Origin of the sequence: Xylanibacter caecicola, assembly GCF_013166515.1 — a bacterium.
Lineage (GTDB): Bacteria > Bacteroidota > Bacteroidia > Bacteroidales > Bacteroidaceae > Prevotella > Prevotella caecicola.
In genome coordinates this window covers 1-57,671 of record NZ_JABKKJ010000013.1, presented here as the reverse complement: position 1 = coordinate 57,671, position 57,671 = coordinate 1, and the positions used below count along the sequence as shown (strand labels likewise).

General features: G+C 42.8%; 55 protein-coding genes and 1 pseudogene. 43 read left to right on the top strand and 13 right to left on the bottom strand.

Going from position 1 to position 57,671, the window contains the following annotated elements:
• Positions 1 to 234 precede the first annotated feature (234 nt).
• The 16 genes from HPS54_RS08540 to HPS54_RS08465 all read left to right on the top strand — a co-directional run bounded on the left by HPS54_RS08540 (position 235) and on the right by HPS54_RS08465 (position 15,636).
• Complete coding sequence (locus HPS54_RS08540; RefSeq protein WP_172345026.1) at positions 235 to 402, top strand: hypothetical protein; 168 nt, start codon at positions 235 to 237, stop codon at positions 400 to 402.
• A 70-nt stretch (positions 403 to 472) separates the two neighbouring features.
• Positions 473 to 1,861: a tyrosine-type recombinase/integrase gene (locus HPS54_RS08535; protein ID WP_172345025.1), complete on the top strand. Its 1,389-nt coding sequence runs from the start codon at positions 473 to 475 to the stop codon at positions 1,859 to 1,861.
• Between the two features lie 36 nt (positions 1,862 to 1,897).
• Positions 1,898 to 2,461, top strand: coding sequence for a UpxY family transcription antiterminator (locus HPS54_RS08530; RefSeq protein WP_172345046.1), 564 nt, complete (start codon positions 1,898 to 1,900; stop codon positions 2,459 to 2,461).
• Between the two features lie 11 nt (positions 2,462 to 2,472).
• On the top strand, positions 2,473 to 2,856 hold the full coding sequence (locus tag HPS54_RS08525) for a hypothetical protein (RefSeq protein ID WP_172345024.1): 384 nt from the start codon (positions 2,473 to 2,475) through the stop codon (positions 2,854 to 2,856).
• Between the two features lie 137 nt (positions 2,857 to 2,993).
• Positions 2,994 to 4,325 carry an AAA family ATPase gene (locus tag HPS54_RS08520; protein WP_172345023.1) on the top strand — a complete coding sequence of 444 codons (1,332 nt, stop codon included), beginning with the start codon at positions 2,994 to 2,996 and terminating at the stop codon, positions 4,323 to 4,325.
• A 58-nt stretch (positions 4,326 to 4,383) separates the two neighbouring features.
• Entirely contained in the window at positions 4,384 to 5,088 is a 705-nt protein-coding gene (locus HPS54_RS08515) for a hypothetical protein (protein WP_172345022.1), read from the top strand.
• A gap of 313 nt (positions 5,089 to 5,401) precedes the next feature.
• Complete coding sequence (gene rfbH, locus HPS54_RS08510) at positions 5,402 to 6,748, top strand: lipopolysaccharide biosynthesis protein RfbH (RefSeq protein WP_172345021.1); 1,347 nt, start codon at positions 5,402 to 5,404, stop codon at positions 6,746 to 6,748.
• Positions 6,749 to 6,755: 7 nt separating this feature from the next.
• On the top strand, positions 6,756 to 7,538 hold the full coding sequence (gene rfbF / locus HPS54_RS08505; RefSeq protein WP_172345020.1) for a glucose-1-phosphate cytidylyltransferase: 783 nt from the start codon (positions 6,756 to 6,758) through the stop codon (positions 7,536 to 7,538).
• A gap of 12 nt (positions 7,539 to 7,550) precedes the next feature.
• On the top strand, positions 7,551 to 8,639 hold the full coding sequence (rfbG, locus tag HPS54_RS08500) for a CDP-glucose 4,6-dehydratase (RefSeq protein WP_172345019.1): 1,089 nt from the start codon (positions 7,551 to 7,553) through the stop codon (positions 8,637 to 8,639).
• A gap of 2 nt (positions 8,640 to 8,641) precedes the next feature.
• Entirely contained in the window at positions 8,642 to 9,532 is an 891-nt protein-coding gene (locus tag HPS54_RS08495) for an NAD-dependent epimerase/dehydratase family protein (RefSeq protein ID WP_172345018.1), read from the top strand.
• A gap of 4 nt (positions 9,533 to 9,536) precedes the next feature.
• Positions 9,537 to 10,553, top strand: a complete 1,017-nt coding sequence (locus HPS54_RS08490; RefSeq protein WP_172345017.1) for a glycosyltransferase family 2 protein — start codon at positions 9,537 to 9,539, stop codon at positions 10,551 to 10,553.
• Positions 10,553 to 12,094 (top strand): lipopolysaccharide biosynthesis protein, encoded by a 1,542-nt coding sequence (locus HPS54_RS08485; protein WP_172345016.1) that lies wholly within the window; start codon positions 10,553 to 10,555, stop codon positions 12,092 to 12,094. Before HPS54_RS08490 ends, HPS54_RS08485 begins: the two co-directional genes overlap by 1 nt.
• Positions 12,095 to 12,267: 173 nt before the next feature.
• Positions 12,268 to 13,593: a hypothetical protein gene (locus HPS54_RS08480; protein ID WP_172345015.1), complete on the top strand. Its 1,326-nt coding sequence runs from the start codon at positions 12,268 to 12,270 to the stop codon at positions 13,591 to 13,593.
• Entirely contained in the window at positions 13,590 to 14,189 is a 600-nt protein-coding gene (locus tag HPS54_RS13095) for an acyltransferase family protein (RefSeq protein ID WP_172345014.1), read from the top strand. Before HPS54_RS08480 ends, HPS54_RS13095 begins: the two co-directional genes overlap by 4 nt.
• Before the next feature lie 461 nt (positions 14,190 to 14,650).
• Entirely contained in the window at positions 14,651 to 14,917 is a 267-nt protein-coding gene (locus HPS54_RS13090) for an acyltransferase family protein (RefSeq protein ID WP_172345013.1), read from the top strand.
• Positions 14,833 to 15,636 carry an acyltransferase family protein gene (locus tag HPS54_RS08465; protein ID WP_172344974.1) on the top strand — a complete coding sequence of 268 codons (804 nt, stop codon included), beginning with the start codon at positions 14,833 to 14,835 and terminating at the stop codon, positions 15,634 to 15,636. The genes HPS54_RS13090 and HPS54_RS08465 overlap by 85 nt, the downstream gene beginning before the upstream one ends.
• A gap of 20 nt (positions 15,637 to 15,656) precedes the next feature.
• Here the strand turns inward: HPS54_RS08465 and HPS54_RS08460 are convergent, their stop codons facing one another.
• Together HPS54_RS08460 and HPS54_RS08455 are read right to left on the bottom strand one after the other, a co-directional pair.
• Positions 15,657 to 16,337 (bottom strand): IS630 family transposase, encoded by a 681-nt coding sequence (locus HPS54_RS08460; protein ID WP_172345012.1) that lies wholly within the window; start codon positions 16,335 to 16,337, stop codon positions 15,657 to 15,659.
• Entirely contained in the window at positions 16,253 to 16,579 is a 327-nt protein-coding gene (locus HPS54_RS08455; protein WP_253951975.1) for a helix-turn-helix domain-containing protein, read from the bottom strand. The genes HPS54_RS08460 and HPS54_RS08455 overlap by 85 nt, the downstream gene beginning before the upstream one ends.
• Before the next feature lie 200 nt (positions 16,580 to 16,779).
• Here HPS54_RS08455 and HPS54_RS08450 point away from each other — a divergent pair, with 200 nt between their 5' ends.
• The 8 genes from HPS54_RS08450 (at position 16,780) to HPS54_RS08415 (ending at position 24,562) form a co-directional block, all read left to right on the top strand.
• Entirely contained in the window at positions 16,780 to 17,790 is a 1,011-nt protein-coding gene (locus HPS54_RS08450) for a glycosyltransferase (RefSeq protein ID WP_172345011.1), read from the top strand.
• A 4-nt stretch (positions 17,791 to 17,794) separates the two neighbouring features.
• Complete coding sequence (locus tag HPS54_RS08445; protein ID WP_172345010.1) at positions 17,795 to 18,913, top strand: glycosyltransferase; 1,119 nt, start codon at positions 17,795 to 17,797, stop codon at positions 18,911 to 18,913.
• Between the two features lie 2 nt (positions 18,914 to 18,915).
• Positions 18,916 to 20,130, top strand: a complete 1,215-nt coding sequence (locus HPS54_RS08440) for a glycosyltransferase family 4 protein (RefSeq protein ID WP_172345009.1) — start codon at positions 18,916 to 18,918, stop codon at positions 20,128 to 20,130.
• 3 nt (positions 20,131 to 20,133) lie between these two features.
• Complete coding sequence (locus HPS54_RS08435; RefSeq protein ID WP_172345008.1) at positions 20,134 to 20,868, top strand: IspD/TarI family cytidylyltransferase; 735 nt, start codon at positions 20,134 to 20,136, stop codon at positions 20,866 to 20,868.
• 2 nt (positions 20,869 to 20,870) lie between these two features.
• Positions 20,871 to 22,037, top strand: a complete 1,167-nt coding sequence (locus HPS54_RS08430; protein WP_172345007.1) for a polysaccharide pyruvyl transferase family protein — start codon at positions 20,871 to 20,873, stop codon at positions 22,035 to 22,037.
• Between the two features lie 112 nt (positions 22,038 to 22,149).
• Positions 22,150 to 22,749 (top strand): serine O-acetyltransferase, encoded by a 600-nt coding sequence (locus HPS54_RS08425; RefSeq protein WP_172345006.1) that lies wholly within the window; start codon positions 22,150 to 22,152, stop codon positions 22,747 to 22,749.
• Positions 22,746 to 23,762, top strand: coding sequence for an NAD-dependent epimerase/dehydratase family protein (locus HPS54_RS08420; RefSeq protein WP_172345005.1), 1,017 nt, complete (start codon positions 22,746 to 22,748; stop codon positions 23,760 to 23,762). The genes HPS54_RS08425 and HPS54_RS08420 overlap by 4 nt, the downstream gene beginning before the upstream one ends.
• Positions 23,763 to 23,830: 68 nt before the next feature.
• A complete protein-coding gene (locus HPS54_RS08415; RefSeq protein ID WP_172345004.1) occupies positions 23,831 to 24,562 on the top strand; it encodes a LicD family protein in 732 nt (243 codons plus the stop codon).
• 114 nt (positions 24,563 to 24,676) lie between these two features.
• On the opposite strand, the gene HPS54_RS08410 is transcribed toward HPS54_RS08415, so the two are convergent.
• The 6 genes from HPS54_RS08410 to HPS54_RS08385 form a co-directional block, all read right to left on the bottom strand.
• Positions 24,677 to 25,084, bottom strand: coding sequence for a hypothetical protein (locus tag HPS54_RS08410; RefSeq protein ID WP_172345003.1), 408 nt, complete (start codon positions 25,082 to 25,084; stop codon positions 24,677 to 24,679).
• 317 nt (positions 25,085 to 25,401) lie between these two features.
• Positions 25,402 to 25,851: an N-acetylmuramoyl-L-alanine amidase gene (locus tag HPS54_RS08405; RefSeq protein ID WP_172345002.1), complete on the bottom strand. Its 450-nt coding sequence runs from the start codon at positions 25,849 to 25,851 to the stop codon at positions 25,402 to 25,404.
• Positions 25,852 to 25,890: 39 nt separating this feature from the next.
• A complete protein-coding gene (locus HPS54_RS08400) occupies positions 25,891 to 26,070 on the bottom strand; it encodes a hypothetical protein (RefSeq protein WP_172345001.1) in 180 nt (59 codons plus the stop codon).
• Between the two features lie 170 nt (positions 26,071 to 26,240).
• Positions 26,241 to 26,681: an HU family DNA-binding protein gene (locus HPS54_RS08395; RefSeq protein WP_172345000.1), complete on the bottom strand. Its 441-nt coding sequence runs from the start codon at positions 26,679 to 26,681 to the stop codon at positions 26,241 to 26,243.
• Positions 26,682 to 26,947: 266 nt separating this feature from the next.
• The gene (locus tag HPS54_RS08390) at positions 26,948 to 27,130 is read right to left on the bottom strand and encodes a hypothetical protein (RefSeq protein WP_172344999.1); all 183 of its coding nucleotides are present in this window, start codon (positions 27,128 to 27,130) and stop codon (positions 26,948 to 26,950) included.
• A gap of 428 nt (positions 27,131 to 27,558) precedes the next feature.
• Positions 27,559 to 29,667, bottom strand: coding sequence for a VapE domain-containing protein (locus tag HPS54_RS08385; protein ID WP_172344998.1), 2,109 nt, complete (start codon positions 29,665 to 29,667; stop codon positions 27,559 to 27,561).
• A gap of 200 nt (positions 29,668 to 29,867) precedes the next feature.
• Here HPS54_RS08385 and HPS54_RS08380 point away from each other — a divergent pair, with 200 nt between their 5' ends.
• The 3 genes from HPS54_RS08380 to HPS54_RS08370 all read left to right on the top strand — a co-directional run bounded on the left by HPS54_RS08380 (position 29,868) and on the right by HPS54_RS08370 (position 32,432).
• A complete protein-coding gene (locus HPS54_RS08380; RefSeq protein ID WP_172344997.1) occupies positions 29,868 to 30,263 on the top strand; it encodes a hypothetical protein in 396 nt (131 codons plus the stop codon).
• Positions 30,264 to 30,503: 240 nt separating this feature from the next.
• Positions 30,504 to 31,649 carry a glycosyltransferase gene (locus HPS54_RS08375; protein WP_172344996.1) on the top strand — a complete coding sequence of 382 codons (1,146 nt, stop codon included), beginning with the start codon at positions 30,504 to 30,506 and terminating at the stop codon, positions 31,647 to 31,649.
• Positions 31,650 to 31,877: 228 nt separating this feature from the next.
• On the top strand, positions 31,878 to 32,432 hold the full coding sequence (locus tag HPS54_RS08370) for an LbetaH domain-containing protein (RefSeq protein ID WP_172344995.1): 555 nt from the start codon (positions 31,878 to 31,880) through the stop codon (positions 32,430 to 32,432).
• A 12-nt stretch (positions 32,433 to 32,444) separates the two neighbouring features.
• On the opposite strand, the gene HPS54_RS08365 is transcribed toward HPS54_RS08370, so the two are convergent.
• Complete coding sequence (locus tag HPS54_RS08365) at positions 32,445 to 33,725, bottom strand: ATP-binding protein (protein ID WP_172344994.1); 1,281 nt, start codon at positions 33,723 to 33,725, stop codon at positions 32,445 to 32,447.
• 186 nt (positions 33,726 to 33,911) lie between these two features.
• Complete coding sequence (locus HPS54_RS08360; RefSeq protein WP_172344993.1) at positions 33,912 to 35,204, bottom strand: ATP-binding protein; 1,293 nt, start codon at positions 35,202 to 35,204, stop codon at positions 33,912 to 33,914.
• A gap of 195 nt (positions 35,205 to 35,399) precedes the next feature.
• On the opposite strand from HPS54_RS08360, the gene HPS54_RS08355 reads away from it, so the two are divergent.
• From HPS54_RS08355 to HPS54_RS08315, 9 genes are all read left to right on the top strand, one after another.
• Positions 35,400 to 35,867 carry a glycosyltransferase family protein gene (locus HPS54_RS08355; protein ID WP_172344992.1) on the top strand — a complete coding sequence of 156 codons (468 nt, stop codon included), beginning with the start codon at positions 35,400 to 35,402 and terminating at the stop codon, positions 35,865 to 35,867.
• Positions 35,864 to 36,331, top strand: a complete 468-nt coding sequence (locus tag HPS54_RS08350) for a glycosyltransferase (RefSeq protein ID WP_172344991.1) — start codon at positions 35,864 to 35,866, stop codon at positions 36,329 to 36,331. The genes HPS54_RS08355 and HPS54_RS08350 overlap by 4 nt, the downstream gene beginning before the upstream one ends.
• The gene (locus HPS54_RS08345; protein ID WP_172344990.1) at positions 36,319 to 37,425 is read left to right on the top strand and encodes a nucleotidyltransferase domain-containing protein; all 1,107 of its coding nucleotides are present in this window, start codon (positions 36,319 to 36,321) and stop codon (positions 37,423 to 37,425) included. Before HPS54_RS08350 ends, HPS54_RS08345 begins: the two co-directional genes overlap by 13 nt.
• Before the next feature lie 13 nt (positions 37,426 to 37,438).
• The gene (locus HPS54_RS08340; RefSeq protein WP_172344989.1) at positions 37,439 to 38,233 is read left to right on the top strand and encodes a glycosyltransferase family 2 protein; all 795 of its coding nucleotides are present in this window, start codon (positions 37,439 to 37,441) and stop codon (positions 38,231 to 38,233) included.
• A 3-nt stretch (positions 38,234 to 38,236) separates the two neighbouring features.
• The gene (locus HPS54_RS08335; RefSeq protein ID WP_172344988.1) at positions 38,237 to 39,325 is read left to right on the top strand and encodes a nucleotidyltransferase domain-containing protein; all 1,089 of its coding nucleotides are present in this window, start codon (positions 38,237 to 38,239) and stop codon (positions 39,323 to 39,325) included.
• Positions 39,326 to 39,797: 472 nt separating this feature from the next.
• Positions 39,798 to 41,525: a right-handed parallel beta-helix repeat-containing protein gene (locus HPS54_RS08330; RefSeq protein ID WP_172344987.1), complete on the top strand. Its 1,728-nt coding sequence runs from the start codon at positions 39,798 to 39,800 to the stop codon at positions 41,523 to 41,525.
• A gap of 89 nt (positions 41,526 to 41,614) precedes the next feature.
• Positions 41,615 to 41,806, top strand: coding sequence for a hypothetical protein (locus HPS54_RS08325; RefSeq protein ID WP_172344986.1), 192 nt, complete (start codon positions 41,615 to 41,617; stop codon positions 41,804 to 41,806).
• Positions 41,807 to 41,929: 123 nt separating this feature from the next.
• Positions 41,930 to 44,158, top strand: a complete 2,229-nt coding sequence (locus HPS54_RS08320) for a leucine-rich repeat domain-containing protein (protein ID WP_172344985.1) — start codon at positions 41,930 to 41,932, stop codon at positions 44,156 to 44,158.
• Positions 44,159 to 44,380: 222 nt separating this feature from the next.
• A complete protein-coding gene (locus HPS54_RS08315; protein ID WP_172344984.1) occupies positions 44,381 to 45,736 on the top strand; it encodes a dipeptidase in 1,356 nt (451 codons plus the stop codon).
• 480 nt (positions 45,737 to 46,216) lie between these two features.
• Here HPS54_RS08315 and HPS54_RS08310 read toward each other — a convergent pair whose 3' ends face one another.
• The 3 genes from HPS54_RS08310 to HPS54_RS08300 are packed head-to-tail and all read right to left on the bottom strand — an operon-like array spanning position 46,217 to position 47,588.
• The gene (locus HPS54_RS08310) at positions 46,217 to 46,684 is read right to left on the bottom strand and encodes a hypothetical protein (protein ID WP_172344983.1); all 468 of its coding nucleotides are present in this window, start codon (positions 46,682 to 46,684) and stop codon (positions 46,217 to 46,219) included.
• A 14-nt stretch (positions 46,685 to 46,698) separates the two neighbouring features.
• Positions 46,699 to 47,034 carry a hypothetical protein gene (locus tag HPS54_RS08305; protein WP_172344982.1) on the bottom strand — a complete coding sequence of 112 codons (336 nt, stop codon included), beginning with the start codon at positions 47,032 to 47,034 and terminating at the stop codon, positions 46,699 to 46,701.
• 14 nt (positions 47,035 to 47,048) lie between these two features.
• The gene (locus HPS54_RS08300; RefSeq protein WP_172344981.1) at positions 47,049 to 47,588 is read right to left on the bottom strand and encodes an RNA polymerase sigma factor; all 540 of its coding nucleotides are present in this window, start codon (positions 47,586 to 47,588) and stop codon (positions 47,049 to 47,051) included.
• Positions 47,589 to 48,398: 810 nt separating this feature from the next.
• Here HPS54_RS08300 and HPS54_RS08295 point away from each other — a divergent pair.
• The 7 genes and pseudogenes from HPS54_RS08295 (at position 48,399) to HPS54_RS08270 (ending at position 57,251) form a co-directional block, all read left to right on the top strand.
• Positions 48,399 to 49,364, top strand: coding sequence for a hypothetical protein (locus tag HPS54_RS08295; protein ID WP_172344980.1), 966 nt, complete (start codon positions 48,399 to 48,401; stop codon positions 49,362 to 49,364).
• A 2-nt stretch (positions 49,365 to 49,366) separates the two neighbouring features.
• Positions 49,367 to 50,380, top strand: coding sequence for a DEAD/DEAH box helicase (locus HPS54_RS08290; RefSeq protein WP_172344979.1), 1,014 nt, complete (start codon positions 49,367 to 49,369; stop codon positions 50,378 to 50,380).
• Between the two features lie 11 nt (positions 50,381 to 50,391).
• Positions 50,392 to 52,716 carry a hypothetical protein gene (locus HPS54_RS08285; protein WP_172344978.1) on the top strand — a complete coding sequence of 775 codons (2,325 nt, stop codon included), beginning with the start codon at positions 50,392 to 50,394 and terminating at the stop codon, positions 52,714 to 52,716.
• Positions 52,706 to 53,758 carry a DUF1848 domain-containing protein gene (locus tag HPS54_RS08280; protein WP_172344977.1) on the top strand — a complete coding sequence of 351 codons (1,053 nt, stop codon included), beginning with the start codon at positions 52,706 to 52,708 and terminating at the stop codon, positions 53,756 to 53,758. Before HPS54_RS08285 ends, HPS54_RS08280 begins: the two co-directional genes overlap by 11 nt.
• Before the next feature lie 3 nt (positions 53,759 to 53,761).
• Positions 53,762 to 55,465 carry an RNA-binding domain-containing protein gene (locus tag HPS54_RS08275; RefSeq protein ID WP_172344976.1) on the top strand — a complete coding sequence of 568 codons (1,704 nt, stop codon included), beginning with the start codon at positions 53,762 to 53,764 and terminating at the stop codon, positions 55,463 to 55,465.
• A gap of 130 nt (positions 55,466 to 55,595) precedes the next feature.
• Positions 55,596 to 55,847 (top strand): annotated as a pseudogene (locus tag HPS54_RS12925) (helix-turn-helix domain-containing protein).
• Positions 55,848 to 56,018: 171 nt separating this feature from the next.
• The gene (locus tag HPS54_RS08270; RefSeq protein ID WP_172344975.1) at positions 56,019 to 57,251 is read left to right on the top strand and encodes a DUF4861 domain-containing protein; all 1,233 of its coding nucleotides are present in this window, start codon (positions 56,019 to 56,021) and stop codon (positions 57,249 to 57,251) included.
• Positions 57,252 to 57,671 lie beyond the last annotated feature (420 nt).

Sequence of the window (57,671 nt, the reverse complement as noted above, 5' to 3'; positions counted from 1 at the left end):
CATGTGCACCCGAAAGGACATCTTTCGCAATGCAAGAGGTGCCCTTTTAGAGCCTGAAAGGCGGCATATCGGAGGCTGAAAGGTGCCCTTTTAGAAAGTAAAAGGTATCATCTTGATTTTCAAGACGTTACATAACGGCTGTAAAACGGGGTGCGATGAGAGGAAATCAAGACAAGGAGATATGGGAAAGATAAGGGAAGATATGTGGCTTGCGCCACGTAAGATAAAGGACTGATGAATAAGGAGATAGAGGAAGATAGAAGGAGATACGTGGCTGCGCCACAGAAGATAAAGGACAATAGCTTTGAAATAAGCAACAGGACATTTGTCTTCTATCTCCCTCTATCTTCTTTTATCTCCTCTTATCTCCTTATGCCTCCTCCCCTTATCTCCTTATTTTAACATCTACAACCATGCACGTTGGCATTTTTTATGACAAGCCTTATATTGCATCCACATTAATTATCACAATATGGAAACATTAAGAACAAGGTTGAAAACATGCTCCGGCAACAGAACGGAGGGAATTGTGTGTTACAAAATCATGCACAACAACACGTCGGGAACAATAAGAACATCATACAGGATACGTACCGACGAATGGGACCGACGTACAGAAATGCCGCGCGCGACAACGCACAACAATGAAAGAACGGAATATATAAACCGTGTGAGGAAAAGCATCGAAACAGACATAAAGCTTATCGGAAGCATAATGCAACAGCTGGACAAGATGGGAAAGGGATTCGGGGCAGACGACATAGTGAGCATGTTCCGCAACAGCAACGACGAGCACTGCATATACGGACTTATGAACGCCACAGCAAACAGTCTGCAACGCGCCGGACGCACGCGCACCGCAGAGACATACCTGTCTGCAATGCGCAGTTTCATGAGATTTGCCGGCAACCGCAAAATACTGCCGGGCGAAATAGACAACAACATGATGATGCAATACGAGACATACCTCAAGTCGAAAGGCGTCTGCCGCAACACAAGCTCGTTCTACATGCGCATACTGCGGGCGACATACAACAGAGCCGTGGAAAAAGGGCTTGTCAAAAAGCAGCATCCCTTCAAACGGGTATACACCGGAGTGGAGAAGACAATGAAAAGGGCTGTGACAATGCAGACCATAAGGCGCATAAAGAATGTGGAACTGCCGGACGAGCCTTCGCTGAAACTGGCACGCGACATGTTTATGTTCAGTTTCTACACACGCGGAATGTCATTCATCGACATGGCTTTTCTGAGAAAAGACGACCTTAAGAACGGTCTTCTGTCGTATAGAAGACGTAAGACCGGACAGCGTCTTTACATAAAATGGGAACAGTGCATGCAGGACATCGTCGACATGTATCCGTCAAACACCAACGGATATATGCTGCCCATAATAACAGAAAAGACGGATGTCACAAGACAATACCGGAACGTACAGCACCTTATAAACAACAAACTGAAACAAATCATGACGGCAACGGGATGCGAACAGCCGCTGACAATGTATGTGGCGCGCCACTCATGGGCGTCGATTGCACACAGCAGGCACATCCCACTGTCGGTGATATGTGAGTGTATGGGGCATGACTCGGAAGCGACAACACGAATATATCTTGCATCACTCGACACTTCGGAAACGGACAAAGCAAACAAAAAGATATTGGACGAATTACAGAATAGTGATGGATTATTCACTGTATTTAAATTATTTTTAATAACTTTGCACCCGTCGATACATCTCTTATCAAGAGACGGACAATCAGGAGGTACGAATTTTCAGCTTGGATCCAGGCATGAAATCGGTTTTCCGAGAGTTTTTAATAAAAAAGAACAAATACGGATATTACTTCCCGTGCTGTGAATGATGTCCCAAACGTCATACGCAGGAATGGAAGGTATGCCCACACTGAACAAACGTTATAATCAAGAAACAACACAAGTGGAACAGGAAGAAAGCCATTGGTATGCTCTGAAAGTGTTCTTCAACAAAGTATTCGACGTAGAAGAGACACTCAATGGATGCGGCATCAGCACATACATTCCTTGCGAAACACAAGGAAACGGTCATGAGCGCAAGCCCATGATAAACTCGCTGATATTCTTCCGCTCGGCACCTGCATTTGCCCAACGCGTCAACACCTTATTATATAACAAGGCTTTTGTCTATACAAGCAGCACCGACATGGGCAAAAAACCATACGCCATTCCCGAGAAAGAAATGAACATCTTCATGCTCGTATGCTCATCGGGCGAGAGCGGACTGGAATACTTTGGGGCAGACGACAGTTTTTTCAGAAAAGGCGACCGTGTAAAAGTCGTCGACGGAGTGTTCAAGGGAGCCGAAGGATACATCCGCCGCATAAGAGGCAACCGCCGCCTGTTCGTGTCGATACATGGCGTATGTGCCGTGGCGACATCATACATCCCCCAATGCTTTCTCCGGAAAATCCAAAACGCATAATCATGAACAACATGAAAGAACATCAAGCGCAGACACCGGCACAGCAACTGGACAATCTCCTGGAAACAATGCTCCCGGAAATAATACGCCACGAGACAGAAAACACATCAACAATACACCTCTACCACACCGGCGACTACTGGGTGGCATTCAACATGTCCGCCTATCTCCTGACGGAGACCGGCATGCCCTGCGACACCTCCGCCATGCAGATACCCGCCCTCCCGTCTCCACTAATCATCGCATACACCACAACCACCGTTGTGGACACATTGCTCGACAAAGACAATACCTCAGAAGGCAGCTGCGAATATAAAGCAATCACCGCACAGGTCGCATCCATGCAGTCTTACAAAGAATGGTACAGGGAAGAGACGGAGATATTTGAGGAGTGAATAGACATGGTTTTATTGATACTTCCAAAAACATAAGAATAGCCAAAGTTTTCAAAAAACACCGATGCATACATACCATTATGAAATATTAATGCTATCTTTGCATATATAAAAACATTTTACTCACACGATGTTATATGAGCAGGTATGTATATTCACTTCATGATTATCATGCAGTAAAAAGAGCGGTCATCGCAATAGACGGGATTACTGTACTGTCCGGTGAAAACGGATGCGGTAAAAGCACTCTGTCTAAATGGCTTTATTATCTTGTAAACGGAGCCGAACATTTTGATGTATACATATACAACTCGTTCATAAGGAGCATACTGGAAATAACAAGAAGTCTGAACATGGTGAGCCGCGATATAGACCGGTACAGCGATAATGCCGGCAACACCCTCTTCAATGAGGGAGGACAAAAGCTCAGACGCCTATTCCACAATGAAAATCCGGAAAACATTGACAGTGCAATATCGATATTCGAAACTATACTTGACCGATTCATTAAAATACTGTCGGATTATCTGAAACAAAAGCCTTCCGAGAGAGTAAAAGAGCGTATGCTCAGATACTTGAATATTGAGATTGGCGACTATGACAATATTGACGATGAACTGGAGCATTTCAGACTTCTACAAAATGAGCAGATAAGCAAATTGTTTGAAAAATACATGAAGGACAAGGAAGAACGTAGCAAGGAACGCTTCTTCTCAGTTCTGCACACAACATACGTAATAAAAGACAAACCGCCGGTAAACATACAGCTTGAAGAAGAGGAAGTGAAACTCTTCAAGAAAAACAGAGTGGGCAACCTGTTCAACCTGAACAAGGCCATATATGTAGACACTCCAATGGCTGTATCTGAAGAGTTTGCATACGACAACAAGTTTTGGGACAATCTCAATGACCTGATGATGTATCAGGCAAAAGACATGCAAACGTCCGATACATCATTAAAAATAGAACGCAGGATAAAGAAACTAATCAAAGGACACGTTCAAGTAAGCAAGGATGACTTCAACCAAAATGAACTGCGCTATATACGCGAAGACGGACTGGACATAAAGCTGGATGACGTTGCAACCGGATTTAAGGCATTCGCTTATATACAGCGATTACTGAAGAACGGACACCTTAACAGCAATACGCTCTTGATGATAGACGAACCGGAAGCCCATCTGCACCCACAGTGGATCGTAGAATTTGCCCGTCTGCTGGTTTTGCTCAACAAAGAACTCGGAGTAAAGATAATGGTGGCAAGTCACAATCCGGATATGGTAGCAGCAATACAGGCTATATCAAGAAAAGAAGAATTGACAGATGTCACACGTTTCTACATTGCCGAATCATCAGAAACTCCATACAAATATTCATACCGTGACCTCGGGAATGATATAGAAGACATATTCAAGTCATTCAACATTGCATACGAGCGTATAGAGCAATATGGCGGAACTGGCATTTGACAACAGTATAATTACAAGACATTCATTATATAGCAAATGTGGCAATACACTTGACGGTGTGTCAAAGAAGGACTATCCCGGCAAAGATTTCTTTGACAAAAACATTTGTTGCCTTGACATGGATGCTTATGAAACACAGATATGCCACGGCAGCAAGGAGCATACAATGGATGCCGTAATGGGAATAAAAAACTATGCTGACAATAAATTCTGCAGTCCGAGACTTCTCTTGATTGAATTGAGAATGGATTACAAGAGCGAAAGAAATCTGTCAAAGACGGTATTGGAGAAAAAAGTCAGCCATACCAAAGATATTCTTGGTTGCAATATACCGATAAACGAAACATGTTTTTTCATATTCTGCCCGAATGTTATACAGCGTGTAAAACGCTGGTTCAAAGACAAATCACAAGAAGGAGGTATAATTAGGTTATGCGAGCCTTTATCCACAGATGACTTCAATGAGTTGATAAAATCAGAAAGCGATTTTCCATACACGCCTGTTACTGATATCAAAGCGATGGAAGAATATCTTCATTCATTATTGTCCGCCTGCGATTTCACTACATTCATAAGCAAAATAGAATATTGGATTAAGCAAGCCATGTCATACCGTCAAAAATATAACAACGCAGAATATGATTGTATAATGCAGATACTTAACCGAGTATGGCACGATTTCCGGATATCTTCTCCGAATTTGTCAGACGAAGAAACACTAGATGCAGAAATACTTGAGGAAGATTATGAGGTACTGCTATAAGATATAATAATATTGCTTTTATAAGTTTTAGCGGACAGCCATAATCATCAACAGACACATTAAATCTTAACAACTCAATATATAGGCAACTACAAAATGTCTATATTGGGTTGTATACCATAAATTAATTTTTTACATCCCTACTCACATAAACAGGCATACTGTATCATAATGTGCCGACATTCCATATATAAAATAAGATAAACTCATGAGGGTGTTCAAAATAAGCAATCATCTGAGTAGGGACATATATTTAATTTTGACACATCCCCATTGAAGTCCACACATTAATTTATATAAAGATTTAGAGACTATGTCTAAGAAAGAAGAACTAAAAGAACAAATTCTTGAGCTTACCCGTGAATATTACAAAGAGGTACATGCTGCAAAAAAGGAATTCGTTCCGGGCAAGTCTTTCGTAAATTACGGAGGGCGTTATTTTGATGATGAAGAAATTGTAAATCTCGTTGATTCGTCACTTGATTTCTGGCTTACAGCCGGTCCATGGGCGCACAAGTTCGAAACAAACCTTGCCAAGTGGCTCGGAGTGAAGCATTGTGCCGTTACAAACTCCGGTTCATCTGCCAACCTGTTGGCATTCTATGCACTGACATCACAAAAGCTCGGCGACAGAAGGATTAAACGCGGCGACGAGGTCATAACCGTAGCGGCTGGATTTCCCACGACTGTCAACCCTATAATACAGTTCGGTGCCGTTCCTGTGTTTGTGGATGTATGCCTGCCGGGATTCGACATAGATACCGCACGGCTTGAAGATGCTTACAGCGACAAGACCAAGGCGGTTATGATAGCTCACTCATTGGGCAACCCGTTCAATCTTAAAGACGTTCTGGCTTTCTGCGAGAAACACGGTCTGTGGCTCATCGAAGACAACTGCGATGCACTCGGTTCTGAATACACACTGAATGGAGTTACCAAGAAAACCGGTACATGGGGACATATAGGCACATCATCGTTCTACCCACCCCACCACATGACCATGGGAGAAGGCGGTGCCGTATATACCGACGACCCTATGCTGGACAAGATAATACGCTCTTTTCGCGACTGGGGACGCGACTGCTGGTGCGTGGGCGGCGTCGACAACACGTGCAAATTGCGCTTTACCGGACAATACGGCGAACTTCCGCAAGGATACGACCATAAATATGTATACAGCCATTTCGGGTTCAATCTTAAAATAACCGACATGCAGGCTGCCATAGGATGTGCACAGTTAAAAAAACTTGACAGTATTGTCAAGGCACGGCGTGCCAACTACAGGACACTGTACGACGGGCTTAAGGATGTTCCCGGACTGATACTTCCTGTTGCCGAGGACAACAGCAACCCTTCTTGGTTCGGTTTCCTTATTGCAGTTGAAGAGAATGCCGGATTTACGCGTAACGAACTTACCGGTTTTCTTGAGAGCCGCAAGATACAGACACGCAACCTGTTTGCCGGAAACCTCATAAAGCATCCCGCATTTGACGAGATGCGCCGGACAGGCGAGGGCTACCGCGTTGTAGGAGAACTTAAGAATACCGACTTCATAATGAACAACGGTTTCTGGATCGGAGTATATCCTGGTATGACAAACGACATGCTCGGCTGGATGATACAGTCCATAAAAGAATTCTGCACAGAACATTCCAAATAAACATCTTATGAAAGCTGTAATTTTTGCCGGAGGTCTTGGAACACGTTTCAGCGAAAAGACCCAATACATGCCCAAACCGATGATTGAAATCGGCGGCAAGCCTATATTGTGGCATATAATGAAGATTTATGCCGCACACGGCATAAACGACTTTATCATCTGTGCCGGTTACAAACAATATGTCATAAAGGAGTATTTCATGAACTATTTCATGCACAACACCGACATGACAATAGATCTGTCGGACAACAGCATGAAACTTCTTGAGAACCACTCCGAAAACTGGAAAGTGACAATTGTGGATACAGGCATGAACACCATGACCGGAAGCAGGTTAAGACGTATACAGAAATATATAGGTAACGAGGCTTTCTGCCTGACTTATGGCGACGGTGTTACCGATCTTGACATTACGGATACAATCAAGGCACACAAAGAAAGCGGCAAAGCGATATCCATGACCGTATACAAACCGTCCGGAAGGTTCGGATCGGTACATATCAATCCGAGTACAAACGAAGTATTGTCTTTTGAGGAAAAGCCCGACGGTGACGGAAACTGGATAAATGCAGGCTTCTTTATATGCGAGCCGGAAGTGTTTGATTATATTCCGGACGGGACAGATTCCGTGATATTCGAGCGTGAACCACTTGTAAACCTTGTCAAGGACGGCAAAATGCATGCCTATAAACACCGCGGTTTCTGGAAGCCGATGGACATGCTCCGCGACAATCAGGAGATGGAGAAGATGTGGGAAAACAACCGTGCTCCATGGAAAATCTGGAAATAAAACATATACACAATGATTGATATCTTTAATAACTTCTATAGGGGCAAGCGCATTCTGATAACTGGACATACGGGATTTAAAGGCTCATGGCTGTCGATATGGCTCCATGAACTGGGTGCCGAGGTTATAGGAATAGCCCAAGACCCGTTTACAGAACGTGACAACTATGTCCTTTCCGGCATCGGAAAAAAGATAAAGGCAGACATACGTGCCGACATACGCGACGGCAAGAAGATGAAAGAAATCTTTGCCGAGTACCGCCCGGAAATTGTCTTCCACCTTGCCGCACAGCCATTGGTGAGACTGAGTTATGACATACCCGTGGAGACATACGAGGTGAATGTCATGGGTACCATTAACATTATGGAAGCCATACGTGCAACAGACAGTGTTAAAGTGGGAGTGATGATAACAACCGACAAATGTTATGAGAACAAAGAACAGACTGACGGTTATGTAGAGACAGACGCCTTCGGAGGTTACGACCCGTACTCTTCATCAAAAGGTGCATGCGAAATTGCGATATCATCATGGAGACGTTCTTTCTTCAACCCTGCCGACTACGGCACAAAGCATACCGTCTCTTTGTCGAGCGTACGTGCAGGCAATGTCATCGGCGGCGGCGACTGGGCACTCGACCGCATTATCCCCGACTGCATACGTGCACTTGAAGCCGACAAGCCCATAGACATACGCTCGCCCAAGTCCGTACGCCCGTGGGAACACGTCCTCGAGCCGCTGTCCGGCTACATGCTTCTTGCAATGAAACAGTGGTATGAGCCTACGGAATATTGCGAAGGCTGGAACTTCGGTCCCGAAGCCGACTCCGTATCTACGGTATGGGATGTTGCAACCGAAGTTATCAGGAACTATGGCACCGGGACACTTCGGGATTTATCCGACACAGACGCTCCGCACGAGGCAAAGCTGCTGATGCTTAACATAAACAAGGCAAAAAGCCGTTTGGGGTGGAAACCGCGCATGAACATGCAACAGTGCATGGAACTTGTCACCGACTGGTATAAACGATACAAGGACGAAGATGTATATGCACTGTGTGTAAAGGAAATAGAACAGTTTGTTAACACAAATCCCCAATAACGATGAAAGCTGCAATACTTGGCACAAACGGTTTTCTATCAACTGCCATAGCAATACATTTCAATGAAATAGGATGTGAACTGGACATGTATGGACTGGAGCCGCCTGTCAACCATAAATATAATAATTTTTATAAAGTAAACTTTACCGATGATACACTTGACTACAGCACATTGTTCTCAAGTGACATTATCATATATGCAACAGGTGCGGGCATTCAATCCAACTTAAAAGAAAACCTGAATCTTATATACAATCTTAATGTTAAGGTTCCGGTATCTATCTGTAACAAGCTGAAAGAAGTTGATTATAAGGGCAGATTTGTTACATTCGGTTCATTCTTCGAAATGGGCGAGACAAAAGAAACACGGACTTTTACCGAGACAGATATCCTGATATCTACAGCTCCGGCACCCAACGACTATACAATAAGCAAACGCATGCTCAGCCGGTTCGTCGCATCATACAAGCACGATTTCCGCCACTGGCACTTCATCCTTCCCACAATCTACGGGAAGGGTGAGAATTCCCTGCGGCTCATACCCTACACAATAAATGCAATCCGCAAAAATGAGGAACTGCATTTCACGGCAGGTGACCAGACACGCCAGTATATTCACGTCAGCGAAATACCTTTGATGCTTGAGCTTGCAATAAGAAAAGGACTTGCATCAGGTATATACAATGTGGAAGGAAAAGAAGTCATGACCGTAAAGGAGATAGTCACACTCATTCACAAGGCAATGGGGACAACTGTTCCGCAAGGTTGTTTCGGATCAGCTGGACGGGTTGATACAGGCATGAAACATCTGGCACTTGACGGTAACAAACTGTACCACTATACAGGTTTCACACCGTCTGTCAGAATAATCGATGTCATAGATACATACTAAAGTCATGATAGAGGAAATAAAATGTCGTTACGACGACCGTGACAACATGGCGGAAATAGAGAAAGTTGCGTCCATTCCTGTGTTCACATGGGAAAAGGACGAAGCACCTCTATACACCATAGCCATACCTACATATAACCGTACGGACCTGTTGCAGTTTGCAATAGACAGTTGCATCAATCAAGAAGGATTTACAGATTACGAGATACTTGTAGTAGACAACAATCCTGCACGCGATGACGAAACGGAGCGTCTAATGAAAGAAAAATACCGTCTGCCGCAGATTGCCTATTATAAGAATACAGAAAATACAGGGATGACGGGCAATTGGAACAAGTTGTATCAGCTCGCCAGAACAAAATGGGTTGTAATGCTGCATGACGACGATATGCTATATCCGGATTTCATGCGTAATATGGCTAATATCGTCGCAGCCGACAACGAGGCAGTGTGCTTCTATAACTGTTATAACAGTATGAGGAATATGGGCAACGTTCATCCGGAACGTAAGACATGCGATATAAAAGTGATGACATTAAAAGAAAAAGACTATCTTACCGGCTGTCACCTTCATGCCCCATGCGGAATGACTCTCCGCAGGGATGTTGTATATGAGATTGGCGGTTTCAATCCCGACTTCTATCCGTCTCTTGATTTTCACTTCCATGTAAAGCTTGCACACTATCACAGTGTCCGTTGGCTGCGCGGTTATCCTCTTGCCACATACCGCTGGATGGTCAATGCCGGCGGAAAGCCCGAGACCGTTCCCGGCTGGGTAGAGAAAGACAATGCCATAAAGCGTCTCATCGTGCGCAATAACTTCGTAATAGGCTCATGGTTCCAAGAGGCTTACCTGAGATATTTCGACAAACTTTTTGTGCGCAATTGGAACATCGGGCAGAAAGTAAAGGTAAACGAACCACACTGTATGCCTTTCGACAAGATGTTCTATCTGATAATGAAGTTCATTTGGGGCTTGCCTAAGAAGCTGAGACACACCTATACCTACAAACCTCAATAATGACAGAAACGAACTTCAACAAACAGCGCATTGCCAAAAACACCGCTGTACTGGCTTTGCGTATGTTGTTCACCATGTGGATAAATCTCTATATCACAAGATTGGTCTTACAAAATCTTGGTATAGAAGATTATGGTACCTACGGTATCGTAGGTGGAGTGATTTCTATGTTCGCCATTTTTGGCGGAGGACTGACAAACGCTATCAATCGGTTTATGGCATTTGAATTAGGTAAAAACGAATCTAACATTCAAAAGACCTTCTGTAGTTGTATGAATGTAGTCTTCATTTTTGCCTTATTATCATTCATACTGCTTGAAAGCATCGGACTATGGTTTCTCAATAACAAAATACAAATACCGGAAAGAAGCATCATTGCAGCCAACTGGGTATTTCAATTTTCAATAATAACATGTGTCGTTAATCTTATAAGCATTCCATATAATGCCTTGATTATTGCCCACGAAAGGATGAACGCCTTTGCGTATATATCGATATTTCAAGTCTTGATGAATCTGGCAGCTGTATATGCCATTGGATTTATAAACCACAATCGGCTGTTTTTCTACGGACTTTTTCTCGCCACCGTGAGTGTCGGCATACGTCTAACCTATCAAATATATTGCAGGCATAACTTCAAAGAGTCAAAGTTCAGACTGATAATAGACCGATCACACATGTCCGAGATTGGTAAATTCACCGGCTACTCATTGCTTGACGGTATTATGGTGATGCTGTTCGCACAAGGTTTCAACGTGTTACTCAACATCAATTTTGGTGTTGTTATGAACGGCATTTTCTCCATAGCAACACAGGTAAGGACATCAGCACTCGCTTTTTCGCAGAACGTGCAGAAAGCCATTGAGCCACAGATTATCAAGACCTACTCTAACGGCGAGACCGACAAATCGCTGAAACTAATATACGAAGGCAGCAGAATGCAAATATACCTTCTTGCTTTCATCGCCGTGCCCATATGGGTAAGGTGCAATCAGATACTGTCACTGTGGTTAGGCGATGTTCCCGAGGGCACCGCCTTGTATGTAAGTATCTTTCTGTTTATCAGCATGATCTACGCCATAACGTGCCCCGTAATCACCGGAGCACTTGCCACAGGTAATATCAAAAGATTTCTTCTTGTTGCTGATTTTATCTATATAATTGCTATTGGCTTACTTTATATCATACCACACCTGACAAATACAACTTCACAATCATTTGCCGTATTTCTTCTTTCTATTGAAACTGCAGTAGCATTATATAGGATATACGCATTCTCAAAAATATCTTCATTATCTTTAAGAAAATTTGCCTGGGCATGCATTTTTCAACCAATACTTGTAATAGCAGCTGCATATTATTCGATATCGTTGGTCAACAGCTATTTTAGATATAATTTAACAGGACTAATAGAAGTTGTAATAGCATCCTGCATAATATTATCTTTAATAATACTGTTTACAGGATTAAATAATTATGAAAGAAAAATTATATTGAAAATGTTCAATAATATAAAACTGAGAATAATAGCCTTGCTATAAAGGTCTACACCTCATATATGTATATCGTAATTGAGAATACATTAATTACATAAATTAAAAAATACCATATAAAATATCAGAAGTTATAATAGTATTCTCTTTATCCATATTATCTGTGTTTCTTGTGAATAAAAAAGCCAAATGGATTATCGGGAAGTAATTAAATATATAAGATGTCGATTATAAAAGATTTCAGAACATATTATCGCTCTCTTGACAAATACAAGAAAGCCTTCTGGATATACTTGTTCCTTATTTTCATAGAAGGAGCTATGCGCAAATGGTTCATGCCGGGACTATCAAACCTATGGTTCATGTGTCGTGAGCCAATTGTTATATGGATTGTCATATCCTCAATGAACGGGCGTTATCTTAAAAGCAACCTTGCAAAAGGGTTCATGGCAATAGGTGCGGTCACCTTATTTTCTGCAATAACCATGGGACATCACAGCATACCCATTGCACTATATGGTTTCCGTATATGGTTCTTCCACATACCATTTATATTCATAATGTCACAACGCCTCAACAGGACAGACCTTATAAAGATAATGCAATTCTTATGCATCGTATTTATTCCGATGACGGTCCTATACGTACTTCAGTTCTTGACTCCACCCAACAATATAATAAACGCAGCAGTAGGTGGCGAGGTAGCAGAAGGAACCGGTACGGCAAATGGCGCTGTCCGTCCTCCCGGAACATTTGCACATTGTTTAGGATCTTCCTATTATAATCCAATTGTCACATGCATATTTGCGGTTGTCATGTTTTCCAATAATTACAGAAAACAAATTTTAGAATTCAAGTTGGGCTTCCCTATTCTTACAACCTGTGTCGTTCTTACATTGATAACAAGTGTGTCACGAGGTACTATTTTACAGTCTGCAATAACAATTTTGTTTGTATCTTTAATTATGACTTTTGCAAAAATAGGAAACTCTTTCTTCAAAGTTCTATTTTCCTTGCTTTGCTTGATGCTCCTCATATTTATAATATCAAAGATTAAGGTTGGTGATATGTATCTTTTAGATCCCGTGATAAATCGTTTTACAACAGCAGCAGAACATGAAGGAGGAACGTCCGGAATTTTCCTGTCCAGAATACTGGAGCCTTATATATTCTGGCACAATATGGGAGAAGTCGCAGATATTCCTTTTATGGGCTACGGCATAGGTTTTGGAAGTAATTTTGCTGCAAAAGCCTTTACCGGAGGAGCATGGATGCTTGGAGAATGGTCCTCACAAATAGTCTATGCAGAAATGGGAATTTTGTTTGGAGCAATTGTCTTCTTTATGAGAACTTGCTATCCTATAAAACTGTTCTTTAAAAGCATGAAAACATTGAAAAAGAATCATGATATATTGCCTATTACATTATGGACGCTTTCACTTCAATATTTTGCCAACGGAAATATCAATGTTGTTTACTCATTAGGATTTATAGTAATACTTATGATAATGCTTATTGTAAGCATTAAAACCAGTCACAGAATATGAGGAATTCAAATATAGAGCTACTTCGCATCCTATGTATGTTCATGATAATTTTATGGCATCTAAATATTGCCGTTGAACAAAACGGAGTGTCTCCATTTATATTAAAGGACACTATTTACTCATTAACAGCAGTAGCCGTAAATTGTTTCATATTAATTTCCGGATACTGGGGAATTCGATTTAAACTGAAATCAATTATTACGCTTTTCTTACAATGTTTATTCTACAGCATTGTCACAGGGCTGTGTGTACATTACATCACAGGGGCACATTGGGACATTATAAAAATATTGTTACCGATAAGCACCAACCAATGGTGGTTCATCACAACATATATAATGCTATATCTTTCAGCCCCGTTATTGAATAAAGCTATTGAAAATACAAAAAACTTGTCTTACAACATTCTTGCTTTTTCTTTAATCTGTGTATACTTTGGATATATTTTCAAAAACCCAAACAATAGCTCCGGACACAGTTATTTGCAGTTTGTATTTATATATATAATCGGCAGAAGCACTTATAAATATTTACAACATAACGATGAACTAAAACATGAGAAGCTCCAATATTTAGTGGGGGGGGAATTTGGCTGATAATATATATACTACTGTCGGGCATTAATATGTTTGTTATAAAATCTTACAGATACAACAACCCAATAGTTATTTTAGCAGCATTTTCTCTTTTCATGTTTTTCAGGAATCTGAATATAAGAAACAATATCTATATAAACAAGATAAGCAAAACAGTTCTTGCCGCATATCTTATACACGAACATTATATGATAAGACCGTTATTAGCGGAATATGTATCTACAATACACTGTTCGTATTCATTAACCAACGAAACAATTGTCTATATATGCTTAGCCATTTTAATTTTAGCCATTGCATTTATTATAGAACAAATACGCAATATATTGTTTACCCCAATATATTCCATTATAAACAAGAGTACAAAACAACAAATATAGTATATAGCAAACTGTAAAATATTATTTTTATAAACATACTATGACATGTTATATTATAATATATTCCACATCATATAATATATGAACAGAATAACGATGTACAATAAAAGCCGTATTGAATATATAGACATAGCAAAAGGCATAGGCATATTATTAATGGTAATAGGACACATGGTAAGTATATTTCCAATTCGCCAATTTATATTTCAATTTCACATGCCAATGTTCCTGATTTTCAGTGGCTTTTTATTCAATGACAAAAAATGGGGGGGGAGAAAACGTTCACGTTATTCTTACAAACAAGATTCAGACAGCTTCTTGTTCCTTATGTTTGTTTTTTCATTATAATATTGGTTGTGTCTCTTTTACAAAAACCAGATTTTGATTATATAACTACCATTTATAACGGTCCGCCTCCTGCCATTTGGTTTTTGCTTGATTTATTTATTGTAGAAATATTGTTTTGGATAGTTAATAGAATAAACAGCAATACCTATTTTCATATAATCAATATATTCATAGTTCTATTCATAGGACGTTGGTTTGAAATTTCAAATATCAGTTTTCCATATTGTTTGTCATCTATACCTGTATGCTATGTATTTTATGGGCTTGGCTTTTTATCTAGGCAATTTGATTTTATCACCTCTTATCAAGACATAGACAGAAAAAAAACATTTGTTTATGCAATAACACAATTGTTCATAGTAATGTTGTATGTTATTATAACAAAAAATCATACGGATTTGATGTTTAACCACATTGAATTAAGGGGATATATAACTGCGTTTTTAGGAACTTCCGGTATTGTTGGTTTGTCTGTCATCATTCAATCAGAATCAAATAAGATGGGACGTTTGCTACGTTGGATAGGACAAAACTCAATATCTTTCATTGGATTAAATTGTTTATTAATAGGGATATGTGATATAATTATCAAACCATATATGCCATCTTTTAGCGTTTACAAAGGAATACAATTTATAATAACTATTAGTGTGTGCGCCTTGTTTGCTCTATTTGCGAATAGATATATTCCATTTATGGTTGGCAAAATATATAAGTAAGTCGTAAAAATTAATTTATACTAAGCCGCATGGGCAAAATTGATATTGAGTTCAGAACCAATAGCTGCCAACGCACGGTTTGTTGCATACAGCAGGGAATCTGTGGAGATATAATCCGCAGGCCTGAGCCATTTGTCCTTGAGAATCCGCCAAAGTGTTTCGGCGATATTGAGGTGTGGACTATATGGAGGGAGAAAGAAGATGAACATCCCACGTTTCTCCCAGACCGGGCGAAGTTCCCGTATGAGTCTGCATCTGTGGACGCTTGCATTGTCGAGAACGACAAACGTATTTTTGCGGATTCGCATCGAAAGTCTGTCAAGAAAGTCGGCGATCTTGTCTGCGATCATATTCTCAGTGGTGGCAAAACCTTCATATCGGTTATGTCGGTTAATCATGCCGAAAATATTGAGTCTCAGCCCTCTCTCAGAGTGGATGTAGATGTCCTCACCGCGGAACTGCCATCCGTATGGCACATATCCCTCGGTACAGATGTGGCTCTCATCTCCATAATAGAGGTCAATGAGACCGTCTTTCTCCTGTTGTACGAGTTCTTGCAGCTTCTCGCTCTTATATGCATAGAGCTGCGGCGAGGGTTTCCCCTTTGGACGTTTCCTTATACGTCTATATCCCGCGCCAAGGCGGATAAAAAAGCCCTGAAGGTGCTGTCGCTCGCTTCTTTTCCTGAAGCCTGCTGCCATGCCTCTTTCGCTTTCTTCATGCTCTGCCTGTCGTTCTCTATGGCTCTGCGTACCTTCTTCTCGTCCGTACAATCCATTATCGGCTTGCGTACACGCCCCGGACGTGTCTCCAGTCCATGGATTCCTTCTGCCTCGAAGCGTTTCACCCAGGAATTGACGGATATATGGGTCATTTCGGTCTGCTCCCCAACTTTCTTGGAGGTAAAACCGATGGCCTTCAGGAGAATAGCACGGCATCGCATACGAAAAGCGTGGCTCTTGCCTTTGCGAAAGCCCTCTTCTAATTGCAGACGTTGTCTGTCGGTCAGTTGTATAACTTTGATTTTTGCGATAACTATGTGTCTTTATGTGTTTACACAAAGATACGCAAAAAATTTGATATAAACTAATTTTCAACATATACTTAGAAAAAAATAAAAAATGTTTCAAAAAACATAACTCCATGCCACTAATAACCCTCTCCATGCCCGTATACAACGTCTCCGGATTTGTGGAGGCGTCGTTGCTGTCGGCACTGAACCAGACATATCCGGATATAGAATATATCATCGTTGACGACAAGAGCACCGATGACAGTATGGATGTTGTACGAAAAGTTGTCAACGGGCATACGCGCAGAGACGCGGTTCGGATTATAGACCACGTCGTGAACAAGGGACTCGGTGACACGCGCAACACTTCCATCGACAATGCCCGTGGCGAGTATATATACTTTATGGACAGCGATGATGTCATTGCACCCGACTGTATAGAAAAACTTGTCGGATATATGGAGGAGACTCCTGTCGACTTCATCGCTTCGTCACGAATGAGAAAGACATTTGACGGGAAACTGATAGTCAAGGATATTTACACTCCTGTCGTTGTCCATGACAAAGGAGAACTGAGCGTGGCACGGTTCCGATATGTTCACAACAACAAAATACTTGCCGAAGTGTGGAACAAGCTGTACAACACTGAGTTTCTGAGAAAGAACAATATAAGATGTATTCCCGGTGTGCATGTAGAGGATGTGTCTTTCAGCTATCAGGTGAACCTTGCTGCACGCAGTTGCCGGTTAGTGCCGGACATTACATATACATACCACATATACGAAGGACAGTCGTTCGCCGCATTCCGCAACAATCACAACCGTGCCGTTTATCTTGCCGACTGCTTCTGCAAGATACGTGAGTATGATGTTTCACTATGTGCAAGATATAAGAACCACAAGGAGTATCCGTCTTTAATGAAAGGCATTAACAGTGTATCTTTTCTCCACGGCCAGATGATCAATGACAGTGCTGTATTATGTGATCAGGAAAAGTATTACTATCTGAAGAAACTGTTCTCATCAGAGATTTCTCTTTTATACATACTGAGAAATAAATACAATTTGTCGAAGAACATGTTTTTTTATGTGCTGGCATATTTACCTGTCAAAATACAAATGTATATAATAAGCAAATATTAACAACATGAAGAATATTATTTTCTGGGGAGGTTTCACAACACATGTATTTGAACTGACCCGAGCTTTAGCCCGAAAAGGATACACCGTAAAAGTAATACGCTACACACAAGGAGCAAACGAAAAGCGGACAGAAAGAATACCGCAATACAACGATAAAAATGTGGAAATCATAGAATGCAACGATAGAGATAAGGCTATACAGATATGCAGACAATATGAAAGAAAAACTACACTTCATATAAACGGAAGCATAAAAGTATCAAATGCACCGTCATTCACGGCTTTAAAATATCTGCTGAAAAACGGATATCGTGTCATATCCATTCCACAAGAAGGTTTCCAGCTGCAAGGTCTGAAAGGCAAGTTGAACTATCTGAAATGGCTGGTATATCTCAATATGACATGGAGACGCAATATGACAGCATGGGGACTGACCGGACTTAATGCCGAAAGACAGTTCAGACACTGCGGCGTAAAGCAGGAAAAATTATTTCAGTTCTTATATATCACACAGCAAAAAACTGATAATCAAATAATTAAAAACGGGGGGGGTAAATTAAGGTTTATCTTTGTCGGAGCTATCGACAAGAGAAAAAACATAATCCCATTCGTAAGATACATGCAAAAGAATTTTTCCGAGAAAGACTATATCTTCAATATCTACGGTTCATGGGATCTTGACAGTGAACTGAAAGCACTTGTTGCCGATGACACAAAAATATTCTATCACGGCAAACAACCATACGACACAGTGCGAAAAGAGATGCAGAAAGCAGATTATCTTATTCTATCAAGTCTGTATGACGGTTGGGGAGCCGTGGGCAACGAAGGATTGCAAAGCGGATGCAGGCTGATTATATCAAAGCAAAGCGGATGCTCCGTATTTCCGCATATACATAAAGATTTGGGATATGTATTTGATGCAAAAGACTTCAATACACTGAACGAAATAATGAACGAAATATTTGCCCAAGGTCCTTTAAGCGATAAAGAAAAAAAGAGGATAATAAAATGGGCAGACATGAATATCAGTCCGCAGTCCGTGGCGGATTATTTCGATAAAATCATTAACCACTTTTTCAACGGAGCAGACAAACCCGCTGCTCCATGGACAAATCACTGATTATGGCAAATAAGATAATAGTATGTCAGACCGGCTCACGCCACCGTTACCTTATACCTCGTGTATTGGAAAAAAACGGCATGCTTGGCAGGCTGTATACAGATACAACGGCTAAAAGTTTCATCGGAAGATGTGCAAGGATGATTTCTTCCATAGGAATAGGCAGCCCGTCGGTTATGCGCCTGTGCAGACGACAGCCGGGCATTCCGAATGACAAGCTGTACACCACCGATATGCTTTTCTGGAGAAAAAGAGCGGCAAGGATAAGACGAGGCGACTCTCTCTGCAAAAGATATCTCCATTATACAGGCTTTGTCAACAAATGTATCAGCTGGGGAACGGGCGATGCCGACTGCGTGTACAACATGTATATTGAGAACTACGACTTTCTTGTATATGCCAAGTCGAAAGGGCTGAAGGTTGTAGTGGACATATACGAGACTCCCATGACATACAAGTATCTCATAGAAGAAATTGAAAGCAACCCGGAATACGGAATATTCCGCAAGCAGATAGAAAGCTACGGCTACAGCCACGAAGTGAGGATACACTACATGGAAGACTTGCTCAAACTTGCCGATTATTATACCGTTCCGTCACAGTTTGTCATCAAGTCAATGAACGTGTTCAGGAATTTCGACAAGAACAAGGTGCTGTTCCTTCCTTATGGCTCAAGCATCGTGCCGGATAAATATGGCTACAAACCCGTGAAACACCGCCTTATCTGGGTGGGCAACGACCCTGTCCGCAAGGGACTGCTTTATTGTGCCAAGGCTGCCGACATATTGAAGCAACTTTATCCCGACCTCGACTTCAGGGTGATAGGTGTTGTAAACGACGAACTGAAGAAAGCCCCGGCGTTCAAGAACCTCAACTTCATAGGAGTGCTCGGCAGGGAGCAGTTGATGGAAGAATATCGCAGTGCCGAGGCATACGTCTTCCCTACCCTTTTTGAAGGATTTGCCGGAACGGTCATCGAGGCGGCAAGCTGCGGATGCCCCATCATCACTACCGAATGTGCCGGCACCGACATGGGCGAGTTCCCCGCCATATATATACCACAGAAAAACACAGACAGCATCGTACAAAGCGTCAGATACTTGTTTGAAGATTCACAAAGGCGTGACAAGCTGTCAATGGAAGTGTATGAGTACTCCACGAAGCTGACACCGGAGATATACGAAAAAAGACTTGTTGAATATTTTAAGGAAATATAAGCAATGAACTTAGCTGTAATTTTTGCAGGCGGCACCGGAGCACGCATGCACACAAAGTCACGTCCGAAACAATTTCTGGAATTAAACGGCAAACCTATATTGATATATACAATAGAACTTTTCGACAACCACCCGCAAATAGACGGAATTATCGTTGTATGTATAGAAAGCTGGATACCTTTCCTGAACAAGATGTTACGTAAGTTTGAGATTTCAAAGGTTGTAAAGGTCATACCCGGAGGAAAAACAGGTCAGGAGTCTATCTACAAAGGACTATGCGCGGCAGAAGAATATTCGGACATACACAAATCAAACGACAGCATCGTACTCATACATGACGGGGTAAGACCTCTCATTACCGAGGAAACGATCACTGACAACATTGCAAAAGTGAAGGAATGCGGCAGCTGCATAACATGCGTGCCTGCAATAGAAACCGTAATCATAAAAAAAGACGACCGGAATGTTGTCGATATTCCCAAACGTTCTGAATGCCGGCTGGCACGTGCACCTCAAAGTTTTTACCTCAAAAATATCATCAATGCACACAGACGCTCGCAGGCTGAAGGGAAAAACGATTTCATAGATTCATGTTCGATGATGAGCTACTATGGAACAGAACTGGAGTTCATAGAGGGTCCTATGGAAAATATAAAGATCACGACACCGACGGATTATTTTGTTTTCCGTTCTATGGTGGAGGTACATGAAAATCAACAAATATTTGGAATATATTAGATATGGAAAAGATAAAAATACTTTTATTGGGATTGGGCAACATAAACAATGCCGGTGACGAAATACTTATAGAAACAACCGAATGGCTCGTAAAAAAATCGGGGGGGGTAAAAATAATAAGAAAACAATTGATGCCTGCATATAAGGAAATCATTAAAGATTATAAGACTTGTATATTGGCTTTGCCTCTTAAATATTTAAGCCGGGCATTCCATGGAAATATCAAATACAGGATGACAAACATCATGTACAAAATAAAATATAAAAGGTATTTCCGAGATTGTATAAAAAAAGCCGACAAAATCGTCCTCCCTGTAGGAATGCTTAAATACACCACACAAGACCTAAGCTATCTTTTTGAGATGATAAACGGACTTGCCACTCGTTATAACAAACCAGTCCTTATGAGTGCCATGTCTATTGCAAAACCCGATAAACATGACTGGAGATACAATCAACTTGTAAAAGCAGTAAACCTTCCATGCGTAAAATCAATAACAACACGTGACGGAAAAGAAGGACTTACAAGATTACGCAAGTACTATACCAAAGAAAATATACATACGGATTACGTCGGAGACCCCGCACTGTGGATACCTGAGTGTTATCAGACAGAAAGATCTGTTGTTCGCCAAAGCAACATAATAGGAATTAATGTCATAAGAAAAGGTATTTACTCTGCATATAGCGACAAGCCTTTCTCCGATTCACAGATGATTAATTTATATAAAGAAATAATCACCGAATTGGAACGCAGAGGACATCAGTGGATTCTATTCTGCAACGGCATGCAGGAAGACTATGAAGTCGCACTGCAGCTTATAGATGAATTAGGCTTGCCTTCCGAAAAGCTGCTTCCGGCTCCTAATTCCGGTAAAGAATTGGTTGAAATGATTTCATCATTCAAGGCTGTATTCGGGGCACGTCTGCACGCTTGCATAACCGCCGTCTCATTAGGGGTTCCTGTATCCGGACTACTATGGGATGACAAACTGGAATGTTTTAGCAGGACAATGAAAATAAGACAGTTTTTCTCTGATGTAGAAGAATTAAAAGGAAATTTAGTTGTAGATAAATTGGAAGCCGCAATAAATCATGAGTTTGACTTCTGGAATTTAGATTCTTATAAGACAAGAACATCGGGCTCTATAAAAGACTTTATTTCATGAACTGACCAAATACGGGCAATAAGCTGAAGCGGAAGAACTGCACCATACGTATATACATGACGAAGCAAACTTCTCATTACAGAAGAAACAATAACGGATAAATAATAAAATCATGAACATTCCCACGTTAAAGCTGTTACTGGCATCTGACTATCAGAGGTTTACAAATTCATTCGGGGGGGGTATAAAAACTCTTTTTCATTATTTTTGCAGCAATTCCTGCATGATAACATTACCGTTTAGAATTGGCAGCTGGCTAAAAAGCAAGAACTCCATGCTCGCCCGTTTATGTCTGATACCGGTAAAATGTATATATAAATGCAATCAGCATATAACCGGCATCCAAGTACCTTTAGGAACAGATATAGGAGGAGGATTACTCTTTTTTCACTATGGATGTATTGTTATTGCCACAGAAGCACACATAGGAAAAAATGCGTCCATTCATCAAGGTGTTACTATTGGAAGAGTTTTTGCCGGACGTAAAAGCGGGATACCGACAATAGGTGATAATGTTGTGATATTTGCAGGAGCAAAGATTTTAGGAAACATAAAGATTGGAAACAATGTTGTGATTGGGGCTAATGCAACTGTTACAAATAACGTTCCGGACAATTCCGTTGTTGTAGGAAGTCCCGCAAAGATAATATCAGATAATTCAGCAAAATGTTTTGACGAATATTGGACTAAAGTTTTTGGATGGAATTTATGAATAGAATACAAAGACAAGACATATGCGAATTCGCCTGTAATTTCACATTGTCAAAAAACTTAAGAAACTCAGATATTCTTGTCACAGGCGCAACGGGACTGATAGGTTCTACACTCGTAAGGTGCTTGTTGGCACTGAATGAAAATATCAGAATATGTTGTCCCGTAAGGAATAAGGACAAAGCAATTTCCATGTATGGAGAAACAGACAGCAGTTTGTCATTTGTTGAGTCTGACCTTTTAGAATTTACAGAAAACCTGAAAGGAGACTTTAAATACATTATACACTGTGCCAGTCCTACCGACGGGAAATATATGGCAAGCAACCCTGTGGAAACGTATGAGCTGTCAACAGACACAACACGCAATTTGCTTAGATATGCCAAAGAACACAAAGATTGTTCTATGGTATACATATCGTCTTTGGAATATTATGGGCAGATCTTCGAAGAAAAAACAATTACAGAAGACCAACAAGGATATATCGACATAAAGTCTCCGCGAAGCAGTTATCCTTTAGGAAAACGTTCCGCAGAGTATCTGTGCCGGGCATACGCAATGGAATATGGAGTCAATGTAAAAACAGCAAGACTGACACAGACATTCGGTGCGGGCGTGGCTGCAAACGACAACAGGGTGTTTGCGCAATTTGCAAGAAGCATTATATCAGGCAACGATATCATAATGCACACCGACGGAACATCTGCCAAGCCCTATGTCTACACCACCGACTGTATCCGTGCCATCCTTTATATTTTAATAAAGGGAAAAAATGGAGAATCGTATAATGTGGCAAACGATGATACTTATATTTCTATAAAAGAGCTGGCATATTTCTTACGTGATGAGTTCAACCCTTCTATAAAAGTAAGATTTGAGAAAAACACGGAAATGAAATATGCTCCGACAACCAAACTCAAACTGTCAAGCGAGAAACTCAGACAATTGGGATGGAAGCCTCTTTACGGTCTGAAAGAAATGTTTGAAAGATTAATAAATTCCATGAAAGAATGAAAGAGATTAATACAGATGATTTAAAGAACATTCAAATTGATATTTTACAACATGTAGATGAGTTCTGCATGAAAAACAATCTACGCTATTTTATAAGCGGAGGCACACTTTTAGGGGCAATTCGCCACAAAGGATTTATTCCATGGGATGACGACATCGACTTTATGATGTTGCGTGAAGATTATGACAGATTTATCAGGCTTTATAAGGAAACAGACAAATCTCCTTTCCATATATATTCTCATGAGATATATCCCTCATATCCTTATCCGTATGCAAAGATTGACGACTCACGCACCATAATGAAAGAGGAAATCAACGATGCTCAGAACTTTGGTGTAAATATCGATATTTTTCCTATTGACATCGCACCACTAAATGATGAAGAACAAAAAAAGGTGATAAGGCGCAACAAACGACTCATAAATATATTGACACTAAAAAGGTTGCCGATAAAAAAAGAGCGTGGAATTATTAAGAATGCAATACTCTTTCTTTCGCATCTCATTTTCTATTTTTATCCGACAAAAAGCATCATCAGGAAAATAGACAGAAATGCACGTTGCATGAACGGGATGACAACAGGAAAAAGAGGATGTCTTGTATGGGGATACGGTAAAAAAGAAATAATAGACGAGTCTGACTTTGCAGACTCTGTCTATGCCGAATTTGAAAATACAAGGTTTGCAACCCTGAGCGGATGGCATAACTATCTGACATCATTGTTCGGTGACTACATGCAGTTGCCACCTGAAGAGAAAAGAGTGACCCACCACCACTTCAAGGCATACTGGAAATAACCTCACGCCCTACGGGGCATGCAGTTGCATCATAAGGTCAAAACATGCTTCATACGCATACAGACATGAAAAAACACGGGGCTGTTGGTTATAACCGACAAAAAACGTTACATTTCATCGGTTATAACCGACAAACTTGCCTGCCCACCGCCAAACAAACATCAGCACCACAGCTCCAAGAACTGTGTATACCGCATAGTCCGCAATGCCGCGGCGGCGGGGAACGTCGCGATACTCGGTGACACGCACCTCGTAGGGCACGGAATCGCGGCGGACAAGGCGGACAGTGTCGCGCAGCAGGCGGTAACGGTATTCCACACGGGTGTCGCGCACAAGCAGCGTGTCGCCGTTATGAACCGTGCTGACATTGTTATACAGGTAGACGCTGTCGTAACGGTGTGAATACATGTGCACGGTGTCACGGCGGACGGTTTCTACGGGGACGGTGGTTACGGTGCGATGACTCGCGCAGCAAACCACAAGAAGAGATACGGAGAGGAGGGGAAGTAATCTGATGTTCATTTTTTAGGAGTTTTTAATTAGGAGTTAAGGAGTTAGGAAGTTAAGGAGTTAAGACAATAGTCTGTATACAGTAACGCATTTGAACAAGATTATAAATTGTCCTTAATGGTCCGCAACAACATTAAATATTGTAATCGTGCGGACAAATACAAGCATATGTCCCTACGCGGGTGATTGCTTGTTTTGACACACCCTCATGCGGACAAATACAAGACGGGGTGTTGAACGAAGTGAAAAATCTGTCCCAAAAGGAACACGACCAAAGCGATTGTTCATAATCTCAATTCCATTATAAATTATAAATTATTAATTATTAATTATTTTCCGTACTCGTGCATGGCATCAAAGCACGGACACTGCTTGATATACTCGTTGGGAGTGACAAGCCCGTTGCCGTCAAGGTCGGGCGAGAGGTCACGGTGTCCCATGACGATGGCACGGGGATAGCGGCGGCGCAGGTCGTTGACAAGACCAAGCAGCGAGCGTTTTTGCGCTGCGGTGCGCGTGTCGGCGGCACGTCCGGCGGAATCGAGACCGCCCTCATAACAGATACCTATGGAGTGGGCGTTATGGTTGCGACAGTGGGCACCGGAAACAGCCTCTGCCCTACCCTGATGAACACTGCCGTCGGTCTCTACATAATAGTGATAACCGATGTCTTTCCAGCCGTTGTGGCTTATATGGTCTCGGCGGCACCGGTCGAAGGTGTACCGGCGGTTGCAGCGCGTGGCGCTGCAGTGGATGATGATAAGTGTTATTCGTCTCATTACGTTTATTTTTTATTGTAAGACAATTGTTTCGGACATCTACTTATTACGGTTGCGGTAGTGGCTGTCTATGCCGAACAGTGCCCCGGCAAAGGTGAGCGTCTCGCCATAGGCGGTGAGCACCGTAGGGTCTATGAGGCCCATAGGAGGAACAACAAATGCGGCAATGATAAGTGCGATGCCGAAAATTACGAGGAGGGCGGCGACAAATATTCTCATGAGAATTCATAATTTATAATTCATAATTCATAATTGCAGCGTAGCGAGAACAATTCGTAATTCATAATTGATAATACAGGAACAGCAAAAGAAGCAACTACAATTATAAATTGTAAACTATTAATTATTACTTGCCCCCGCATTATCAATTATAAATTATAAATTATGAATTATGAATTGCCTTCGCTCTCTTCCGTCTTCACGCGCTCGTCATATTCGGCAAGGCGCGTTCCGGTGCAGAGGGCGCGCGTTGTAACGCCGTTGGTGTCGCGGCGGCGCTCGGGAGCAAAGCGGCAGCAAACCTTACGTATGTTCTTCGACGCGGAAAAGTCCTTCACCTCCGCGGCAGGCTTGGACGAAAGTGTGAGGCGGAAGGTGCCCAGACCGTTCAGCTTTACGGAGTACGACTCCTGGAGCTTGTCCTGTATCACCTCCACCAGTTCTTCGATTACCGCTTTAACGTCAGACTTCTTCACCGTGCAGTTGCGCTGTACAATCTCGGCAATGGCATCGGTCTCGATAACTCCAATCTGCTTGGCACGCGCATAATACTTGTTGTAACCGGCAGACGACTTGTTGGTGTTCTTGTAAATTCTGTACAATAGTGACATAACTGTAAATTTTAAATGTTAGACATAAGATTATATTTCAGATTTGGGAAGTACGCCACTTCAGCCTGCAATGTGCGCTGTTTTACCTCGTAAAGTACGTAACTTTGGCGCCTTAAGTGCGTAACTTTGCACTGTAAAACGGCATACTTCAGAGCCTCATGCAGCATATCTCCGTCTGATAATGCAAAGATACGACACGCCGTAACGGCGCTGGCGGGTATTGGCAGGAGTTGGCATTATTTGGCAGGAATTGGCGGGTATTCATGTCAATCCGCGTCTATGAAATATATATCGCAGATGTATCTCACCGCCCTTGGCGGAAGTATATGGGTATGCAAACCAACGCCCATCGCTTCCAGTTCACTGCGGTGGCGCGCCATCCAACGGTTGAAGGTGCGGTCGGAAACGCCTGCAAGCTGTGCCAGCTCTTTCTTGGTATAAGACCTCATGGGATAATTTATAATTAATAATTAATAATTTATAATTCATAATTCTGCGTGGCGAGACAACAAGGCATTTGTTAACACATGTCGAACGCCTCTTCGATGCGTGCGGGGATGCTTATTTTGACACACCATTCTACACAACAAAAACAGATAATCGCAGTGCAGCGAGAACAACGCGAATTAATTTATAATTCATAATTGATAATTTATAATTCATAATCGAAGCGAAGCGAGAACAACTCGTAAATCTAAACTCGTAATTCGTAATTCCAAACTCGTAATTCAACCTTGTGACACTTGTATACACTAGTTCTTATAACTTTTGTCAGATTAAAAAAATACCCTTCCTTTAAAGGACAACCATTTTTTATTTCTCGCGTATTTTATAAAACAAGTGTATACAACTGTCTACAAGTGTCACAAAATTGCGTTCAGAATGGAGTGTCATCGGTAGCATCATCACATCCGGGAACATTGCGTCCGATGTCACATACAGGCACTTCCACCACTTCCCAGAAACGTCCGTTGCGGTTACACACTTGTGCGAAACCAAGGTCGGACATGGATTTGCCGACACTCATCGGAGAGAGTTTCACCTGTGGTGCGAAACGCGCCACAATCTGCGATGACGACAGATAAAGACGTGGCTCGCAAAGCCCCGGTTTGCGATAATGGGTGGAAATAAGCTCACGTGCCATGTTCGGCGTCTCGAAACGGCGGTTGACAGCGTTTACTGCCGCAATGTCGTCTCCGTCGAACCAATATTTGAAACCGCTGTCGAGAAGATATTTCAGCTGTGCATAAATACCGTCATAGTTTATCCCGGCAGTCCAGGGGTTGTCTATATGATCCACTTCGAACACCAGCCAACGGCGGTTGCCCGTATCGTCGGTAAGAAACTGAAGATTGTTTCCCGTAGCGCAGAAAGACGCTATATGCGGCAGGCGCACCTTGTTGCGCCCGTATGGCGGACGCTCGTTGACGTAGGGCATGGACACCATTGCCTTCAGCTGGTTGACCTCCTGGCGCGTCATGGAGTCTATCTCCTCCATATTGATGAGAATATTCTCCGTCAGCGCCAGTACATCGTCCTTGGTCATGCGCTGCGAGTTTGTCTTTACACAGTAATAACGGCGCAGGCATGGCGGCAGGATGTTGTTCATAAACGACGACTTGTACGTGCCCTGACGTCCGAGCAGCACCAATATCTCATGATTTACGACACAATCGCCGAGCACGGCGGCAATCATAGCCACAAGCCAGCGGCGGACATAAAGGTCGAACACCTCCGGATCAACGCCGCGACAGTGCACCATGGCAAGGAATGCGCCGATATGATCTGTCTTGCCGTCCCACGGAGCAAGGTTGTCGAGATAGTGGCGCAGAGGATGATATGCCGGCACAAAGCTGCTCTGCAAGAGGGTACGCAGTGTAGCCATGTCCACGTTGAGCCCTCCATGCTGCATCTCGCGCCATATAGTGTTTTCAAGAACATCGTTAATCTCGCAGAAGTCTCCTGCCGAGACAATGTCCTGGACCTCCACATACTGTGTGATGGAGTTCTTGCGCAACCGGTATCTGCCGTTTATCCACGTCTCGATGTCTTTCACCGCAGGTTTGCCGCCCGTGTGTACGCCCTGCCCCGACAGACGTCGGGTTCCGTGTTCATCGGCATGATGACGATAGATGCTGCCCACAATCGAGGCGACGGGACCGCCGTTGTCGGCATTGTAGTCGGAAAACTCATCGAGAGCCCAGGCAAGCGTCCGGTCAGCCGGAATGCCGAAACGGTTCATCCAGTATATGCAGCTCGACACATACTTGTTGCGCGACCCTGCCGTATAGCTTATGTTCTCCTGCTCCGTCAGCCTGCGTGCAGCCTTGGCGGCACTGTCCACCTTCGGCGGGCGTCCCTTGGAACGGCTTGCCGGCTTAAGAGTCACTTCAACCGGAACAGAATCGGGATTGTACATGGCACAAGGGTCGTGGCTCAGACACGACATACGGGTGGCGTTGGAGCACTGACGGTCGGGTGCCACGCCCGCCACTTCCGCAAAATATCCGTTTACGGCATTCCACACCCGGCGGAAATTATCTGCCGTAACAGCACACGACGCACGGGCAATGACACGCAGTCCGCAGCCCGAAAGCGTGATATATGCAAGAAAGGCATGAGGATCGGACTTGACGGCACGCTCTGCCGCAGCAAATCTCTCCGCAGGAATATGGTCTATATCCACCATCACATAACCCGTATATCCACGTACGCACTCGCCGGAACGACCGCCGCAAACCTCTACGGAGGCGACAAATGCAGGCACGGAGCGCTTGATGCCGCTCATGGCAGACTTTATGCGCTTCTCTTCTTCGCCCGACTTTCCGCGACAGAGCATGGCAAGCCGGCGGTATTCATCACAACACGGCTTAAGGCTGCCGCCGCGTATCGTGTCTACGATATGCTCCCATGTAACAGGCTCGGGGACTGTGCTTGACAAAGTCTTGAACAGTGAGAGGCTCAAAGGATTGCTTTTTTCATTCATAACAACAACTTTTAAAAACAAACAATAATATTCAGGTTTCACTTATGCAAAGCTAACCCATCCGAATTTAACAATTATGTACTCGTATGCAGTACATAATCCGTTACACTTCTTAACGCTGCTTTAACTTAATTTAAACAGGGATCATTATACCGTACATGGGCTTCAATCCACAGGAATACATTTTATTTCCTGGGATCATGAACGGAGAGTTAAAGACAGCAAGGAGCAACAGTCTGTGGCTGGTAACGGCAGCAGACCTGATCTACAAGATCAGAGTAAGATGGAAGCTCACTTCTGACCTTTCGTTCTCCCAGAAGCTACATATCAATCCCCGTACCGTGGCAAAACTGAACCGCTTCCACCCGGACAGTTCTTTGAAGTTTGAAACGGTAATGGGCATATTCAGATCTCTGCTTCTTATAATACCGATTCAAGAATGGAGTGCGTCACGGAACACAGAAGAGTACCGTATGATACATGACGACATGATGGCGGTGGTAAATGCCAGAATACCGGTTCCAAAAGGTATACGGGAGGATATCGCCGATGCTATCGAAAAGGAGCAGTATCTTTCGGGAAACGACATTACGTGACCTTTATACCTTAAGAAAATCCGGCATACAGACTGCCTGCCCGACAGGCAGCACACACCGGTGCCAAGGGCATCATGGCAGAATGACGTGATACACCATTCGCAGCAACACCCACAGTATATCGGTTTGGCAAAAAGGATAAAGTATCAACCTGAAGTTTCCTTGCAGACATGAAGCATACAGGTCGGGCGGCGGAGTGCCTGCAAGGATTTTATTTACGTTAATTACCATAAAACTGACATGAACATACTTGTTTTTACACCCTCCGTAACCCGCACGGCAGGCGGAGTGCTCGATGCCGTGCGCGACCTGTTCACCAACATAAACTTCAACGGGCACAGGCTGAAAGTGCTGTCGTTCGAGGACCGATATGTGGAAGAGGACCTGCCGTCATGGCAAGGGTTGCCGGTAAGGCTGTTCAAGGCAGGACCGATGCTATACTCACACAAGGTGGGCAAGGCTATGCTTGCCGCCGAAGCGGACATACTGCACATGGAAGCCCTGTGGCGCTGGCCACAGCTGTTGATGAGCACATGGAAAAAACGCCGCAAGGAACCGATAGTATGCACTCCACACGGCATGCTCGACCCTTACATCATCGGAAATCAGGGCATGGCGAAACGCATCATCGCAAAGGCATTCCTGCAAAAAAGCCTTGAGGCGGTGGACTGCTGGCATGCCTTGTGTCTGAAAGAGATGGAAGATATAAGGGCATACGGGCTGAAACAACCGGTGGCGGTGATACCCAACGGAATAAATCTGCCGGACTACCGATCGGAAATTGAAAGGACAGACAACAAGAGACATCTGCTATATCTGGGGAGGCTGCACAGGAAAAAAGGTGTTGACATGCTGCTTCGTGCCCTGGCGGAAATAAAGAGGCAGCGTCCGGCACTGCTCGACGGCTGGCAGACAGACCTCGTGGGATGGGACCATGAGAACTGCCGGGCGGAACTGGAGCGTATCGTGAAAGACAACGGCATGGAGGATATGGTGGTGTTTCATGGCGGACTGTTCGGCGAGGACAAGCAGCGGATGTATGCCTGTGCCGACGGATACATACTACCCTCGCACGGCGAAGGACTGCCTATGACGGTACTGGAGGCATGGGCATGGAAGAAACCTGTAATCATCACGCCGGGATGTCACCTGCCCGAGGGCTATGATACCGGAGCGGCAATACGTATAGAAGACAATGTGGCATCGATAAAGGAAGGACTGGCAAGATTTATCGCCATGACAGACGATGAGCGCATACGAATGGGACAGAACGGATATGAGCTTGTCTGCCGCGATTTCACATGGGACGCATCGGCAAGGAAAATGATTGAACTGTACGAGTGGCTTACCGGCAAGGGTGACAAGCCCGATTTTGTTTATGAGTAATGCCCAATAGCATGATAATGCCTGCGACATGACACCAATAAAATGGTGCGATACTCATGTCTATATCTCATTGATTAACAGGTAAAAATATAATAAAAATGAATTTATTGGCACCTTAGGAACTGATAAATTTTAAAAAAATGGCACCTTAAAACAAGGAAAATCATAAAAAATTGGCACCATAGAACATAGAAAACACTGAAAAAACATATAAATAACTTACTTAAAATGAAATTACAACGACAGACACCGGGATATGTAAGCCACAGGATAAAGATAAAAAGAGCTTTGTGGAACATAACATCGGCAATATTCTTCCGCCCGTTCATAACAAAGTTGTTCCGCCCGTGGCGCATTGCGCTGCTCAAACTGTTCGGAGCAGACATCAAATGGGATGCCGAAGTCTATGCCTCGGTAAGGATATGGGCACCATGGAACCTGTGCATGGGTCACCGTGCTTGTCTGGGGCCGGATGTAATCTGTTACAATCAGGACTTTGTAACATTAGAGGATGACGCCGTCGTGTCACAGTATTCATACCTGTGCACGGCAGGTCATGACACCTCGCACATGAATACCGCAGACAGCGGGCTGGTGGTTGCACCTATCGTTTTGCGCAAGAAGGCTTGGGTAGGCACACGTGCCTTTATAGGCATGGGCGTGGAGATAGGCGAAAGTGCGGTGGTGGGTGCAACAGCATCAGTATATAAAGATGTTGAACCTTGGACTGTCGTTGGGGGCAATCCTGCCCGATTCATAAAGAGAAGGGAGTTGAAAGAATAATAGTCCTTTCCGTCATACCCTGCAGAGAAGCCAGTCATGGGCAAGCACGCAGCGGATGGTCTTCCCGTCAATGGTGATATTACCGGCTTCGCCATACATCATGACCAATGTAAGGGAAGTGCAGCCTGTTGCAGCCGAACCTTTCAGCAATCCCCCAATCTCCCTGTTGTAAAGTTTGGTTTTCGGAGAAATGAAGTCGTATGTCACTTGGATGAGTTCTATCACGCTATTGCGGTCTACGACAACAAAATCAACTTCATAATTTTTGTGTTCACGCAAATAATACAACTGCTGCGTGGCATGACGCATACGCCGTAAAATTTCAATGGCAATGACATTCTCAAGCCGCCACCCAAGACTTTCTGTTTGCAAAGCTTCGTCACGATTTGTCAAAAACGCATTGTCTATGGAATATGCCTTGCGCTGATTCTGACGCTCAATACTTTTGAACGAATATTTGGGAACAAGGCGTATGAGATAGGCATTGTCAAGATAAGAAACGTAGTTTTTTGCCGTATGTATGGAGCTTAATTGATAATCGTTCTGCAATTTACGGTATGACAATTCCTGGCAGAAATGATCGAGTATACCATTTGCCATCTGCTGCAACGTCTTTTTATAACGCACATTATAACGCTGACAAATATCTTTAGATATGATTGCCGTTAACAACGAGTTTATATATGGTTCTTGTTGTGTTATATGCAGGAACTCAGGAAAGCCACCACACAACAGATATGCGTCGAGGGCATGAAGCACCAAACCGCCGGCTTTTGTTGTAAGTGCCTCGGTAGGTATATTTTTTGCCGTACAATATTCTTTGAAAGAAAAAGGGAACAGACGTATTTCGTTGTAACGCCCCGTGAGATGTGTGGCAAGTTCGCCACTCAACAGATTGGCGTTACTGCCGGTAAGAACAAGATGTAATCCTTGACGCAACAAACGGTTGACAAAAAAATGCCATTTGGGAATATTCTGTATCTCATCCATAAACAGATGGGTAAACGAGCCATAAATACGATACAACGTTTCAAGAACATCGTTCAGTTTATCTGCTTTCAAGTCAGACAGATATTCATCATCAAAGTTCACGTATGCGAATTTGACGGCACTTTGCATAAGAACCTTTTGACACAGTGTAGACTTGCCGCAGCGCCGCACGCCGATAATAATCTGTGCGAGGTTACTTTTCAAATCTATATCGCTTTCTTCATCGCGTGATACCAATACAGAATAATCGGTTGCCGACAACTCTTCTCTTTGATCTCTAAGTATACGTTCCAATCTGTCCATAACAGCTGTTAATTTATATTTGATGCAAATATACTGATTATTACCGTGTTATACAAGAAAACAATATATAAACTGCTCAAAATGGAAAGTTTTAGCACCTCCAAACTGCTCAAAATGGAAAGTTTTGACACCTCCAAACTGCTCAAAATGGAAAGTTTTGGAACCTTTGAACTGATCAAGATGGTATCACTTCAAAAAGAAGTTCACGTCATACAGCGGCACGTTTTCCATCCAGCCTTGGTCTGAGTGCGGAAGCATGGAGAGACGCAGACCTTTCAGACAAGGATGTTTGTCTATATAGGTACGAAGAGATTTCGACTTTACATTTACCTCTGCCTTAACCTCAATGGGAATAATCCTGTTTCCGCTCTGTACAAGAAAATCTATCTCCACACGTGAGTCATTGCTGCTATGATAATATACCGGCAAACGTTGGGGAACAAGTTGCGTATATACAAAAAGCTCGGTAAACGCCCCTTTGTACTCACGGAATATATTTTCACCGATGATAACGGACTCTGCCGGAACATCTGCCATGGCACCCATAAGACCTACATCGAGCATGAAGAGCTTGAAAGTTGACAACTCTTCATAAAACTTAAGCGGTATGGAAGGAGTGGTGGCACGGTGCACACGATATACAAGTCCGACATCGATAAGCCATTGAATGGCAATCTCAAAGTCAGAAGCACGTGCACCTTTCCTTACAGCACCATATATGAACTTCTTGTTTTCCTTTGCCAATTGCGACGGAATGGCATCCCACACCATATTAATGCGCGGAACCTCTTTCACCGGTGCATGCTTCGAGAAATCACGGCGATAATCGAACAATATCTGTTGTTGTATGGCACGCACAGCCTGTAAGTTTCCTGTTTCCGAATATTCAAGTACGGCAGCGGGCATGCCGCCAACAAAATAATACTGCCGCAGACAATCTATAAAACGCATGGCAAGGGCATCAGTAAGACTGTTATCGCCTGCACGCAACAGGCTGACAAGCCGGCTCTGCCCTATGGCTAAAAGAAACTCATCGAACGTCATCGGATACATCTTTATCATATCCACCTTACCGACAGGGAAAGAGGTGTTACCGTGCAATGATATTCCCAATAACGAACCGGCTACAGCAACATGGTATTGTGGGGCATTCTCGCAGAAATACTTCAATGAATTCAATATAACAAGACTTTCCTGTATCTCGTCAAATATGATGAGTGTGTCTTCCGGCACTATATGAACATCCAGAAGAGCCGACAATGAGCGGACAATCCGTGGAATATCATAATCGGGGGCGAATATTTGCCTAAGTATATCGTTACGGTCACAGTTTACGTATGCAACATTCTTATAGTATTTTTTGCCGAATTCTTGTAAGATGTATGTCTTGCCAACCTGTCTTGCGCCGTTAAGGATAAGAGGTTTACGTTTGTCACTACGCTTCCACTCCAATAGTTCACCAAGTATATTTCTTTTCATAAACACATTTTTTTGCACGAATAATCATCACATCTCCACATTTTTTTGCACGAATGAATAATTTATAAATACAAAATACATCAAAAAGTTTAATGAAAACGAATAATCACATAGTTCAAAAGAGGCATATCGACGGGTACATACAACCGTCAACGGAAATATGCAAGGAATATTTTATATGGGAAAGGAGGCTGTATGCGGCGTAAACATCCCAAGATTTGCCTTGCATGCTCTGCGGGCGGACACCTGCGCGAACTTCAGCTTGCCGTGGGAAGCATTCCCGAGGAGTATCACTGCTATTGGCTGACACTGAAAACAACATCAACAAAGGCTTTCATGAAGGACAAAGAGCATGTCTTCCTACAGAACTTCCAACCGGCAAAGAAGCTGACGCTGCTTGTAAACAGTCTTCAAGCACTGTTCTGGGTGCTGGTAAAGCGTCCACGTGTGATAATCACCACCGGTGCCGGCGTTACCGTACCTACGGTATTCTTTGCCAAGAAACTACTGGGCACGAAGGTAATATTCATCAATTCGGCAGCCGACGTGACCCATGCGTCAAAGACACCTGTATGGATTGAGAAGTATGCAGACCTGTTTCTTGTACAATGGGAAGAAATGAAACAGATATTTCCTAATTCAATTTGTTGCGGAGTATTATGATTTTTGCAAGTTTGGGAACAATGGACATGCCTTTTGTGCGCATGGCAAAAGCCGTGGACATAATGGCAGCCGGGACGAAAGAAGAAGTTATAGTACAGACCGGATGGACAAGTTACGAATATAAACATGCCAAAGCCTTTAAATTCTGCACAAAAGACGAGATGCAGCAATACATTGACCATGCTTCGCTGCTGATAATGCAAGGCGGATGGGGAGCCATAAGTGAGGCGATGGAGAAGCGCAAGCGCATGGTGATAATTCCACGCCATGACAAAACGGAGCATATACACGACCAGTTCCAGCTTATTCGCAAACTTGACGAACTTGGATGTGTTGTCGGATGTTTCGATGAAAAGGACTTACCTGCCTGCATTGAAAAGGCACGGTCGTTCAAATTCGAGCAGCTTGACAAGGGCAATGCAGAGATTTTGATAAGGGAAAAACTGAGCGAATGGATGAAATAATAACATATCCTGCCTTCAACCCCGAGTTCATGTCACTGCTTGACATTCTACGTGCAGCACTGTCGGGCAAGGGTGAGATACGTCAACAGAACTTTGCACCGGTTATAGCAGAGGCACGACGACAAACTGTAGACGGGATTATCCTGTCATTCCTTGCCGGCAAAGGTCTGCTGCCTCCGGAAGAAAAGATGCGGGCAATAGCCAGGATATTGGCTTTGGAAAAAGCAAACAGCCGGGCTGACATACAGGTTGCCGGGCTTGTAAGGCTTCTTGAAGCTAATGGCATACGCCACGCCGTGATGAAGGGTCAGACCGTTGCGCGCTTCTATCCCGATACGCAGCTGCGCATACCGGGCGACATTGATGTATATGTGGCTGAACAGGACTTCCGGCGTGCATGCCTGTTGCTTGAGGAACAGGGGTACACCAATACCGACTTCACCATGCTGCATGCGACATACTCCAAGAAAGAATGTACGGAAGTGGAGCTACACTTTGCCGTTCAGAAACTCCAGTGGTTGCCGCATTTCCGCAGTCTGCAACGCATGACGCGCAAGTATGTGGACAACGCCAAGCCGCATTATACCGTCATTGCAGGTGAACGCATCCCCGTGCTACCGCCATGTATGGAGGCTGTGCTGCTGACCGTCCATGCCTTCAACCATGTGCTGAACGGAGGACTGGGACTGAGGCAGGTGCTCGACTGGATGCTCGGAATGCAATGTCTTGAAAAAGACATTGACAAAACGGTGCTTGTCGAAATGCTGCGAGACACGGGCATGACAAGGATGTTCCGTACATTATATTATATATGCAGCCGGCATTTGGGCATGAGCCTTGACGCTACGGCATGGAATGGCACGGGATTGCTGCATGTCACGGAAAAGAACGAGAAGACAGGCATGGAACTTATGCACTGGATTGGCGAGGCGGGCAACTTCGGACACTCTCTTAATCTGTCAAAGATACAATACTATCTGCTTTTCCTGAAAAACTGTTGGCGATTCAGAAGACTTAACCGTAAAGAAATGTTCGTATATCCCTTCATGAAAATAAAGAGAGGGATAACTGGAGAAAATCATCTCAGAAAATAACAAGGCAAACATTATGAAAATCTCAATAATAACCTCGTGCTACAACCGCGAGGTAACCATACGTGACTCTATAAGAAGCGTCATGGCGCAGGACTATCCTGACATTGAATATATAGTGGTGGACGGTGCATCCACGGACAAATCCCTTGATATAATAAAGGGTGAGGAAGAAATAATAAGAGGCAACGGTTTCACCGCATCGCATCCGATGTTCACCATGAAAGTAATATCCGAGCCGGACAGCGGAATGTACGAGGCGCTGAACAAGGGCATACGCATGGCAACGGGTGAAGTAATAGCACTGCTACACTCTGACGACACACTGTACGACTGTCATACGATAAGCGACGTTGTGAGTGAAATGGAGCGAACTCAATGCGAATTTCTATATGCCGACGGGCTTTTTGTGGACGCGGAGAAGACGGACAAGGTGGTGCGCAACTGGATTGGAGGGCGATACAGGAAATGGAAAGTGCGCCACGGATGGCTACCGCTGCACCCTACATGCTATATACGCCGTGACGTGATGACACGTCTCGGACTGTATGACGAGAGCTACAGGATTGCCGCAGACACGGACTTGCTGGTACGCTACCTTTTAGAGAATGACTTAAGGGTGACATACCTTAAACGTTATGTCGTGCGCATGCGCATGGGAGGGCTGAGCACGGACAACAGCCGAAGGGCAAAGATGTGGAAAGAGGATATACGCGTATACAGCTCACACGGCTTCAGACATGTAACACTGACAAAAATCGAGAAAATGATGTGGAAGGTGCCGCAGTTTATCATGGCAAAATTTATGTAATACATGGAATATTTTTTTGAGTTATTACAGGTTTCGGTAGGAAACAGGCAAAAACTATCACATCCTCTTGATGTCAATGAGTGGAAAAAACTTTTCGATATTGCCTGTAAACAAGCCATTGCCGGAGTTTGTGCAGACGGCATAGGCATTCTACCAAAAGAGCAGCAACCTCCCAAGGACATTGCCATACGTTGGGCAATGACGACAATCCATATAGAGAACCAGAATAGGATACTTAATCGTCAATCTGTAAAAATACAGGAAAAGTTTCGTATGGCAGGTTTCCGCTCATGCATATTAAAAGGACAAGGCATTGCAGCTTCTTACTATCCACAACCATTACATAGACAATGCGGTGACATAGACATATGGCTTGAAGGTGGAAAAAATAAAATAATTTCTTATATACGCAGCATTTCTCCAAATGAGACGGTAAGTTATCACCATATAGATTACAACGCTTTAAAAGAAGTACCTGTTGAAATCCACTTCTTTCCATCATACCTAAAAAATCCATTTCTTAATCACAGAATGCTGTCATTCTGGCATAAAGAGGCAGATATACAAATGAGCCATTATATAAAACTGCCTGAAAATGCCGGTTATATAACCGCACCGACTGATTGCCTTAATCTCATATACATACTGGCACACATCAAACATCACTATTTTGAGGAAGGTATAGGACTGAGACAGCTCATGGACTATTACTACATACTGGAAAAAGGAATAAACAATACGGACAGGGAGAGAGCCGTATCGATGCTTAAGTCTTTCAGAATGATAAAATTTGCAGGAGCCGTGATGTATGTCCTACAGAAAGTATTCGGCATGAAAGATGAAAACCTTTTGCTTCCACCTCAAAAGAAGTCAGGAAAATCACTGTTAAAACATATAATGGAAGCAGGAAATTTCGGTCAATATGACAATAATGTAAAACAGATATATAAATCAAAAACAACATTATCCCGATTTATACGGCGCGAATATTTCAATCTACGCATATTCACGCAATATCCTGAAGAATATTTTTCTGAAATATATTTCAGGATATTCTACTACTTCTACCGCAAGAAATGGAACGGGAAATAAGTATATTCCATAAAAAATATTCCGATTACAAAAAACTCGACAGTCATGTCCCCACTCTGCAACAAGATTGGACATGGCTGTTTTCTTTTCCATAACATTAGGATAAAACATCCGATTTCAACAAGTTAATCATTGCCAGCAGCTACATAAGCATTTAATATATGGCTATATTTGACTCACAAAATCGGCTTCGCCACCGCGAACCGGGCTAAAGCCCGATTTTCGCTATTTTGTTTTGTCGAATATTCTCCGTATATTTGACTCACAAAATCGGCTTCGCCACCGCGAACCGGGCTAAAGCCCGATTTTCGCTATTTTGTTTTGTCGAATATTCTCCGTATATTTGACTTCGCCTTCATCCAATATACTCTCGCTCGGCAAAAAACAAATGAATTTGTTGTTTTGCTCTCGACTTATGCGTATATTTGCAAACAACAAAATAAATATATAAAATCTAAATATAACTAAATTTATGTACAAACTCAAACACTACCGCATTGCGGGGCTTGCCACCTTTATAACAATGATGGCAATCGGCATGTCTGCAAATGCAGCCGTACATTATGTGAAAACCGGTTCTAATAGTGGTGACGGCACATCGTGGGCGTCTGCATACACAACCATTGACGAAGCTCTCGACGCATCGCAGCCGGGTGATGAAATATGGGTTGCCGCAGGCACTTATAAGCCGACGCGACTTATCAACACATCAGTAAAGAATTCACGTTCTTTTGTATTGAAGGACGGAGTATCGCTATACGGCGGATTTTCCGGAACAGAAAGCAGTAAAGACGAACGCATGGTCAAAACGGACGGCAAAGCCTGGGACATGACATACGAAACAATACTCAGCGGTGACGATGATGTGCCTGATGTATGGGAACGCGAAATATCTCCGGGCACAACGTACCGCTACACGTGGAAGACCGAAAACAGCCAGATACCCGGTTCGCAGAACAATGCCACACACGTATTGTATAACGGCGACATTATACGCAACAACACCATTATCGACGGATTTACCATTACCGGTGGCAATGCCAACCAACATAAGACAAAAGCATCCGGCGGCGGAATATATGCAACAGGTAACGTCAGCATTAATGCATGCCGCATAATCGAGAACTCCACCTGGTTCCGCAACGAGCCGCTCACCAACGACATTCAGGCACTTGGCGGAGGCATATACCTCAACGGTGCCGGTGAGGCATCTGTAACCAACTGCTATTTCTCACGCAACTACGCCACCTCAAGCTATACCATAGGCAGAGGCGGCGCGCTGTATGCAAAGAATGCGGAAGTATCGGGATGCACATTCGACAACTGTGTCGGAGAAGACGGCGGTGGTGCCGTATATCAGATCAACGGTACACTTAAAGACTGCACGTTCAGCAACTGCTACGGTTCCGCCGGTGGCGCACTCTATGCAGCCGGCACTGTCGAAAGGGTTGCCGTCAGCGAATGCCGTTCGCTCAACGGCGGAGGCATCTACGTTGACAACGGGGGCACCGTCATTCACGCTACCGTATACAACTGTTATGCTGATGCCCTTGAGTTCGGCGAGAGTCTCGGAGGCTCAGGCGGAGGTATCTTCGTGCATGGCGGTAATGTCTTGGGATGTGTAGTTTACAATAACCTGTCATTTAACGGCGGAGGAATATGTATACGCTCAGGCAGGGTTATAAACAGTACCGTACAGAACAATGCGATACGCAAAGACAATCCCAACGTGACAAACATAGACGAATGGCCCGAAAGCGGTGCCATCAAAGGCGTGGCGAACTGCATTGGCGATATAAATACGAACGCGGCAAACTTCATCGCTCCCACTACATTTACAGGCTTATCGAACGACGACATACAAAAAGAGGCTCTTGTAAATGCCGACTGGAGTCTTGCGGCAGGAAGCGAGTTCATTGATGCCGGAACACCGACCGAAGGCTTACAGGAAAATACCGACATGGCAGGCAACCCACGCATAACTGGAAAAAGTATTGACGTAGGTGCATATGAGTATGTATCGGGCAGCACCGGAATAAACATAAGCGAAAGCGACATGAACAATTCCGGAATAAATACAATAAACTATTATACCGTCTCCGGAATATCGCTCGGTTCCGTTGTTCCGAAGAACGGATACTACATTGTAAAAACAACATTCAACAACGGACGCACCGTTTACCGTAAATGTAAAAAATAAGATATTGCCGTGTGGCACGCAACAAGCGGCAATATATGTGTGCCACACGGCTTATCCGTATTAATCATAAACACCTAAATTTCAACTTTATGAAGAAAATTCTATCTTTTGCATTGACATTGTTCTGTTTTATGACAATCAATGCCATGGAGCCTCTCACGCCCGAGCAGCTCGCAAAACTGTCCATTCAGATCAACAACTCTGAAGACGGGTTCTCTCTCAGTGCCACTGTCGGTCCGGAATATACAGACGCATCCAATCCTAACATCATCAACATTTAGAACTTCAACAATTCGGGGCTGCCGCTCAGACTGAATGTAGACTGGGCTACTGCCACCGTATCGGCTGCGCCATATACTTTCTCTCAGGAGTTCGATGATGACACTTATCAGACATTCTACCTCATGGTTGTCAATGCCGAAGCCGCTGAACTTGAATCACCGATGGACAGCAAGTTCTCAAGTTCAAAACTGACTGGAAAGATAAGCGAGAACGGCATTACACTCGAACCGTGGAACATCGTAAAAGTGTCACAGACATTCACCTCAATGACCAAAGTCTACGCAAAGCCGCAGACTACAAGAATTATAGAACCCAACGCCACAATGTCGCAGCAGCGTCTCGATTGGGATAATGATTGGGAGAATCTTGTGGATTCTGAGCCTTTGGAATTCCGCGTATACACAGAGGTAGATGGAGAAAACCTCACCGTTTACGGCTGGGACGACATGCCTTCGTGTGTGAAGTTCAAACAGAATGTGGAGAACGGCAAATACACATACTCCAACAACGCCGCCGACGTGATATACAATCAGAAAAACAAGTATAACTATGTACTGTGCACACTGCCGGGATATACTTGGGACGATCTGAGCAATTTTACCGCAAACGACGCCAAACCGATAGTATCAGAAGAGGTAAAAGACAGCAAGGAACTCGTTTTCGGTCCTTGGATTGTGGAGTCTTTCGGAACAAGCTACAACAACGAACGCACATTTGGAAAAGCTGCAAAGATAACATTCGACACGCCACTGCCTATTATTGTTGCACCTGCACCCAACGCCATACTCACATTCGACGGCAAGAACGAAAACGCGGTTATAACATTCATGACCACAGACGGTAACTTCAAGGCTGTGATAAACGGTGAAAACTATACCGTACAGAATATTACTCCGAATACGAACAAAAGCGTAGCATTGCCGCTTAACGGCGCCACGACGGTTGATATTTATGCAGACGGACTGTCACGTATCAACATCAACGAGCAAGGACTTACGGCTATCGACCTGACAAACGCTCCCGCGCTCAACATGATACAGCTTGCCGGCAACGCACTGACAGAACTTGACGTTACAGGCAATCCACTGCTTACCGGCATTTATGCCGAAAAGAATGCCATTGCCTCCATGGACCTGACAAACAACACGGCACTCAAGGTTCTCTCGGTATACGATAATAATATCAGCGGCACTCTCGACCTGTCTGCCATGACAGCGTTGTCAAAGGTGGATATCGACAACAACAAGGTAACCGAATTGCTGCTACCGAACCACTCATACCTGGTGGAAGTGGACTGTGAGAACAACCAGTTGACCAACATCGACATTGCCGGACGCAATGGTCTCAGAGACATTAACATTTACGGCAACAAGATAAAATCACTTGACCTCTCCGGACTTGGCGCTCTTGAGAGCCTTTATGCCGGCGCAAACGAAATAACCGAAGTGAAGAACCTGGCAGACTGCAAGGTTATAGAAACATTAAACATAAGTTTAAACCGTCTGACCGATATCGACATCAGCGTGGCACCGACTATCACAGGACTTTATCTTTACAATAATGAAATCTCAACTCTTGACATTTCCAACAACCCGAATATATCATGGATGAACGTAAGCGACAACCATATCGGCGCACTCGACCTGTCAAGACTGACCAACCTGCGACTGCTCCACGCCAACAACAATGAATTGAAGGAACTCGACCTGTCTCATTCACCCTACTGCGGTCAACTGACTGTCGGCAACAACAACATCAGCAAGCTTGACCTGTCTAATCTGGCGAGCCTATTCTGGCTTAAGGTCGACGGCAACAACCTTACGGAACTTGACGTAACGAACAACGCATACCTAAGCCTGTTGGAATGTGGAAACAACAAGCTCACTTCGCTTGACATCAGCAAAAACACATATCTGCGCAGACTTGCTGCAGAAGGAAACATGCTGACATCCATAGACATCACATCGAACAAGGATCTGTGCGGAATAACATTGCAAGACAACGCCATGGATGCCCAAACCATCAACGACATGATAGACCGTCTGATCGATGTAAGCGAGATGGCGCCTGTTGAAGGAAGCGAATGGATAACCATGCTCGACATCAGCCGCATGCCCGGCACACAGAATGCCAATATTGCTGCAGCACAGGCAAAAGGCTGGAATGTAACAGCCGAAATATCAAGCGGCATCGATGACATAGACATGAACAACGGCAAAATAGCATCTGTAAGCTATTATACCGTTTCAGGAATGGCGCTCGGTTCTGCCGTTCCGCAACCGGGATACTACATTGTACGAATAACATTTACAGACGGACGCACCGTTTCACGTAAATGCTTCGTAGAATAAATCTTTCATATAACGGATAATAATAAGGGCGGCGTACACGGTTTCGGTACGCCGCCCGTTTTTTTTGTCACATAAAAGCAAGAAAACAGCTACATGACATTACTTGTTTCATTTCAAATAGCTATCTTTGTATAAGATAAGCTTCGCCTCGGCAACTTGAAACAAGTTTGATTGCGTTCGGCTTGCATTATCTTTGAATAAAACATCAAATCCTACATGTTTATGGAAATAAAAAAATACATTGAAGAGAACGAAAGACGGTTCATCGACGAACTGTTCGGTCTGATACGCATACCGAGCATAAGCTCGCTGTCAAGCCACAAGCCTTATATGCAGGAATGCGCGGAGAAATGGTGCGAACTGCTGCTCGCCGCGGGTGCCGACAGGGCAGAGATAATGGAGAGCGATGGCAATCCGCTGGTGTTTGCAGAGAAACATGTGAGCGACAATGCACAAACAGTGCTCGTATATGCCCACTATGACGTTATGCCTGCCGAACCTTTGGAACTGTGGAACAGCGACCCTTTCGAGCCGGTAATACGCGACGGCAGGATATGGGCACGTGGTGCCGATGACGACAAAGGGCAGGCAATGATACAGGTAAAGGCTTTTGAATATCTCGTAAAGGAGAACCTGCTGACACACAACGTCAAGTTTATCTTCGAAGGCGAAGAGGAAATAGGTTCGCCAAGCCTCAACGCTTTCATAAGCAAACACAGGGAGATGCTGCGCTCTGACATAATACTGGTGTCAGACACAAGCATGCTCGGCGCCGACCTGCCGTCGCTGACCACCGGACTGCGCGGACTTGCATACTGGGAGATTGAAGTGACCGGTTCCAACCGCGACCTGCATTCGGGACACTTCGGCGGAGCCGTTGCCAATCCGATAAACACATTGTGCGAGATACTGGCAAAGGTAATAGACAAGGACGGACGGATAACCATTCCGCATTTCTATGACGACGTGGAAGACGTGCCGCAGAAAGAGCGTGAGATGATAGCGCAGATACCTTTCGACGAGAAGAAATATATGGAGGCTATAGGCGTGAAAGCTCTCAAAGGCGAAAAAGGATATGCCACGCTCGAACGCAACAGCTGCCGACCGTCGTTCGACATCTGCGGCATCTGGGGAGGATATACCGGCGAAGGTGCCAAGACGGTGTTGCCGTCAAAGGCATACGCCAAGGTTTCGAGCCGCCTTGTCGCCAACCAGAAGCACGAAAAGATTTCGCAACTGTTCATTGACTACATCAACAGCATCGCCCCCGAATACGTACAAGTAAAGGTGACGCCCATGCACGGTGGCGAGGGATACGTCTGCCCTATCGACCTGCCGGCTTATCAGGCAGCGGAAAAAGGATTTGCCAAGGCTTTCGGCAAACAACCTTTGGCTGTGCGGCGCGGAGGCAGCATCCCGATAATAAGCGACTTTGAAAAGATACTCGGCGTGAAGACCGTGCTCATGGGCTTCGGTCTTGAAAGCGATGCGATACACTCACCCAACGAGAACTTCCGTCTCGACATTTTCCGTAAAGGCATAGAGGCTGTGGTGGAGTTTTATAAGGAGTGGGAATAGCAATGGGGATTATAAGTAAGGAGATAAGAGAAGATAAGGGGAGATAGAGGGAGATAAAAGACAATAGCAAAATAAGTGGATATTCTAAGCTTAGGAGATAAAAGAAGACCTTTATTCCACATTCCACGTAAAGTATGCCACTTTGGCTCGCAAAGTGCGTAACATCACGTTGCAAAGTGCGTAGGTTTACAGTGTGAAATGCGTAGGTTCACGATGTGAAGTGCGTAGGTTTACAGTGTGAAATGCGTAGGTTCACGATGTGAAGTGCGTAGGTTTACAGTGTGATTTGGAGATTGTGAACACGTGTGTTCACAATCTCCAAATCATTATTTTATAAAGAAACAAAAGAAGATAAAAGACAATAGTCGTATATCAAGCGACAAAACATTTGTCCTCTATCTCCTTTTATCTTCCCTTTATCTTCCCTTATCTCCTTTTATCTTCCCTTATCTCCTTTTATCCCCCTTATCTTCTTCTATATTACCTCCTATGCCCCTTACGATATCCGTTACCGTTACGTTTTGCAAGACGGCTCATCATCTGCCGTTCCAGTTCATACACCCGCTTTATTTGCTTCTGTGTCAGGAACTTGCTGTATTCCTCATAATACTTCTGCCGTATGTCCAGTATCCTACGGCTATGATCAAAGCGGTCTTTAATCTCTTTCTGACACTCCGCATCGGTCCCGGTCTGTGCATGTCGGCGACCGCCTTTCCCCCGACGCGGTCCGAGTGCCCATATTTCTTTCTGGCATTTGCAGTAGGTATCCACAAAACGCTCTGATGTCGCATCGTCCATAGCCATAACACCGGCTATGTGTCTTGCCTGCTTCTCCGCCAGTTGTTCGCGCGTAAGGCGCTGCTGTTTATCACTCTTCTGGGCACATACCGTACCGCAACAAACCGTCAGTGCGACGGCAAGCATCAATGTCTTTACAAAACTTCTCATAATTCAAAATTTGTTTATTCGTTAATAAATATATCGTCCTGATATACGGACAACATGTACATCTGATCTTCCGTACTGAGACAACCGAATGCCTGCTCCACTTCCGCAAACTCGACAGGAGCCGTAGCTTTAAACGTTCCGTCTATGACAAAGAACAGTATAACGGATGCCGCTGCCGTTGCCAGTGTCACCACGGCAAAACGCATAAACGAACGACGGTCTTTCACACTCATTCTCCGCCGGCTTGTCACTTTACGGCATACATCGTCCTCTAACTTCGCAAAGAAATCCTCCGGAACGGTATATGGCATCCGCTTACCCACTCTGTTAAAGTCAAAATCCCTATTCATTCTTTATATCCTTTTTAGTCGTGTGAGTTCATATACTGTATTATTTTGCCTTTGGCAATATGATAGTTCGCCTTTACGGCAGAAACGGTAGAATCTGTTATTCCCGCTATTTCCTTATAATCCATATCGTCATAATAGCGCAGGTTGAACACTATCTGCTGCCGTGGAGGGAGCGAGAGTATGGCATTCTGCAAAAGCACGGTCTCCAAATCGCTGTAATCGACATAGCAGCCGGCGGCAATACATCCGACATCCGCCGTCCTGTCATCCAATGACAACCGCCCCAGCCCGTTCCTGTCCAGCATGCGCAGAGCCTCGTTTGTGGCTATTCTGTAAATCCAAGCCCTTAACGAACAACCTTCATCAAAGCGGCTGAAAGAACGGAATATCCTTACAAATGTCTCCTGCGCAACATCCTGCGCATCGGCATGCGCAACCACAAGCCTGCGTATATGCCAGTATACAGGTTCTTTGTACGCATCCATCAACAGCCGGAAGCCTTTATCGGGATGTCTCTTCATTGCAAGAATTATGTCTTTGTCGCTTGCTGCCATTGCTTAACAGATATAACTTTTCATTATCTTTCAAACGGTTCCTCCGAATGAACTTCTATATATTATACCCGGCAAAAGGCGAAAAGTAAAATCGTGGGACAAGAAAAGTCGCAACATTTACCATACTACTGTCACTGTCTGTATGGACGAAACAAAAAACAGCCCAAACAATTAACGACAACAACAGGAAAATATTCGTAACATACTTCTCTGCCACAGACACCACACGCGCCGCAGCAGAATATATCTATCATATGCAGCAACTCAACAAAACTTCCTTTCATTCGTTGACTATATTTCGTGCAGCGCAGATACATACGTTTCGCTCAGCGGCTCCAATGGTTGCGCTGACCAACTAACGAATTGGGACGGAACACAGAAGTTTGGATTAGGAGCACCAAAAAGAAAGAAATCACAAGGTTTATCCAGATAATGACAATGAGAGGTGATTTGTAGTGGTGATTGCTACAAATCACCTCAAATTACAGAAACGTGGTGCCAAAAGTAAAGATTTCCAATGATTTATTCTTTCTTCTGAATAAGATTCTTTACCTTTATGGCCAATAATTGACAATTCTATCAAGAAAGAGTCTATTGGTTTAATCTAACCTCTGAACAATAACATTGGAAGATAACACCAAACAGCCATTAACGAATAACGCATCATTGCATAATGGGCAGCCTACAGACACAGGCTTATCGTGTCCAAGTGCAAAATTTACCTCTTGCACGTCCCTCCATCTCAAAAACAAAGGTGGGGTGTCAGTAACGTATAGAATGCGACATTTCTTGTTTTAATTTTTTCATATTATGGGCATATTAAAGTATAAGGACTTTCCAAAATGGTTGGATAAAATAATCTACACAGATTTTAAAGCCATCTTTGAACCGCATCCACAAGATGTGGTTTATAATCCAGATCAGCCGTATGAATTTGTAAAGATATATATTGGTACTTATTTTCCCCGAAGCTATGCAGAGGCTTTCTGCATAGTTAATAACCTTCTTGAAAACGAAAAATACCTCTCAAATATATACACTTTAGAAGAGGTAAATATACTTGATTTTTGTTGTGGAACTGGAGGTGAAATCATTGGTCTTATAGATGTTCTCCAGTCAAAAATGCCAAACCTTAAGAGAATAAACATTGATGCTTTTGATGCCAATCCTGATGCGATACGTTTTCTGTATCATTTGATAGAGTCTGTTATTGATTCTGGCAATATTAGAATCGAAATAAATATAAATCCGCAAGGAATATTTGTATCTTCAGAGCAAGAACTAAGTGATTTGGTAAACCTGACGAATGTTCGATATCATTTCATCGTTTCATTCAAAGCCCTTAACGAATTCGTTCAACATGGTACGTTTAAAAATAAGAATGTTTATTCGCTAATTTCTTCTTATTTTCTCCCATTGCTGTCCGATGTTGGCGTGTTAATCCTTTCAGATGTCACAACGAAGTTGAATAATAGTGAGCTTTTCTATCCCCAGGTTCTCAATACTAGTATAAATGAATTCATAAGTTCCTGTAAGAATGAATTTAAAACTTTGTACCCTTATTCATGTCATTTTAACGAAATGATATGTAATGGGTGTTATATGCAAGATGTATTTACGGTCAGCCACAGCAAGAAGATAAACGATGTTAGCAAGGTTGCTTATCGTATAATTTGTCGAAAGAACTTTGCGGATGCTATTGTTGCTCCACATATCAATTACTCTTGTAGAAAAAACAATCCATTGGCAGATAAAAAGTCTCCATACAATTATTGAATATGGCATTAGATAATCTTACACCCGACAAGTATCAGCAAATTATAATAAATATGTCTGCTGATAGAACCGCAATAGTGAAAGGTATTGCTGGTTCTGGTAAATCCTTGACTTTGCTAAAGAAGGCAAAACAAGTTTCTACATTTACAAGTTCCTATGCTATCATCGTTTACACAAAGTCGCTAAAACAATTTTTTGTTGACGAGTTAGCAGAAATAGGACAGACTAAAGGTCATGTCTATTATTTTAAAGAATGGAAAAACTCTTCAAAGCCTAATTTCAAGTACATGTTTATAGATGAATGTCAGGATTTTAACTCTGATGAAATAAATGACTTTTGTCAGCATGGTACTTATTGTTGGTTTTTCGGAGATTCTTTTCAGTCTATAATGGAATTTCCTAATCATCCCGTTCAATCTGTAGAAGATACGGCTAAACAAATAGGTGTACATACACAAGATCTGTGTATTAACTGGAGATTAACTATTGAAAATGCAAAAGTTGGCGAACACATTAGACCAGAATCACGTTTGTCATTTGCATGTATTAAGCATGGGCCAAAACCAAGACTGGTAAAATCCAATGCCCAACTTGATCAAATCATAGAATATATTTCAAATGGTAATCTAACCGATGTTGGTATTTGGGTGTTCTACAATGAACAAGTAGAAAAAATTCGTGACTACTTTCAGTCAAAAGGTATTCCTGTTCAATGGAAAACAAAAGATGCGATGGAAATAGACTTTAAGTCAACTAGTCCCAAGATAATCACATGGCATTGCACAAAAGGATTGCAATTCAATGATGTATTTATCCCTTGTTGCGGCTTGAATGAATACAGACAAGTTCCATGGACTTATGATCCCATGTACAATAAATCTGCCCTTTATGTCGCAACAACCCGACCATTAGAGAATCTTTATTTGTTGTATTCAAACAATTTAGTCCCTCTTTTACCGCATCCAACTTCAACAGTTTATTCTAGTAATCAAGATACAAGTTCTGGCCCATTTTAAAATTGTAAGTCATGAAATATTATATTCCTACTTCAAATATAAACCTGGACAATATACTTCAGTCAGAATGTATATTACCTCCAACGCACTACAGTCAGAGAATTTCTGGTTATAATAATTTTGAACAAATTGAACAATTACGCTCATTTAGCTCTATTGTTTTGTTTGATTATCCGGTGCTTTTCACGATTAATGATACTGGACGATATAATTTTCCCATTCTCATTGAAATAGAGGATGAATATCAAAGCAATGATTTTGAAAAAATGCAGGAAGGGGTATATGTATGCAATCATGCTATTCAAATAACCCCTTCGAATTGTCGAGTTTACTTTTTTTCCAAACAAGCTTTTAATTTGACACTTATAAATACAAAAAGTAACAAATCAATTAAGTTTTTCAGAAAATATATAATACTTCCTGATACTGTTGGATTGAATACAAAACCTTTTCCTAAACTTAGCACTCTCGATTGCAATCCTTTGCCTTATGAGGATAAATACATTGACAAGCAAAAAGGAGCTATGTATGCTTACCTACTTGGGCAAAAACTTTCTCTATCTGCCGATTTGGCGTCATTACTTAGATTAGATCAGGAAATCTATAATATTCTGACAAGCCTTATTGCCACACCTTCTCTCTCTTCAACATTTGGCATTAAGTTATCAAAACTTGTTGAGGATTACAAGAAATTTGATAGCTTTGAGAAAGAGAATCAAAAAATATTTGATGAAGGACTTGATAATGCCCTTGGTGAGAGATTTAAATTTTTAAAGGGGTGTTTTATTGGTGTCCTTAATAAGCTTGGCTTATGGGAAAGTTGCCTTGATGCACTTTGTAAGAAATGGAACTGTCATTTGCTTCCTAACATTGACACTCTTGTTTCATCAAGTGATTACACTATGTTTAGGGATGAAATAGAAAGAAGAACGACAAATAATATTGTAAAGCATCAGAGCAATATCAAGGAGTCTTTACAAGGTATCTCTGTCAATGGTTATAACGTTGTGATAGAGAATTTGAACCTTGTAAATAAGACTATTGAATACATCATTAAAGATGATTTAACACCTGAGACTTTGTCCGCACATCGTATGACAGTTTTTATGGGCATCATGCAGGCAATTGTCCCCATAATAAAGATAAGTATTGGTGAAGAAAATTGGAATACCTCTGTGGAGCGTGATTACATAAATAATCTTCACGCCCATATAGAAAACCCTAGTGTTCCTTTTAATATTAATAGCATAAATAATGAGGAACTAAAAGCTATCACATGTTTTATCTTGCGTGGACATAGCTTTTCTGATCTGACTACGATACTTAAACTGACTGCGATAGAAGATTATCGAGCAAGTTTAGTGCTGTGGGGAACTCTGTGCGGTTACTCTGGCATGAATCGCGACTCAATTATGTCGGTACTATCTGACGAGAATTACGAGGAAGTGTATAAAAAACTTTTCGGAAAAGAGTTAGGCAAGATAACAAATATTCAAGCACCTGTCAAATCACAAACACTGACAGAGGATAAAGAATTTAATGTTGAGGACTACAAATTTCTCCTTCTAAAATTCGATTTTAAGAAGGACTTAGAAGAGTTTATTAATGCCGTGATTAACAGAAATAAGTCTGCTAAAATTGGGATAGCAGATGCCGTTGATTACGTCTGCGGCAATAAACCTTACAAGAATGCAAAAAAACAATGCGAAATAGCTAAGAATGCTTATAAAGCATACTTGTTGAAAGGTGATAAAGACATGTTTACAGAATACATTAAGGAAAATGTGAAAACACGTAAGGGACAGAATGATATATTTGAGCATTTTGGATTTACTGAAGTCAACAAATGCAAGAGTACGAAATTAAGTAAAACAAAGACAGAATCCGATTTGTTTTCTTCAACGGATAAAAAAGAAATTTTAGGAAACGATGAAATAAAGATTGTAACAACAAAAAATGTTAGAGAAAAAAACGAAAATACATCTAATATAGGAGAAGTTTCTTACAAAGAAAAATCCATTATAGAGAATACTACATGGATTAATAAAAGTGCTACAATGATTTCTGATCCACGTGCAAAGAAACAGTTCATTGAAGATATGGAATGGTTTGTTGGAAATCATCACGACACATATAAAGACAAGAAAAAAGGAATTGTAAAAGGGTATTATGCGAGACATGATTGTACAAATGGACGTGTAATTGAAAGGTTGAAAGTTTACATGGAGAATAAGCTTAAGCCACGAAACGAAAAAATGCGATGGCTTGCAGAAATCTATGCAAAGATTCCAACCAATAATATAATAGATTATATATCGAAATTGTATGGCATCTGAAAAAATTACAATCCGTACTGATTCTGGAAAAATAGTTGAGGCAACAGCACCTGTAATAATTTCTGCCAGTCGCTCTACAGATATACCAGCCTTTTATGCCAAATGGTTTTTCAACCGTTTGGCAAAAGGTTATTGTGCTTGGTATAATCCTTTCAATCAACAAAAGATGTATATCTCTTTCAGTAAGTGTAAGGTCATTGTATTTTGGACAAAGAATCCCAAACCTATAATGCCATTTCTTCATATTTTGGATGAGAAGGGCATTCATTATTACTTTCAGGTGACACTGAATGACTATACAAGGGAAGGCTTTGAACCTAATGTTCCTTCTATAGAGGAACGTATTGAAACGTTCAAGAAATTGTCTGACACAATCGGCAAAGAAAAAGTCATTTGGAGATTTGACCCTTTGATTATTACTCCAACCATCGGACCAAGAGAACTACTTGCAAGAATATGGCATATAGGAAACAAGTTGAAAGGTTATACTAACAATTTGGTTTTCAGTTTTGTTGACGTAAAAGCATACCGCAAGGTTCAGAATAACCTTGTTAAGGAAACTATTTTTTTTACAAAGGAAGATGTTGAGAATGCAGAAGCAAATTATACCCAAAGAATAGAAATCGTACAAGGACTTAAGAAAATTCGAGAAGTATGGCATGACCAAGGTTGGAATGTTGAAATGGCGACGTGTGCTGAAAATATTGACCTTGAGTCCTACGGCATTGAGCATAATCGTTGTATTGACGGAGAACTTATGAAACGTATTTTTGCTGATGACGAAGAATTGATTTACTATCTTCATACCCTTAAATGGCCTGAAAGGGATATGTTTGGTAATCTTCCACCTATCCCAAAGAAAGAAAAGAAGGTTAAGGATTCCGGACAAAGGAAAATTTGTGGCTGTATGGTGAGCAAAGATATTGGCATGTATAATACTTGCCGTCATTTCTGCGTATACTGCTATGCAAATACAAGTAAAGAATGTGTATTAAGAAATGCTGAAAAGCATAATGAAAATAGTGAAAGTATCATTGACTGATTTATGCTCGAACTCGAACTACAACAATACCTCCGCCGTGAGTACCCACAAGAGAATGCTCGCTGTGAATGGAAGGAATTTAAGAATTTGAAGAACTCGTTCTGTGGGGACGAGAAAAATGATGTTATTTCCTACGTTTCGGCAATCGCCAACATGGAGGGAGGATATCTTGTGATTGGCGTAAAGGATAAGACGCTTGAAATTGTCGGAACTGACATTTCAAGACTTACTTTTAATGGTCAGCCTGCAAACACGCAGTCAGCAACCTTCAAACTTACAGAACAATGTACTTATCTGTCATCAGAAGGTCTAAGCATCGAAGAATTTGTAACTGATGATACAAATAAGCGAGTATGGATAATACATATCCCAAAGCACTTGCCTCGTCGCCCCGTCCTTGCCCACAAGAAGGCATGGCAGCGGATAGAAGATTCTTTGGTTGAAATGACAAGCGAAAGGATGAGTGTCATCCTCGAAGAGCCTATCTATACAGCAAAGGATTGGTCTGCAGAAATTGTACCTGATGCTACAATAGACGATTTGGATGAGGTGGCCATTGCCAAGGCTCGAATGATGTTCAAGAAGGTTCATAGTCGCATACCTGCAGAAGAAGTGAACGCTTGGAATGTCCAAACATTTCTGGGCAAGTGTGGATTAACAAGAAACGGAGGCATAACTCGGGCTGCCATCATATTGTTGGGCAAATACGAATCAGCTTTCAAACTACGTCCTGCAGTTGCACAGGTTACATGGACACGCCGAGACAAGAATCAGGAAGTGGTTGACTACGAACACTTTACAGTGCCTTTCATATTAACAGTGGACGAAATTCTATCAAAGATAGAGAATCTGACATTGCGTAAAATGCCAGGAGGAACGCTTTTCCCCGACACGATGAAGCAGTATGACGACTACACTATTCGTGAGGCTCTTCATAATTGTATTGCCCATCAGGATTACACTCTTCAACAGCGCATCAACTTTGTAGAAAATCCAGGCTACTTGTATTATTCTAATGCAGGCACATTCATTCCTTGTACTTTGGAAAATGCATTGAAGAACGAAGAACCTCAAACACATTTTCGCAATGAATGTCTGTGTAGGGCTATGGTTGACTTCAATATGATTGATACCGTAAGCCGTGGTATCAAGAAAATGTTCAACGAGCAATGGCGTAGGCATTTTCCTATGCCAGACTATGAGATTGACCAGATAAAGAAGAAAGTAGTCGTCCGAATCTATGGCAATGAAATAAACAAACGATACACAGATTTGTTGAAGACCAACGACACTCTTTCTCTATGGGATTGTATCTCGCTTGACGCAGTACAAAAAGGTAGAATAATTCATGAGGATATTGCACAAGACTTGCTCATACGTGGACTGATAGAAGGTGAGGCTCCACATTACAGCATTTCTCTTAGCATTGCTAAGAATACTAACCAACTGCCTTCTTACACAAAAACAAAAGGATTGGATAAGGAGAGGCTGCGTCAAATGGTTCTACAATATCTTAGCAATGCTGGTGATGAAGGCGCCAAGCGAGATAGTATATACGAATATCTCAAAAATGTGCTTCCTGCCAACAAGACGGAAGAACAACAGCTACGCTATGTAGGCAGACTATTAGTAGAATTAAATGAAGAAAAACAGATAGACAGAATAGGGTTGAAGTGGATATTGAAAGACTACAATCGGTTAGTTTAATCATAATCCGACCGAAAAATCCATAATCCGACCGAAAATCCGACCGTTTGAAGATATTCCGACCGAAAACAGCCCAATAGGATGGTATGTCTGATACAGATATTCAATACAAACCCAAAGAACAGGAAATATGTTATTAGGAAACAAGATAAAGTCTCTAAGAGACGAACAAGGAATATTGCAACGCCAAGTGGCTGCATACTTAGAAATAGATACCCCATGTTCAGCAAGATTGAGTGGGGACAGACGGGCAAAGAGAAACCAAGTAATTCAAATGGCAACATATTTCAATGTGAACGAAAAGTAAATGCTCAACCTTTGGCTTGATGACAAAATATTGGATGCATTGGAGGGTGAAGATGAATTGAAGCTTACCCTATAGAGAGCTGTAAGAGTTGAATTTCAATCAGATAAATATCCGGTAAGCTTAAGCCCAGATGTGCGTTACTTTACAATTTTATGTCCTCACGTTTGCGCCTTGTTGGCGTTTTTTGTTATCTTTGCATAAAACAAGTTGCGCCTCAGCAATCCGGAACAAACAAATCATAAGAATATGAAAAGAACATACACATGCCTTGCCCTAACCACAATGTTTGCAGCTATGGGCTTTGCACAGAAAACATTTGACATCAGCGTTACAAACAATTCTAAGGTCGAACGCACCAACGCACCCGTGGTGCTGCAACTTGACAACTACGGAGACGGCATAAAGTCTGCCCTTGTGACAATGGACGGAAAGGAGATACCGTGCCAGCTCGACGACATCGACGGCAACGGAACGTTTGACGAACTTTGCTTCCTCACGGACATACCCAAGAAAACAACAAAGAAGTTCTGCATACAACTGTCTGACAGCGGCAAACCGAGGCAGTACACGCCGAAGGTATATGTAGAGATGATGCTTGCAAACAAGAAGATAAAGGAGGCAAACAAGCAGAACCTGTACATATCGCAACTTACGGTAGAGAACGGTGTCAATGCCTACTGGATGATACATCATCACGGAGCGGCTTTTGAAAGCGACCTCGTGGCATACCGCATATATTTCGACCACCGGCAGACCGTGGACGTGTACGGGAAATACCGCAAGGGACTTGAATTAAAGGAGACACAGTTCTATCCTGACGCAAAACAGAAGGAACAGGGCTACGGCGACGACGTGCTTTGGGTGGGACAGACATTCGGCGTGGGCGCACTGCGCGGATGGGACGGCAAACAGCCCACAATGCTGACGGACGTGGAACACCGCAGTCAGCGCATAGTGGCACGCGGTCCGCTACGCACCATTGTCGAAGTGAAAGACCAGGGCTGGACACCGCAACCGGGACAGGAACCTATAGACATGACGACATACTACACACTGTATGCCGGACACCGCGACTGTTCGGTGGACATAAAGTTCAACAAGAATGCCGGCGAATACAAGTTTGCAACGGGAATCATCAACGTGAAGAACTCCACCGAGCACAGCGACAAGAAAGGACTGCGCGGATGCTGGGGCACCGACTGGCCCGTATCGGCAAAAGACAGTGTGGGACACAAGCGCGAGACCGTGGGACTTGGCATCTGCATACCGTCAGAATATATCGTGAGCGAAGAACCTGCCAACAAGGACAACTACGGTTTTGTTTTGAATACACCGACCGACAAGCTTCATTACGACATCGTGTTCTGCAGCGACAACGAGACATTCGGCATGCACAACGACAAAGACTGGTATAAGTTTCTCGACGAGTGGAAGAAAGAACTGCAGCAACCGCTTGTCATAAAGACTGTCAACAAATAAAAGAGACCGTCGAAATAAAGTCCGATAATACATCATTAAATACCCTATAATCCAGGAGGTGGCATTTCAGCGTGTGAAATGCCACCTCTTTGGTTGTAAAAGGTCGTGTTTCAGCCTTCAGTTTGCCGCCTTTTGGAAAAGGGGGGGGAAGCTACAGGCATCAAGAAGAAAAAGGAATCATGAAACATGAACATTAAAAATGTACTGACTGAAAATTGTTTTGTTTATCGAGATATACCGTCACATCATCAATAAACTATGCGTGTATATACTAGAAACTACATAACAATTTTTGAAGATTCCAAATCGAAGTGCAAAATTTTGATTTAGGAATTACCTCTTTCAGAGTATTGTCCGTCCTCTCTTGGGGGCGCGCCCCCAAGAGAGGACGGAGCCAAAGTTTTTAACTGACAAAACAAA

Coding starts and splice junctions, on each gene's coding strand:
- HPS54_RS08540 (WP_172345026.1), top strand. CDS start 235: ATGAATAAGGAGATAGAGGAAGATAGAAGGAGATACGTGGCTGCGCCA.
- HPS54_RS08535 (WP_172345025.1), top strand. CDS start 473: ATGGAAACATTAAGAACAAGGTTGAAAACATGCTCCGGCAACAGAACG.
- HPS54_RS08530 (WP_172345046.1), top strand. CDS start 1,898: ATGCCCACACTGAACAAACGTTATAATCAAGAAACAACACAAGTGGAA.
- HPS54_RS08525 (WP_172345024.1), top strand. CDS start 2,473: ATGAAAGAACATCAAGCGCAGACACCGGCACAGCAACTGGACAATCTC.
- HPS54_RS08520 (WP_172345023.1), top strand. CDS start 2,994: ATGAGCAGGTATGTATATTCACTTCATGATTATCATGCAGTAAAAAGA.
- rfbH (WP_172345021.1), top strand. CDS start 5,402: ATGTCTAAGAAAGAAGAACTAAAAGAACAAATTCTTGAGCTTACCCGT.
- rfbF (WP_172345020.1), top strand. CDS start 6,756: ATGAAAGCTGTAATTTTTGCCGGAGGTCTTGGAACACGTTTCAGCGAA.
- rfbG (WP_172345019.1), top strand. CDS start 7,551: ATGATTGATATCTTTAATAACTTCTATAGGGGCAAGCGCATTCTGATA.
- HPS54_RS08495 (WP_172345018.1), top strand. CDS start 8,642: ATGAAAGCTGCAATACTTGGCACAAACGGTTTTCTATCAACTGCCATA.
- HPS54_RS08490 (WP_172345017.1), top strand. CDS start 9,537: ATGATAGAGGAAATAAAATGTCGTTACGACGACCGTGACAACATGGCG.
- HPS54_RS08485 (WP_172345016.1), top strand. CDS start 10,553: ATGACAGAAACGAACTTCAACAAACAGCGCATTGCCAAAAACACCGCT.
- HPS54_RS08480 (WP_172345015.1), top strand. CDS start 12,268: ATGTCGATTATAAAAGATTTCAGAACATATTATCGCTCTCTTGACAAA.
- HPS54_RS13095 (WP_172345014.1), top strand. CDS start 13,590: ATGAGGAATTCAAATATAGAGCTACTTCGCATCCTATGTATGTTCATG.
- HPS54_RS13090 (WP_172345013.1), top strand. CDS start 14,651: ATGAACAGAATAACGATGTACAATAAAAGCCGTATTGAATATATAGAC.
- HPS54_RS08465 (WP_172344974.1), top strand. CDS start 14,833: ATGGGGGGGGAGAAAACGTTCACGTTATTCTTACAAACAAGATTCAGA.
- HPS54_RS08460 (WP_172345012.1), bottom strand. CDS start 16,337: ATGGCAGCAGGCTTCAGGAAAAGAAGCGAGCGACAGCACCTTCAGGGC.
- HPS54_RS08455 (WP_253951975.1), bottom strand. CDS start 16,579: ATGCGATGCCGTGCTATTCTCCTGAAGGCCATCGGTTTTACCTCCAAG.
- HPS54_RS08450 (WP_172345011.1), top strand. CDS start 16,780: ATGCCACTAATAACCCTCTCCATGCCCGTATACAACGTCTCCGGATTT.
- HPS54_RS08445 (WP_172345010.1), top strand. CDS start 17,795: ATGAAGAATATTATTTTCTGGGGAGGTTTCACAACACATGTATTTGAA.
- HPS54_RS08440 (WP_172345009.1), top strand. CDS start 18,916: ATGGCAAATAAGATAATAGTATGTCAGACCGGCTCACGCCACCGTTAC.
- HPS54_RS08435 (WP_172345008.1), top strand. CDS start 20,134: ATGAACTTAGCTGTAATTTTTGCAGGCGGCACCGGAGCACGCATGCAC.
- HPS54_RS08430 (WP_172345007.1), top strand. CDS start 20,871: ATGGAAAAGATAAAAATACTTTTATTGGGATTGGGCAACATAAACAAT.
- HPS54_RS08425 (WP_172345006.1), top strand. CDS start 22,150: ATGAACATTCCCACGTTAAAGCTGTTACTGGCATCTGACTATCAGAGG.
- HPS54_RS08420 (WP_172345005.1), top strand. CDS start 22,746: ATGAATAGAATACAAAGACAAGACATATGCGAATTCGCCTGTAATTTC.
- HPS54_RS08415 (WP_172345004.1), top strand. CDS start 23,831: ATGAAAAACAATCTACGCTATTTTATAAGCGGAGGCACACTTTTAGGG.
- HPS54_RS08410 (WP_172345003.1), bottom strand. CDS start 25,084: ATGAACATCAGATTACTTCCCCTCCTCTCCGTATCTCTTCTTGTGGTT.
- HPS54_RS08405 (WP_172345002.1), bottom strand. CDS start 25,851: ATGAGACGAATAACACTTATCATCATCCACTGCAGCGCCACGCGCTGC.
- HPS54_RS08400 (WP_172345001.1), bottom strand. CDS start 26,070: ATGAGAATATTTGTCGCCGCCCTCCTCGTAATTTTCGGCATCGCACTT.
- HPS54_RS08395 (WP_172345000.1), bottom strand. CDS start 26,681: ATGTCACTATTGTACAGAATTTACAAGAACACCAACAAGTCGTCTGCC.
- HPS54_RS08390 (WP_172344999.1), bottom strand. CDS start 27,130: ATGAGGTCTTATACCAAGAAAGAGCTGGCACAGCTTGCAGGCGTTTCC.
- HPS54_RS08385 (WP_172344998.1), bottom strand. CDS start 29,667: ATGAATGAAAAAAGCAATCCTTTGAGCCTCTCACTGTTCAAGACTTTG.
- HPS54_RS08380 (WP_172344997.1), top strand. CDS start 29,868: ATGAACGGAGAGTTAAAGACAGCAAGGAGCAACAGTCTGTGGCTGGTA.
- HPS54_RS08375 (WP_172344996.1), top strand. CDS start 30,504: ATGAACATACTTGTTTTTACACCCTCCGTAACCCGCACGGCAGGCGGA.
- HPS54_RS08370 (WP_172344995.1), top strand. CDS start 31,878: ATGAAATTACAACGACAGACACCGGGATATGTAAGCCACAGGATAAAG.
- HPS54_RS08365 (WP_172344994.1), bottom strand. CDS start 33,725: ATGGACAGATTGGAACGTATACTTAGAGATCAAAGAGAAGAGTTGTCG.
- HPS54_RS08360 (WP_172344993.1), bottom strand. CDS start 35,204: ATGAAAAGAAATATACTTGGTGAACTATTGGAGTGGAAGCGTAGTGAC.
- HPS54_RS08355 (WP_172344992.1), top strand. CDS start 35,400: ATGCGGCGTAAACATCCCAAGATTTGCCTTGCATGCTCTGCGGGCGGA.
- HPS54_RS08350 (WP_172344991.1), top strand. CDS start 35,864: ATGATTTTTGCAAGTTTGGGAACAATGGACATGCCTTTTGTGCGCATG.
- HPS54_RS08345 (WP_172344990.1), top strand. CDS start 36,319: ATGGATGAAATAATAACATATCCTGCCTTCAACCCCGAGTTCATGTCA.
- HPS54_RS08340 (WP_172344989.1), top strand. CDS start 37,439: ATGAAAATCTCAATAATAACCTCGTGCTACAACCGCGAGGTAACCATA.
- HPS54_RS08335 (WP_172344988.1), top strand. CDS start 38,237: ATGGAATATTTTTTTGAGTTATTACAGGTTTCGGTAGGAAACAGGCAA.
- HPS54_RS08330 (WP_172344987.1), top strand. CDS start 39,798: ATGTACAAACTCAAACACTACCGCATTGCGGGGCTTGCCACCTTTATA.
- HPS54_RS08325 (WP_172344986.1), top strand. CDS start 41,615: ATGAAGAAAATTCTATCTTTTGCATTGACATTGTTCTGTTTTATGACA.
- HPS54_RS08320 (WP_172344985.1), top strand. CDS start 41,930: ATGGTTGTCAATGCCGAAGCCGCTGAACTTGAATCACCGATGGACAGC.
- HPS54_RS08315 (WP_172344984.1), top strand. CDS start 44,381: ATGGAAATAAAAAAATACATTGAAGAGAACGAAAGACGGTTCATCGAC.
- HPS54_RS08310 (WP_172344983.1), bottom strand. CDS start 46,684: ATGAGAAGTTTTGTAAAGACATTGATGCTTGCCGTCGCACTGACGGTT.
- HPS54_RS08305 (WP_172344982.1), bottom strand. CDS start 47,034: ATGAATAGGGATTTTGACTTTAACAGAGTGGGTAAGCGGATGCCATAT.
- HPS54_RS08300 (WP_172344981.1), bottom strand. CDS start 47,588: ATGGCAGCAAGCGACAAAGACATAATTCTTGCAATGAAGAGACATCCC.
- HPS54_RS08295 (WP_172344980.1), top strand. CDS start 48,399: ATGGGCATATTAAAGTATAAGGACTTTCCAAAATGGTTGGATAAAATA.
- HPS54_RS08290 (WP_172344979.1), top strand. CDS start 49,367: ATGGCATTAGATAATCTTACACCCGACAAGTATCAGCAAATTATAATA.
- HPS54_RS08285 (WP_172344978.1), top strand. CDS start 50,392: ATGAAATATTATATTCCTACTTCAAATATAAACCTGGACAATATACTT.
- HPS54_RS08280 (WP_172344977.1), top strand. CDS start 52,706: ATGGCATCTGAAAAAATTACAATCCGTACTGATTCTGGAAAAATAGTT.
- HPS54_RS08275 (WP_172344976.1), top strand. CDS start 53,762: ATGCTCGAACTCGAACTACAACAATACCTCCGCCGTGAGTACCCACAA.
- HPS54_RS08270 (WP_172344975.1), top strand. CDS start 56,019: ATGAAAAGAACATACACATGCCTTGCCCTAACCACAATGTTTGCAGCT.